Annotated in this window: 55 protein-coding genes (1 of these 55 only partly in view); 28 read left to right on the forward strand and 27 right to left on the reverse strand. The window is 69.7% G+C overall.

The annotated features are described in order from the left end of the window. The first annotated feature begins 184 nt into the window (after positions 1 to 184). Both ACIBQ1_RS48405 and ACIBQ1_RS48410 read left to right on the forward strand, forming a co-directional pair. The gene (locus ACIBQ1_RS48405; protein WP_397288393.1) at positions 185 to 1363 is read left to right on the forward strand and encodes a GDSL-type esterase/lipase family protein; all 1179 of its coding nucleotides are present in this window, start codon (positions 185 to 187) and stop codon (positions 1361 to 1363) included. 303 nt (positions 1364 to 1666) lie between these two features. Next, the gene (locus ACIBQ1_RS48410) at positions 1667 to 2227 is read left to right on the forward strand and encodes a GNAT family N-acetyltransferase (RefSeq protein WP_397288395.1); all 561 of its coding nucleotides are present in this window, start codon (positions 1667 to 1669) and stop codon (positions 2225 to 2227) included. 45 nt (positions 2228 to 2272) lie between these two features. Here the strand turns inward: ACIBQ1_RS48410 and ACIBQ1_RS48415 are convergent, their stop codons facing one another. From ACIBQ1_RS48415 to ACIBQ1_RS48425, 3 genes are all read right to left on the reverse strand, one after another. After that, positions 2273 to 3658, reverse strand: coding sequence for an SPFH domain-containing protein (locus ACIBQ1_RS48415; protein ID WP_397288398.1), 1386 nt, complete (start codon positions 3656 to 3658; stop codon positions 2273 to 2275). An 85-nt stretch (positions 3659 to 3743) separates the two neighbouring features. Further along, positions 3744 to 4772, reverse strand: coding sequence for an alpha/beta hydrolase fold domain-containing protein (locus tag ACIBQ1_RS48420; protein WP_397288400.1), 1029 nt, complete (start codon positions 4770 to 4772; stop codon positions 3744 to 3746). Positions 4773 to 4895: 123 nt separating this feature from the next. Beyond that, complete coding sequence (locus ACIBQ1_RS48425) at positions 4896 to 5561, reverse strand: TetR/AcrR family transcriptional regulator (RefSeq protein WP_397288402.1); 666 nt, start codon at positions 5559 to 5561, stop codon at positions 4896 to 4898. Between the two features lie 116 nt (positions 5562 to 5677). Between ACIBQ1_RS48425 and ACIBQ1_RS48430 the strand changes: the two genes are divergently transcribed. Next, entirely contained in the window at positions 5678 to 7285 is a 1608-nt protein-coding gene (locus ACIBQ1_RS48430; RefSeq protein WP_397288404.1) for an arylsulfatase, read from the forward strand. A 127-nt stretch (positions 7286 to 7412) separates the two neighbouring features. Here ACIBQ1_RS48430 and ACIBQ1_RS48435 read toward each other — a convergent pair whose 3' ends face one another. Further along, complete coding sequence (locus ACIBQ1_RS48435) at positions 7413 to 8405, reverse strand: LacI family DNA-binding transcriptional regulator (RefSeq protein ID WP_397288406.1); 993 nt, start codon at positions 8403 to 8405, stop codon at positions 7413 to 7415. A 201-nt stretch (positions 8406 to 8606) separates the two neighbouring features. Here ACIBQ1_RS48435 and ACIBQ1_RS48440 point away from each other — a divergent pair, with 201 nt between their 5' ends. Further along, positions 8607 to 12626: a glycosyl hydrolase 115 family protein gene (locus ACIBQ1_RS48440; RefSeq protein ID WP_397288408.1), complete on the forward strand. Its 4020-nt coding sequence runs from the start codon at positions 8607 to 8609 to the stop codon at positions 12624 to 12626. 113 nt (positions 12627 to 12739) lie between these two features. Here the strand turns inward: ACIBQ1_RS48440 and ACIBQ1_RS48445 are convergent, their stop codons facing one another. The 3 genes from ACIBQ1_RS48445 to ACIBQ1_RS48455 form a co-directional block, all read right to left on the reverse strand. Continuing rightward, entirely contained in the window at positions 12740 to 13975 is a 1236-nt protein-coding gene (locus ACIBQ1_RS48445; RefSeq protein ID WP_397288411.1) for a retropepsin-like aspartic protease, read from the reverse strand. Next, positions 13972 to 14535 (reverse strand): hypothetical protein, encoded by a 564-nt coding sequence (locus ACIBQ1_RS48450; RefSeq protein WP_397288413.1) that lies wholly within the window; start codon positions 14533 to 14535, stop codon positions 13972 to 13974. The genes ACIBQ1_RS48445 and ACIBQ1_RS48450 overlap by 4 nt, the downstream gene beginning before the upstream one ends. A gap of 276 nt (positions 14536 to 14811) precedes the next feature. Continuing rightward, positions 14812 to 16251, reverse strand: coding sequence for an ankyrin repeat domain-containing protein (locus ACIBQ1_RS48455; protein WP_397288415.1), 1440 nt, complete (start codon positions 16249 to 16251; stop codon positions 14812 to 14814). 342 nt (positions 16252 to 16593) lie between these two features. On the opposite strand from ACIBQ1_RS48455, the gene ACIBQ1_RS48460 reads away from it, so the two are divergent. Beyond that, a complete protein-coding gene (locus ACIBQ1_RS48460; protein ID WP_397288417.1) occupies positions 16594 to 18141 on the forward strand; it encodes an SMI1/KNR4 family protein in 1548 nt (515 codons plus the stop codon). A gap of 86 nt (positions 18142 to 18227) precedes the next feature. On the opposite strand, the gene ACIBQ1_RS48465 is transcribed toward ACIBQ1_RS48460, so the two are convergent. Continuing rightward, positions 18228 to 18374 (reverse strand): hypothetical protein, encoded by a 147-nt coding sequence (locus tag ACIBQ1_RS48465; protein WP_397288419.1) that lies wholly within the window; start codon positions 18372 to 18374, stop codon positions 18228 to 18230. Between the two features lie 190 nt (positions 18375 to 18564). Between ACIBQ1_RS48465 and ACIBQ1_RS48470 the strand changes: the two genes are divergently transcribed. From ACIBQ1_RS48470 to ACIBQ1_RS48500, 7 genes are all read left to right on the forward strand, one after another. Then, complete coding sequence (locus tag ACIBQ1_RS48470; protein ID WP_397288421.1) at positions 18565 to 19239, forward strand: response regulator; 675 nt, start codon at positions 18565 to 18567, stop codon at positions 19237 to 19239. 7 nt (positions 19240 to 19246) lie between these two features. Beyond that, on the forward strand, positions 19247 to 20677 hold the full coding sequence (locus ACIBQ1_RS48475) for an ATP-binding protein (RefSeq protein WP_397288423.1): 1431 nt from the start codon (positions 19247 to 19249) through the stop codon (positions 20675 to 20677). Next, positions 20674 to 21162: a hypothetical protein gene (locus ACIBQ1_RS48480; protein ID WP_397288425.1), complete on the forward strand. Its 489-nt coding sequence runs from the start codon at positions 20674 to 20676 to the stop codon at positions 21160 to 21162. The genes ACIBQ1_RS48475 and ACIBQ1_RS48480 overlap by 4 nt, the downstream gene beginning before the upstream one ends. Before the next feature lie 421 nt (positions 21163 to 21583). Then, positions 21584 to 22048: a hypothetical protein gene (locus ACIBQ1_RS48485; protein ID WP_397288427.1), complete on the forward strand. Its 465-nt coding sequence runs from the start codon at positions 21584 to 21586 to the stop codon at positions 22046 to 22048. Positions 22049 to 22270: 222 nt separating this feature from the next. Further along, positions 22271 to 23266, forward strand: coding sequence for an SDR family oxidoreductase (locus ACIBQ1_RS48490; RefSeq protein ID WP_397288429.1), 996 nt, complete (start codon positions 22271 to 22273; stop codon positions 23264 to 23266). A gap of 31 nt (positions 23267 to 23297) precedes the next feature. Next, the gene (locus tag ACIBQ1_RS48495) at positions 23298 to 23420 is read left to right on the forward strand and encodes a hypothetical protein (RefSeq protein ID WP_397288431.1); all 123 of its coding nucleotides are present in this window, start codon (positions 23298 to 23300) and stop codon (positions 23418 to 23420) included. Between the two features lie 254 nt (positions 23421 to 23674). Beyond that, a complete protein-coding gene (locus tag ACIBQ1_RS48500) occupies positions 23675 to 24637 on the forward strand; it encodes a hypothetical protein (protein WP_397288433.1) in 963 nt (320 codons plus the stop codon). A gap of 136 nt (positions 24638 to 24773) precedes the next feature. On the opposite strand, the gene ACIBQ1_RS48505 is transcribed toward ACIBQ1_RS48500, so the two are convergent. From ACIBQ1_RS48505 to ACIBQ1_RS48525, 5 genes are all read right to left on the reverse strand, one after another. Further along, positions 24774 to 25196 carry a lasso peptide biosynthesis B2 protein gene (locus ACIBQ1_RS48505; protein WP_397288435.1) on the reverse strand — a complete coding sequence of 141 codons (423 nt, stop codon included), beginning with the start codon at positions 25194 to 25196 and terminating at the stop codon, positions 24774 to 24776. After that, positions 25193 to 25468, reverse strand: coding sequence for a lasso peptide biosynthesis PqqD family chaperone (locus ACIBQ1_RS48510; RefSeq protein WP_397288437.1), 276 nt, complete (start codon positions 25466 to 25468; stop codon positions 25193 to 25195). The genes ACIBQ1_RS48505 and ACIBQ1_RS48510 overlap by 4 nt, the downstream gene beginning before the upstream one ends. Next, positions 25465 to 27279 carry an asparagine synthase-related protein gene (locus ACIBQ1_RS48515; protein WP_397288439.1) on the reverse strand — a complete coding sequence of 605 codons (1815 nt, stop codon included), beginning with the start codon at positions 27277 to 27279 and terminating at the stop codon, positions 25465 to 25467. The genes ACIBQ1_RS48510 and ACIBQ1_RS48515 overlap by 4 nt, the downstream gene beginning before the upstream one ends. A 13-nt stretch (positions 27280 to 27292) precedes the next feature. Continuing rightward, the gene (locus ACIBQ1_RS48520) at positions 27293 to 27406 is read right to left on the reverse strand and encodes a lasso RiPP family leader peptide-containing protein (RefSeq protein ID WP_397288441.1); all 114 of its coding nucleotides are present in this window, start codon (positions 27404 to 27406) and stop codon (positions 27293 to 27295) included. A gap of 82 nt (positions 27407 to 27488) precedes the next feature. Further along, positions 27489 to 27614 carry a lasso RiPP family leader peptide-containing protein gene (locus ACIBQ1_RS48525; protein ID WP_397288443.1) on the reverse strand — a complete coding sequence of 42 codons (126 nt, stop codon included), beginning with the start codon at positions 27612 to 27614 and terminating at the stop codon, positions 27489 to 27491. A 305-nt stretch (positions 27615 to 27919) separates the two neighbouring features. On the opposite strand from ACIBQ1_RS48525, the gene ACIBQ1_RS48530 reads away from it, so the two are divergent. Together ACIBQ1_RS48530 and ACIBQ1_RS48535 are read left to right on the forward strand one after the other, a co-directional pair. Further along, positions 27920 to 28198, forward strand: coding sequence for a hypothetical protein (locus ACIBQ1_RS48530; RefSeq protein ID WP_397288445.1), 279 nt, complete (start codon positions 27920 to 27922; stop codon positions 28196 to 28198). A 221-nt stretch (positions 28199 to 28419) separates the two neighbouring features. Beyond that, the gene (locus ACIBQ1_RS48535) at positions 28420 to 28809 is read left to right on the forward strand and encodes a hypothetical protein (protein WP_397288447.1); all 390 of its coding nucleotides are present in this window, start codon (positions 28420 to 28422) and stop codon (positions 28807 to 28809) included. 72 nt (positions 28810 to 28881) lie between these two features. Here ACIBQ1_RS48535 and ACIBQ1_RS48540 read toward each other — a convergent pair whose 3' ends face one another. Then, on the reverse strand, positions 28882 to 29445 hold the full coding sequence (locus ACIBQ1_RS48540) for a TetR/AcrR family transcriptional regulator (RefSeq protein ID WP_397288449.1): 564 nt from the start codon (positions 29443 to 29445) through the stop codon (positions 28882 to 28884). A gap of 68 nt (positions 29446 to 29513) precedes the next feature. Here ACIBQ1_RS48540 and ACIBQ1_RS48545 point away from each other — a divergent pair, with 68 nt between their 5' ends. Then, the gene (locus tag ACIBQ1_RS48545) at positions 29514 to 30458 is read left to right on the forward strand and encodes a cupin domain-containing protein (RefSeq protein WP_397288451.1); all 945 of its coding nucleotides are present in this window, start codon (positions 29514 to 29516) and stop codon (positions 30456 to 30458) included. Between the two features lie 262 nt (positions 30459 to 30720). Here the strand turns inward: ACIBQ1_RS48545 and ACIBQ1_RS48550 are convergent, their stop codons facing one another. After that, a complete protein-coding gene (locus ACIBQ1_RS48550) occupies positions 30721 to 31197 on the reverse strand; it encodes a DUF488 family protein (protein WP_397288453.1) in 477 nt (158 codons plus the stop codon). Positions 31198 to 31275: 78 nt separating this feature from the next. Further along, complete coding sequence (locus tag ACIBQ1_RS48555; protein WP_397288666.1) at positions 31276 to 31671, reverse strand: RidA family protein; 396 nt, start codon at positions 31669 to 31671, stop codon at positions 31276 to 31278. Between the two features lie 136 nt (positions 31672 to 31807). Between ACIBQ1_RS48555 and ACIBQ1_RS48560 the strand changes: the two genes are divergently transcribed. After that, the gene (locus tag ACIBQ1_RS48560) at positions 31808 to 32782 is read left to right on the forward strand and encodes a helix-turn-helix transcriptional regulator (RefSeq protein WP_397288455.1); all 975 of its coding nucleotides are present in this window, start codon (positions 31808 to 31810) and stop codon (positions 32780 to 32782) included. A 75-nt stretch (positions 32783 to 32857) separates the two neighbouring features. Here the strand turns inward: ACIBQ1_RS48560 and ACIBQ1_RS48565 are convergent, their stop codons facing one another. After that, on the reverse strand, positions 32858 to 33595 hold the full coding sequence (locus ACIBQ1_RS48565) for a VOC family protein (protein ID WP_397288457.1): 738 nt from the start codon (positions 33593 to 33595) through the stop codon (positions 32858 to 32860). Positions 33596 to 34037: 442 nt separating this feature from the next. On the opposite strand from ACIBQ1_RS48565, the gene ACIBQ1_RS48570 reads away from it, so the two are divergent. Continuing rightward, positions 34038 to 34472, forward strand: coding sequence for a pyridoxamine 5'-phosphate oxidase family protein (locus ACIBQ1_RS48570; RefSeq protein ID WP_397288459.1), 435 nt, complete (start codon positions 34038 to 34040; stop codon positions 34470 to 34472). A 372-nt stretch (positions 34473 to 34844) separates the two neighbouring features. On the opposite strand, the gene ACIBQ1_RS48575 is transcribed toward ACIBQ1_RS48570, so the two are convergent. After that, positions 34845 to 35558, reverse strand: a complete 714-nt coding sequence (locus ACIBQ1_RS48575) for a nitroreductase (RefSeq protein ID WP_397288461.1) — start codon at positions 35556 to 35558, stop codon at positions 34845 to 34847. A gap of 10 nt (positions 35559 to 35568) precedes the next feature. Continuing rightward, a complete protein-coding gene (locus ACIBQ1_RS48580) occupies positions 35569 to 36078 on the reverse strand; it encodes a DUF4863 family protein (protein WP_397288463.1) in 510 nt (169 codons plus the stop codon). A gap of 83 nt (positions 36079 to 36161) precedes the next feature. On the opposite strand from ACIBQ1_RS48580, the gene ACIBQ1_RS48585 reads away from it, so the two are divergent. Further along, complete coding sequence (locus ACIBQ1_RS48585) at positions 36162 to 36944, forward strand: helix-turn-helix domain-containing protein (RefSeq protein ID WP_397288465.1); 783 nt, start codon at positions 36162 to 36164, stop codon at positions 36942 to 36944. On the opposite strand, the gene ACIBQ1_RS48590 is transcribed toward ACIBQ1_RS48585, so the two are convergent. Together ACIBQ1_RS48590 and ACIBQ1_RS48595 are read right to left on the reverse strand one after the other, a co-directional pair. After that, a complete protein-coding gene (locus tag ACIBQ1_RS48590) occupies positions 36937 to 38361 on the reverse strand; it encodes an aldehyde dehydrogenase family protein (protein WP_397288467.1) in 1425 nt (474 codons plus the stop codon). The two genes, ACIBQ1_RS48585 and ACIBQ1_RS48590, sit on opposite strands and share 8 nt — an antisense overlap. Before the next feature lie 30 nt (positions 38362 to 38391). Next, positions 38392 to 39957 carry a GMC family oxidoreductase gene (locus ACIBQ1_RS48595; protein ID WP_397288469.1) on the reverse strand — a complete coding sequence of 522 codons (1566 nt, stop codon included), beginning with the start codon at positions 39955 to 39957 and terminating at the stop codon, positions 38392 to 38394. A gap of 239 nt (positions 39958 to 40196) precedes the next feature. Between ACIBQ1_RS48595 and ACIBQ1_RS48600 the strand changes: the two genes are divergently transcribed. From ACIBQ1_RS48600 to ACIBQ1_RS48620, 5 genes are all read left to right on the forward strand, one after another. Continuing rightward, positions 40197 to 41459, forward strand: a complete 1263-nt coding sequence (locus ACIBQ1_RS48600) for an amidohydrolase (RefSeq protein ID WP_397288471.1) — start codon at positions 40197 to 40199, stop codon at positions 41457 to 41459. Beyond that, positions 41456 to 42502, forward strand: a complete 1047-nt coding sequence (locus tag ACIBQ1_RS48605) for a threonine aldolase family protein (RefSeq protein ID WP_397288473.1) — start codon at positions 41456 to 41458, stop codon at positions 42500 to 42502. The genes ACIBQ1_RS48600 and ACIBQ1_RS48605 overlap by 4 nt, the downstream gene beginning before the upstream one ends. Before the next feature lie 31 nt (positions 42503 to 42533). Further along, positions 42534 to 43994, forward strand: a complete 1461-nt coding sequence (locus ACIBQ1_RS48610; protein ID WP_397288475.1) for a peptide MFS transporter — start codon at positions 42534 to 42536, stop codon at positions 43992 to 43994. A gap of 27 nt (positions 43995 to 44021) precedes the next feature. Beyond that, complete coding sequence (locus ACIBQ1_RS48615) at positions 44022 to 45452, forward strand: aldehyde dehydrogenase (protein WP_397288477.1); 1431 nt, start codon at positions 44022 to 44024, stop codon at positions 45450 to 45452. A gap of 63 nt (positions 45453 to 45515) precedes the next feature. Further along, complete coding sequence (locus tag ACIBQ1_RS48620; protein ID WP_397288479.1) at positions 45516 to 46241, forward strand: haloacid dehalogenase type II; 726 nt, start codon at positions 45516 to 45518, stop codon at positions 46239 to 46241. Positions 46242 to 46277: 36 nt separating this feature from the next. On the opposite strand, the gene ACIBQ1_RS48625 is transcribed toward ACIBQ1_RS48620, so the two are convergent. After that, positions 46278 to 46847 (reverse strand): RICIN domain-containing protein, encoded by a 570-nt coding sequence (locus tag ACIBQ1_RS48625; protein WP_397288481.1) that lies wholly within the window; start codon positions 46845 to 46847, stop codon positions 46278 to 46280. A 333-nt stretch (positions 46848 to 47180) separates the two neighbouring features. Here ACIBQ1_RS48625 and ACIBQ1_RS48630 point away from each other — a divergent pair, with 333 nt between their 5' ends. Further along, positions 47181 to 47489, forward strand: a complete 309-nt coding sequence (locus tag ACIBQ1_RS48630; RefSeq protein ID WP_397288483.1) for an alpha/beta hydrolase fold domain-containing protein — start codon at positions 47181 to 47183, stop codon at positions 47487 to 47489. Here the strand turns inward: ACIBQ1_RS48630 and ACIBQ1_RS48635 are convergent. Next, positions 47476 to 47619: a hypothetical protein gene (locus ACIBQ1_RS48635; protein ID WP_397288485.1), complete on the reverse strand. Its 144-nt coding sequence runs from the start codon at positions 47617 to 47619 to the stop codon at positions 47476 to 47478. The two genes, ACIBQ1_RS48630 and ACIBQ1_RS48635, sit on opposite strands and share 14 nt — an antisense overlap. Positions 47620 to 47773: 154 nt before the next feature. Here ACIBQ1_RS48635 and ACIBQ1_RS48640 point away from each other — a divergent pair, with 154 nt between their 5' ends. Then, positions 47774 to 50608, forward strand: coding sequence for a SpoIIE family protein phosphatase (locus ACIBQ1_RS48640; RefSeq protein ID WP_397288487.1), 2835 nt, complete (start codon positions 47774 to 47776; stop codon positions 50606 to 50608). A 312-nt stretch (positions 50609 to 50920) separates the two neighbouring features. Then, positions 50921 to 51670: a hypothetical protein gene (locus ACIBQ1_RS48645; protein ID WP_397288489.1), complete on the forward strand. Its 750-nt coding sequence runs from the start codon at positions 50921 to 50923 to the stop codon at positions 51668 to 51670. Positions 51671 to 51888: 218 nt separating this feature from the next. Here ACIBQ1_RS48645 and ACIBQ1_RS48650 read toward each other — a convergent pair whose 3' ends face one another. Both ACIBQ1_RS48650 and ACIBQ1_RS48655 read right to left on the reverse strand, forming a co-directional pair. Further along, on the reverse strand, positions 51889 to 52194 hold the full coding sequence (locus ACIBQ1_RS48650) for a hypothetical protein (RefSeq protein WP_397288491.1): 306 nt from the start codon (positions 52192 to 52194) through the stop codon (positions 51889 to 51891). 201 nt (positions 52195 to 52395) lie between these two features. After that, entirely contained in the window at positions 52396 to 53061 is a 666-nt protein-coding gene (locus tag ACIBQ1_RS48655; protein ID WP_397288668.1) for a DUF4097 family beta strand repeat-containing protein, read from the reverse strand. A 286-nt stretch (positions 53062 to 53347) separates the two neighbouring features. Between ACIBQ1_RS48655 and ACIBQ1_RS48660 the strand changes: the two genes are divergently transcribed. Then, on the forward strand, positions 53348 to 53734 hold the full coding sequence (locus ACIBQ1_RS48660) for a GNAT family N-acetyltransferase (protein WP_397288493.1): 387 nt from the start codon (positions 53348 to 53350) through the stop codon (positions 53732 to 53734). On the opposite strand, the gene ACIBQ1_RS48665 is transcribed toward ACIBQ1_RS48660, so the two are convergent. Continuing rightward, positions 53688 to 54296, reverse strand: coding sequence for a TetR/AcrR family transcriptional regulator (locus tag ACIBQ1_RS48665; RefSeq protein WP_397288495.1), 609 nt, complete (start codon positions 54294 to 54296; stop codon positions 53688 to 53690). The genes ACIBQ1_RS48660 and ACIBQ1_RS48665 overlap by 47 nt on opposite strands. A gap of 8 nt (positions 54297 to 54304) precedes the next feature. After that, the gene (locus ACIBQ1_RS48670; RefSeq protein ID WP_397288497.1) at positions 54305 to 55225 is read right to left on the reverse strand and encodes an alpha/beta fold hydrolase; all 921 of its coding nucleotides are present in this window, start codon (positions 55223 to 55225) and stop codon (positions 54305 to 54307) included. A gap of 438 nt (positions 55226 to 55663) precedes the next feature. Between ACIBQ1_RS48670 and ACIBQ1_RS48675 the strand changes: the two genes are divergently transcribed. Further along, positions 55664 to 56295, forward strand: the 5' end (the start) of a protein-coding gene (locus tag ACIBQ1_RS48675) for a phospholipase A2 (protein WP_397288499.1). 976 nt of this gene lie beyond the right edge of the window; the window shows 632 of its 1608 coding nt (coding positions 1-632); it begins with the start codon at positions 55664 to 55666; the stop codon falls past the right edge of the window.

Here is a 56295-nt window from a genome sequence, read left to right on the forward strand (position 1 = left end):
GCACACGACGCAGCAGCTACCGCGAACGACGCCCAAGCGACAAAGGCATCCGCCACGCTGGGCCACCCACCGTCCAACTCCTGTCCACCACCCGCGCCGCCAGGCCCAAATGATCTATCTAAACGGCATTGGACCAGCCACGGCGCCGCACACTGTCCGGAATACCGATCAACAGGTTGAGACGATGAACACCGAACACGACTGGATCACCACACCTGTCACCGCGCACATGTTGCGCGGCTTCCTCGACGTGGAAGCGACCACCCACGGCCTGCTACCGCATCGGCTGCCCGCTCGGGCGCGCCGGCAGATCCCTGACGACCAACTGGCCATGGCCGAGGCGCAGCCCTCCGGCGTGCGGTTGGCCTTCCGCACCCGGGCCACCACGATCGAACTGGACACGTTGCCTACCAAGCGGGTCTACCGAGGTTTCCCTGCCCCGCCGGACGGCGTGTACGACCTGCTGGTCGACGGCCGTCTCACTGCCCAGGCCACGGTGGTCGGCGGCAGGGTCCGCACGATCATCGACATGTTCACCCAGTCCGCCGAAGTGCGTGAGGGGCCTGCCGGCACCGCCCGCTTCACCGATCTGCCGGCGGGTGACAAGGACGTCGAGATCTGGCTTCCGCATACGGAGATCACCGAACTGATCGCCTTGCGCACCGATGCCCCGGTCGAGCCGGCGCGGGACAGCGGACGCAGGGTGTGGCTGCACCACGGCAGCTCCATCAGCCACGGCTCGAACGCCGCCCACCCGACTGCCATCTGGCCGGCCCTGGCAGCCGCCCAAGGGGGAGTGGAGCTGGTCAACCTGGGGTTCGGCGGCAGCGCGCTGCTGGACCCGTTCACCGGCCGGGCGATGCGGGACACCCCCGCCGACCTGATCAGCGTCAAGCTCGGCATCAACGTCGTCAACGGCGACGTGATGCGCCTGCGCGCCTTCACCCCTGCGGTCCACGGCTTCCTGGACACCATCCGCGAGGGGCATCCGACCACGCCGCTGCTGGTCGTGTCCCCCATTCTGTGCCCGGTCCAGGAGGACACCCCCGGCCCGCTCGCGCCCGACTTCGACGGCGGGACCCCGCGGTTCAAGGCCACGGGCGATCCGGCTGAACGCGCCGCCGGGCGCCTGACGCTCAACGTCATCCGCGACGAACTCGCCCGGATCGTCGGACAGCGGACGGCTGACGACCCGAACCTGCACTACCTCGACGGTCGTGCTCTTTACGGCGAGACGGACTACGCCGAACTCCCGCTGCCCGACGAGGTCCACCCCGATCCCGCCGGACACCGCCGCATCGGCGAGAACTTCGCGCGGCTCGCGTTCGGCGATGACGGTCCCTTCGCCGCCAAGGCCGGCTGACCACAACGGTCCGGCCCTGCGTGCCAGGCACGCCTCCGGCGGGAAGCGTTGCGCGTGTTTCGGAGCGAGAGCGGGCCGGCTCGATGAGCAAACACGGGCGACGGCCGCGGCGAGAGCGGCCACGCTCGAGGCCCTGGCGACCGGGGACGCCGTCATTCCGGAGGACGCGGGGCCTGTCGCGCAGGCGTGACTGATGCGCGGGACGCGAACCGCCGGCAACGTCCTGGAGGCCGGCCCGGTGCACGTCGACGCCACGGGCACGGGCGAGCGCGGCAGCCACCCGTGTTCTATGATCACGGGCCTATGAGCCAATCGCGCACGCTGTCCGCCGCGGAAGTTGCCTCGGAACGACTCCTGCTTCGCAGAGCGTTGCACGAGGCCGACCGTGAAGGATTCGTCGAGCTCTCGACCGATCCCGAGGTTCAGGCATACATCGGCGGTCCCCAGCCTCGGAGTGAGGTCGAGCAGCGCTTCGATGCGGCAATCGCCAAGGCGACGTCCAGGCCCGGCAATTATGTCGTCGCGGACAATACGACGAACCGATTTGTCGGGACATTGATGCTCGCCCGCCGGTCGGCCGACGGCCTCGGGCAGGTCACCGAGGATGGCGAGGAACTGGAACTGGGCTATGTGCTGCGGCGCAGTGCCTGGGGCGCGGGGTTCGCATTCGAAGCCGCAACGGCCGTGTTGCGCGCCGCGGCTGACGAACTCCCCGACCAGCCGGTCGTGCTCGTGACCCAGACCGCGAACAAGCGGTCTCTCAAACTCGCCGCCCGACTTGGCTTCCGGCCCGTCAGCACGTTCGAGGAGTTCGGCGCTGAGCAGACCCTCTGCACGGCTCCCCTGTCCATGTTCCGAATCTGACCCGGCCGCCCGGCAACGCCATCGAACAGCGGGGAACCCCGCTGATCAGGAAGCCGGGGTGTCCCGGTCGATCGCGGAACGCAGCACTCCGACCATGGCGGCGAGCTCGGCCAGCAGGCCCGACACGGTGGTCCGGTCGCTGCCGTTGATCGACACCATGCGCAATTCCTCCGGCTTGGGGAGTTTCGCCATGATCTCGGGCAGCAGGCCGATCAGCTTGGCCTGCAGGCTGGCCGGAGACTGCTGGTTGTCGATGTCGGCCCGCATCCGCAGCCGCTCCAGGTCCAGCAGCGCCCGCTCATGGCCGGCCAGCGCCCGGGAACGCGCCAGCTCCAGCTCGCCGGCGAGCTCAAGACTCTTGAGCTCCTGTTCCCGCTCGATCCGGAGCCTGCCGGTCTCGGCCTCCTCGGTGTGCCGTTCGCGCTCCATCCGCAGCGCGTGCAGGGTCGTCTGGGTCTCCAGCTCCGCCACCGCCCTGGAGTCGTCGTGCTGGCGCTGGGTGCGCCGCAGCCGCTCGGCCACCTCGGTGTCGAACTGCCACGCCTCGTTACGGGCCCGCAGTCCGGCGAGCTCCCGCTCGTTCTCCAGGCGCTGGGTCTCCTTGCGCCGTTCGGCCGCCATCTCGCGCTGGGTGATCGCCTCTCCGGACTGCAGCTCGGCCAGGCGGGCGAGCTGCCCCTGCTCGGCGCGGTAGGGCTTCTGTAAGTTCTCCCAGAGCCGCGACGAGCTGACGACGGCCTCCTTGATCTGGACGGTGACGATGCGCAGACCGAGCCCCTGGTCGCTGTCGTCCTCGCCCTCGGCCACCGCGCGCAGGCGGGCGGTCAGCTCCTCGATGATGGGCTGCTTGTCGCTGAGCACGTCGCGCACGCCCATGGTCGCGACCTTGTCCTTGATGGCCGCCTCCGCCTGCTCCCGTAGCTGGAGGTTGACCAGCCGCATCGGGTCCTGCGGATCGCTGAAGTCCAGTTTGCGGTAGGCGATGGGAAAGCTGTGGATGATCCACTGCACGTACCCCTGCACCAGCACACCCTGGAGCTCGCGGCAGACGCAGTAGGCGTTGATCAGGATGGTCTGGGTGGCCCCCGGCACGACCAGGAACGAGTCGGTGGACGGGTTGAAGCGGAACGACACGCCCAGGCCGATGTGCAGGGGCTTCTCGCGCCCACGCCGGGTGTGCACCACGAAGGCGTTGGGCGGGACGAGCACGTTCTTCCAGCGCCAGAACCCGGTGATCCGTACGTCCACCGGGCCTGGGGCCGTCTTGTCGGGAGCCGCCCCGCCGATGGCCCGCTCGCGCTTGACCAGCGCCCCCGGCGGGGGCACCGGCTCGCCGGGGGCGGCGCGGCGTGCCCTGAGGTCGTCCTCGAGCACCGCCTGCTGCGCGACGACCCGTTCCAGATAGGCGTTGCCCTTGTCAGCGGTGCTCATCGTCCCCTCCGCCCACCTCACGACTGCCGCCGAGTCTTGCCTACGCCGCCGAACCACCGCAACCCCGCGATCCGCTCGCGATGCCCTACGCCGTCGCCGCCTCGTCGTTGCGGGCGCCGTGGGAACCGAGGGCCGCGCGGACGAACCGTTCAACCGTCTCCCAGGTGGGCGGCGGCGCGTCCGGCAGGAGCCCCCGCTGCCCGGCCCTCGTCCACATGGTGACGTGGCCTTCGGCCCGCGCCGGGTCGGTGAGGAAGGAGTGCTCGTGCCCGAGCCCAGGGATGGAGTAGAACAGGGCGGTGCCGTTCCGCGCGGCGACGGCCTCGAACAGCAGGGCACTCTGGTGCTCCGGGACGAGCCGGTCCGCCCGGCCGTGCACGATCAGCATCGGCGGCATGCCGGCGGTGACGTGCGTGACGGGGTTGGCCAGCGCGACGGCCTCCCGGTGTTCCCGGATGGGGCCGCCCATCAGGAGCGACTCGGGGGACAGCGGGTCGTCGTGGCAGTCCGACAGGCCCATGAGGGCGTTGAACTCCTCGCGGGCGCCGGGCGGCATGTGCGCGTCCATCTGCAGGAAGTCCGTCGGCCCGTAGAAGTCGACGGCCGCCTGCACCCGGCTGGACGGCCCCACGACGCCGACCTCGCCCTCCAGCTCCGGGACGTCACCGGTGAGCGCCGCCATCGTGGCGACCCAGCCGCCCGAGGAGTTGCCCATGACGGCGAACCGGTCCGCGTCGAGCCGATGCCGCGTGGCGTTCGCGCGCAGCCACCGTACGGCCGCCTTCACGTCGTGGACCTGGGCGGGGAAGACGGCCTGCCCGCTGGCCCGCACGCTCACCCCGGCCACGGCATACCCCGCCGGGTTGAGGAAGGGGGCGACCTCCGCCGCGCCCTGCTTGCCCTCGTCGGAGCGGAACGCCGACCCCGACGTCCAGATGACCAGCGGGTACGGGCCCTCGCCCGCCGGGACGTACAGGTCCAGCAGGTGGCCGCGGCCGTCCTCCGGCTGAGGTGGGGCGTAGGCCAGATCGATGAGCCGCTCGACCTCGGTCCCGGAGCCCTGGGCAGGGTCGGCCGCGGCCAGGAAACCCGCTGCCGTCGGCTGTATCGTCACGGAACCTCCTCGTATGCGCTCTCCTTGTTTGTAGCAGTTTGTAGCAGCACGCCCCCGCGAGCCCCGTGTGCGCCCGGACGGCCCGCGGGATCGGGGCCCCGGCCGCGCTCGCCCCCGGACTCCTTACCGTGAAGGGCTCGGCGCGAGTCCGCGCAGGTAGGAGTCGAGGAAGGTCCGGAACGCCGACCGCATGTCCACGGCGGCGGGGTCGAGCAGCCACTGGACCTGTAGACCGTCCATCACCGCGATGATCGTCGAGGCGGCCGCCGCCAGGTCGGCCCCGGCGTCGATCCGCCCCTGGTCGCGGGCGTCTCGCAGGTGTCCCTCGACGCGTCCGCGCGTCTCGGCGTACCGCTCCAGGAAGTACGGCCGCGCCGGGTGCCCCGGGCTGACCGACTCGCCCGACAGCACCGTGTACAGCCGGACCAGCCCGGCCTGGCGGGAGTTGGCCTCCACCAGCCGCACCAGGTAGTCGAGCTCATCGACGCTGTCCTCCTGGAAGAAGCGCTCGATGAAGGCCGTCTGCTCCTCGTCGCGAAGCCGCAGCACCTCCTCCAGCAACTCGTCCTTGGACGAGAAGTGGTGCAACAGACCGGCCTGGCTCAGCCCGACCATCTCCGCGATCTCGCGCATCGAGGTGGCCCGGAAGCCCTGCTCGGCAAAGGCCCGAAAGGCGGCGCGCAGGATCTCCTGGCGGCGGGCCCGCCCCTTCGCGTATCCCCGCGTCGCGTGGTGCCCCTCGCCCGACGGCTCGCGGGACTGCTCGTACGCCGGTTCCTGCACGGACATACCGTGACCCTAAGCCATCCCGCTCACCTGATCGGTTTTGCCGCGCAGCAACCTCCAAAAAACCATTCACATGACTGGTTTTTTGCTCTAGAGTCCGATGACCAGGAGGGATGACGATGACCGACCGCCCCAACGTGGTGCTCGTACTCGCGGACGACATGGGTTACTCCGACATCGGCTGCTACGGCAGCGAGATCGAGACGCCCAACCTCGACGCTCTCGGCCTGGCCGGGGTCCGGCTCACCCGATTCACCACCACCGCCCGGTGCAGCCCGTCGCGCGCCTCGCTGCTGACCGGCCTGCACCCACACCAGAGCGGCATCGGAGTGCTCACCGCGGACGACGGCCCCGGCGGCTACCCCGGTAGTCTGAACGACCGTTGCCTCACCATCGCCGAGGTGCTCGGCGCGGTCGGCTATGTGACGTACCTCAGCGGCAAGTGGCATCTCTCGCACCAAAAGGACGTGCCGTCGGACGCGTGGCCGATGCGGCGCGGCTTCCAGCACTTCTACGGCACCCTCGACGGCGGTGGGAACTACTACGCGCCCCGCCGCCTCACCCGCGGCGAGCGCGACGTGTCGCGGGAAGCGCTCGACGACCCCGGCTTCTACTACACCGACGCCATCTCCGGCACCGCCGCCGGCTACATCCGAGACCACCGCGCCCGGTACGGCGACCGGCCCTTCTTCTGCTATGTCGCCTACACCGCGCCGCACTGGCCGCTGCACGCCCCCGAGGCCGACGTCGCGCGCTGCGCCGGCAGATACGAGGACGGATGGGACGCGGTGCGCGAGCGGCGGCTGGCCAAGATGCGCGCGCTCGGCATCCTGGGCGAGGACGCCACCCCCAGCCCCCGGAACCCGGGTGTGCCGCCGTGGGAGGACGTCGCGCACCCCAAGTGGGAGCAGCGCCGGATGGAGGTCTACGCCGCGCAGGTCGAGGCCATGGACCGCGGCATCGGCAAGATAGTCGACGAGCTGCGCGCGGCCGGCGAGCTGGACAACACGATGCTGGTCTTCCTCTCCGACAACGGCGGCTGCGCCGAGGAGCTGCCCCTCGGCCTGGGCCGCGACTACGTCGCCCGCGGCAAGCGATTCGTGTCCGCCGCCACCCGCGACGGCCGCGACGTGTACGTCGGCAACCGCCCCGAACTCACCCCGGGCACCGAGGACACGCACATGTCCTACGGGCCAGGCTGGGCCAACGTGTCCAACACCCCGTTCCGGCTGTTCAAGCGGTGGGTGCACGAGGGCGGCGTGGCGAGCCCGTTCATCGTGCACTGGCCCGCCGGGCTGGGCGACCGGGCCGGGACGATCTGCCGGGACCCGCACTACCTGCCCGATTTCGTACCGACCGTGCTGGAGGCGACCGGCGCAGCGTACCCCGTGGACATTCCAGGCCGGGACCCGCTGCCGCTGGAGGGCCGCAGTATGCTCGACTCCCTCCGCGGGGCCGGGGAGCCCGAGCGCTGCCAGTTCTACGAACACCTTGGCAACGCGGCGGTGCGGCGCGGCAGGTGGAAGCTCGTCCGCGAGTACCCCGGCGACTGGGAGCTCTACGACGTCGAGCGCGACCCCGCCGAGCTGTCGGACGTGGCCGCCCGCCACCCGGAGACGGTCCGCGAGCTCGCCCGCGCCTGGGCGGAATGGGCGGCACGCTGCGGCGTCGTGCCGCGGGAGCGGATCCTTGAGCTTGAACGCTGGGGCCTCACCGTCCCCGACTGAGCCCGTGGCGAGCGGACTGTTCGGGCGCGGTGCGCAGCCGGGACCGTCAGCGAGGTGGGGCCGGCGGATTGCGCCAGGAGCCCCTCAAAGACGCCCGTGCTGGTGGGGCGCATGACGGCAGCGCCGCTCAGGCGCGGCGTGCCGCCGGGCCGGACGACTCGCGGAGCACCAACTCGGTCGGCAGACGGATCGCCTCGCCCTCGCGTTGTGACCGTGCGGCGAACTGCTCGATCAACAGCTCTACCGCGAGCCGACCGGCGTGCGAGCCGGGCCCGGCCAGGGTGGTCAACGAGGGGTGGACGAAGTCGGCGGCGAAGATGTCGTCGAACCCGATCACGCTGATGTCGGCCGGGACTCGAACACCGCGCTGGAAGAGGCGTCGGATGATGCCGATCGCCAGGAGGTCGTTGTGAGCCACGACCGTCGTCGCATCGGTGCGCAGTGCTCCGTCGGCGGCGGCCCCGCCGCTGGCGACGTTGGGGGCGTACGGACCGATCCGGCGTGCCGTCAGACCGTGCGCCTCGGCCCCGGCGCTCAGTGCCGCCCAGCGCGCCGCACCCATCCAGGAGCTGGGTGGCCCGGCGCAGTAGGTGAAGCTCCGGTGCCCGAGCGAGGCCAGGTGCTGCAGGATCTGCTGACAGCCGGCGCCGGTGTCGAACGTCACGCTGGTCGACCCGGGCAGCTCTCGGTTGAACAGGACGATCCGGTGCAGTTTGGCGAGGTCGCGCAGGACCTCGTCGTCGAGCCGGCTGGAGGCCAGCACGAATCCGTCCACGCCGGCGGCCAGGTCGCGAATCTGGTTCTCCTCGATGCGCCGGGATTCCTCGGCGTTGACGATCACCAGAGTGGCGTCGGACGCCCTCGCGCGCTGCTCCGCGCCGCGGATCAGCTCGAAGAAGTGGGGATTGGTGATGTCGGAGAGCACCATGGCGATGGTGCGGTGGCGTAGACCCGGCAGAGCGCGGTTCTGCGGTCTGTGCTGGTAGCCGAGCTGTGCGGCGGTGGCGATGATCCGCTGTCGCGTTGCTTCGTTGACCCGGCCGGGCTTGTTGAACGCCCGGGAGACCGTCGACGCGGCCACTCCGGCAGCTTGCGCGACGTCAAAGATCGTGGGCTCCACGAACGCATCTAGTCATGAGATGGAAATTCTGGCAACACCTTGCAGAAATTGTCGTGTGGTACCTACGTTGCGATCATGCCGGCCACACAGTGACATGTCGGGCGAGAGGGGCGAGGGATGTCGCAGCCCGGACAAAGAGGTCGAGGTGTGCAGCACGACGAGCGCAGTATCGCGGGTCGAGCCAGGCGATGGTCCGCGGTTGTGACGACCGGCGCCGTGCTGGTCGCGTCAGTGACGTCGGTGGGGGTGACGCCGGCGCAGGCGTCATCGACCGACTTCACCATCTTCAACGGTCACACGACCGCTCCGATCCTGATCGACCCGTCCTACGGCGGCGATCACGCCGATCGGGACTACAAGCAGGTGCGCCGGGCGGTCCAGGACCTGCGTCAGGATGTCGCCATGGTGACCGGGGCGATCGATCCCGGTGAGGTGCAGAGCCTGTTCGTCGACGACGAGCCGGCCAGGCAGGCGCGGCTGGCGAAGGCCGACCGGAACAAGCTGCCGGCCCTGCTGACCGAGGCCGCGGGTCGCAAGACCGCGATCATCGTCGGCCAGATCGGCCGGAGCCGGCTGATCGACGAGATCGTCGGAGCCGGCAAGTTCGACGAGGCCGCCGGGATCAAGGGCAGGTGGGAGGCGTACGCGACCAAGACCGTCAAGAACCCGCTCCCCGGGGTCGACAACGCGCTGGTGATCGCGGGCAGCGACGCCCGCGGGACGATCTACGGGATCTACTCGATCTCCGAGGAGATCGGCGTCTCGCCGTGGTACTGGTACAGCGACGTGCCGGTCAAGCAGCGCGACGACATCGAGGTCAAAGGCAGGACCCGGGTCGACGACGGGCCGGACGTCAAGTACCGCGGAATCTTCGTCAACGACGAGGAACGCACCGTCGCGTGGGCGAAGAAGAAGTTCCCCACCGGCAACGGCACGCCTGATGTCCACTACTACCGGCACGTCTACGAGCTGATGCTGCGGCTCAGGCTGAACACGCTGTGGCCGGCGATGCACCTGGCCTCGAGGGCGTTCAACGCGGTCACCGACACCGGGACGTACGACCAGGGGACCCCGATCAACGCCCGCGAGGCGGCAGCCTTCGGCGTGGTCGCATCCTCCTCTCACGCGGAGTTGATGCTGCGCAACAACGAGGGCGAGTGGCGACAGTGGTACGCCCGCAACAAGGACGCGCTCGACATCAAGGGCGCGGACGCCGTGGCGGCCTTCGACTATTCGATCAACAAGCCCGCGATCCTGGAGTACTGGCGCCAGCGGGTGGTCGCCAACGCCGGCTTCGAGAACATCCTCGCCCTGGGCATCCGCGGTGTGCACGACAGCGATCCGGTGTTCACACCCGGTAACCCGTACGGGTTCAAGGACAAGATCGAGATGCTGGCCGACGTCATTCGCGAGCAGCGCAACCTGATCGCAGGTATCTACGGCAGCGCCGACGCCGTGCCGCAGGTGTTCATCCCCTACAAGGAGATGAACGATCTCTACAACGCCGGGCTGAAGAACCACATCCCCGCCGACGTGACCCTGATGTGGGCCGAGGACAACCAGGGCTATCTGCGCCAGGTGCCCACGCGGGCCGAAGCCGCCCGGTCCGGCGGGAACGGCGTCTACTACCACATCTCCTACTGGGGCGAGCCGAAGAGCTACCTGTGGCTGAACTCGACGCCGATGTCCTTGATGGTGCAGCAGCTGCGCCGGGCGTGGAATTCCGGCGCGGGGCGCTACTGGATCCTCAATGTCGGCGACATCAAGCCCGGCGAGATCAAGCTCGACCTGTTCGCCAAGCTCGCGTGGGACGTCCACGACCATGACGACACCAAGTTCCTCACCGAGCACGCGCGGCGAGACTTCCGGCTGAGGGACGACAACGCCGCCGTGGTCGCCGACGCGCTGGAAAGGTTCGACGCGCTGGAGAACACCAAGCGCGCCGAGTTCTGGGGGGAGATCAACTCGTCCAGCGCGAGCTCAGGAAGGATCCACAACGGTCAGGTCTTCCCGTTCAGCGCCACCTCGGACGGGGACGAGCTCCAGCGCTACATCAACGAATCCAACAAACTGGTGGCGATTCTCGAGGGTGTTTCCGCGAAGCTCGACCCGCGCTATCGCTCCGCGTTCTATCAGCAGGTGCTCCACCGCGTCCGGTCCTACCGCAACATGGCGGAGCAGATCGGCTACTTCTGGAAGAACCAGCTCGCTGCCGCCCAAGGTCGCTATGCCGGCGCGGGAAGCTACGAGCTGCTCTCGAAGCAGGCCCGTGAGCGCATCCGCACCGACGAGGACTACTGGAACACGATCAGCGACGGCAAGTGGGACCACGCCATCGTCCACAGCCATCCCGAAGGCTTCCCGAACGAGGGCGCCGTCATGCTCGCCAACGACCGGTATGCCCGGGTGGCCACACCGACCGACGCGGTGGGCGCCGCCGCCGAGGGGAGCAAGGAGCCTGGCCGCGGCACGCTGACGTTCAACTCGGCCGCGCCCGACGACAAACGGTTCTTCGACGTGTTCTCCCGGGACGACGTAGCCAACCCGCAGCAGTGGGTCGGCGAGGCGGACGCCCCGTGGATCACCCTTTCCCAGCGCTCCGGCACGACCGCGACAGAGCAACGAGTCACGGTGACGGTCGCCAGGAACCACCCGGCCGCGACGGGGACGATCCGGATCTTCAACGCCGTCAACGGCGCCAAGGTCGGCGACCCGGTCGCGACGTTCACGGTCGACGCGCAGCGGGCAGCCGTGGATCTACGCCGTGTCGCCGAGCCGGCGCACCTGGAGGCCAACGGATACGTGGCCCTCGAGGCCGAGCACTTCTCCGAGAACGCGCCCGGCGCCGACGGGAGCCGGTGGGCCCCCCTTGAGGGCGTGGGTCAGCGCGGGGCATCGATGGGCAGCTTCCCGGAGATCGCGCCCCGGGTCGACTCCGGCTTCGAGACGACCGCCCGCCTGAGATACCGGGTCTACTTCACCTCCACCGGGAGGTTCACCGGGACCTTCTACCGCATCCCGACGCTGAACGAAGGCACGGAGGACAACGGCACGCCGCGGACCGCGCGCACGGCGATCGGGCTCGACGCCCAGGTCCCCAGCCTGCTGCGCGGCAACTCTGTCGCCGGTACGAGCACCAGCACCTGGGGATTCAACATCATGCATGGAATCGAACCCCTGAACTTCACCGTCGATGTGACCACGCCGGGGTGGCACGACCTCGTGGTCTACCGCTCGGACGCGGCGATCCTCTTCGACCGGATCATCATCGAGACCCGCGACGGCGCGGCCGGTGACGGCCTTGTCGGCCCGCCCGAGAGCCCGAACAACATCGCCGCACCCCAGAGGGCCACCGTGGCACCTCGTCCTGACAAGATGCCGGAGCTCCGCCGGCTGCCCGCGATCCAGACGTCGGTGGGCGAGACGAGCACGGTCGAGGGCGTGCGGGAGGTGGCGGCCGCGAAGTCTGACAACGAGACCGCTGTGTCGGTCGCGGTGCAGGACGGCCGGGCGCGGGTCACCGGGCACCGGGCCGGGACGGCCGAGGTCTCCATCACCGCCGGTGGCGGTGAGGCCTGGGTGGTGCCCGTCACGGTGGGCAGGGGCGAGGGCGCGCCGGTCGGCCCGTACCTGGAGCAGGACGGGCTGGTGGTCATCGACGCGGCCGACGCGCTCGAGAACAGTGCCACCGCCCGCGCGACCGACAGCAACAACGGGACGCACCGCTGGGCGCTGGCCCGTAACGGTCCCCAGGTCGTCCCGCCGGCCGACGCCGGCGCGAAGGCGCAGTGGCTGGCGACCTCGGCAGCCCAGGCCGAGGCGTTGTTCAGGGCCGGCCCGACGCAGAAGGTCAACGGGAGCTCGGCGGCGGGAGCACCACCGCGCCTCGACTTCACCGTCGACATCCGGACCGGCGGCACGTACTACCTGTTCGTCAACACGAGCAACCCGAACGCCGACGCCGACTCCTACCATGTGGTCGTCGACGGGCAGTGGAGATACCAGTCGAACAAGTCCGGGCCGGAGACCGGGTTCGAGACCTGGTACGGCAGCACGAGCGTCGCCGCGGCCGCGTTGGCGCTCGGACCGGGTGAGCACACGATCTCGCTGGCGCCTCGTGAGGCCGGGCTGGTGCTCAACCAGATCGTCTTGACCACGGACGACACACCCGGTCTCGCCGGCTTCCAGCCCCCCAGTGAGCGGAGAACGAGCGCTTCATGACGCCCTGACATCGAGCAGAGCACCATCAGACCTGCCCCCGCCACCGACCGAGAGCCAGTCGCAGTCGGCAACCCGGTAGCGCGAACGACACCCGTTGGCAAGTGTCAGTTGCGCTATTCGCCCGCGCGGGGCGCCGATCGGAACATGTACCGCCCCCTGTCGAAGTCCAGCGTCCATGCGTAAGCCTTGAGGAAGCCGTGCGACAGCAGGCCGTCGACGCGTACGCCGCCGAAGGACTGCCACGGCGTCGTCCGGGACCTCGCGACGGCCACGAGCGGGTCCCGCCGGGTGAGCGGGCCGAGTGACACCGGCTCGGGGCTGTCGAAGTGCGGGCGGCCGGTCAGGTGGCGCGGGACGCCCCAGGCGCGGTAGTGGCGGGGCGTGGTCAGCAGGCAGGCCTGACGTGGCGGCTCCACGGCGTCGTCCACGTAGACCAGGCCCGAGTCGATGAAGAAGGTGAGGTCGTCGCGTGGGCCGAAGCCGCCGCGCGCGAACATGAAGTGATCCGCCCAGAGGTAGAAGCCGAACTCCGCCGCCACAGGGCTGTCCGCGAGGAGGCGGGAGTGCTCGGCGGCGGCGTCGGGGTGGCGTCTCGGCGAGAGGATGAGGCGGTTGCGGGGGTGGTCGACGGTGGACAGGAACTGTTCCAGGACGTTGGTGCCGATGATCACCAGGTCCTGGGGGCCGACGAGGGTGGAGAGCACCTCGACCGGCACGTTGGTCAGCGACGCGGCGCCCAAGCGCAGCTCGGCGATGGTGCCGTGACGTAGCTCGGCGCGCTGCAGCCCGTGAGAGCTGGTGCCGCCCGGGGTGGTCACCACGCCTGCCTCCGCGGCGCGTCGTGGTCCCATGACGACGAACGTGCCGCCGGTGTCGAGATGCGCCAGTACGTCGACGCCATCGATGGTCGCCGCCACGGCCGGAAGGTACGGCGCGAGCTCGTGGTCGGCGAACGGAAGCACGGTGGCGCCGTCGAGCCGCGCCCCTAGCGGTCGGGTCAGCCTCGGGTCGAGCACGCGCAGCGCCTGCTCGACGGCCCGCGGCCGGGCGTCACGGCGCCGCCGTACGTGCTCGACGGCCCGATCGGGGCGGCCCAGGTGCAGCCAGGCCTCGACGACCGGCTCGTCCAGCGCCCTTGGCGCGCGGCCGGCCGCGGCGAGGTCGTCGTAGTGGGACAGCGCCTTCTCGTAGGACTGCTTCACGGAGTGGCACAGGAAGAGCAGGTGATCCCGGGAAGGTCCGGACAGGGTCTCGGCGTGGCGCTCGCAGCCCTCCACATCGCCCTTCGACCAGGCCCGCCACGCCGGCCGTGAGGGGGCGTCCAGTAATCCACCCAGAGCGCTTCTCATTGGAGTTCCTCCTGGGGTGACTCGGCGGTGCCGAGATCCATGGCGACGGCGACGATCGTCATCAGCGGCACGACGGCGTGGGGCGCAATCGCGTACTCGCCGCGCCGCGGCTGGATGAGCAGGCCTGCGCTCTGCAGGTCCTTGAGGTGGTGGTACAGGTGCCCGGTCGACGTCTCGCCGAGTGCCTCCTGAAGCTCCCTGCGCGTCCGCGGCTGCTTGAGGAGGGCGGCGAGCAAGGCCAGACGCGGCCCGCTGCCGAGGCGTTCGAGCAGGGCCGCGGCCCTGGCCCAGTGCGCGTCCGCCACCTCGCCGGCCGCGTGCTCCATCGCCCACATGTAGTCGCGGTCCTCGAAGGTCACCGCGCCGCCGTACATGACCGTGCCTGGGCGGGCCTGCCCTCCGGCCCTGGACCGGATCAGATCGAGCAGGTCGAGCGGCGCGTCGGCGATGGGGCGCGGCAGGGCGTCCGCGGGCGGTGACCGGTCGGCGGGCGCCTCCTCCAGGAGGGCGACCCGGCGCTCAAGCTCCGTGATCCGTTCTTCGAGCGGTCCCATGGGCATCCTGACTCCGTTGTTCCGTATTTCCGGAATAGCTGAACTATAGCGCCCAGGAGCTGTTATGCAATAAGCCCCCGAGCGCTGTCCGAACTGACCGGCAAACGCTGCTGCTGCTCACCAGCAAAATCAGGAGCACCTGGGGGAGTGCGTCACACCCGCTTACGCTTCATCATCAGCGCCGGCGGCACCGTCACGGCCCCGGCCTCCGAGCTGCCCGGACGCCGGCGCAGGTACGTGGGACCCCGTCAACGGCATCCGTACTCGTGAGTGGGCCGGCCGCTACCGGCTCAAGAGCTGTGCCGCCTCGGTCTGGCCGCCGAACCGTGCCCACTCCAGCGGGGTGGCGTCGTAATCGTGATCTCGTAGTGACCGGTCAGCTCCCAGCTCCAAAAGCGTTCGCACCATCGGCAGGTCGCCTGCCCGCGCCGCCTTGTGCAACGCCGTCGACGGGAGGCGTGCGTTCACGTCGAAGCCCAGCGCGCAGGCCAGCCGGACGGCCGGCACTCGGCCGTACTCAGCGGCCCTGATGAGCAGGTCCCGCCGTTTTGTCAGCAGGCGCCGGACCAGTGCGCGGTCGCCGCTGATCAGGCGTTCGAGCTCCCCGCGATCCCCTCGCATGATCGCCGCTTCCACGGCCTCCACCCCGCGTAGCGTGCTGGAGGTGCCGGCGTCGGCAAGGAGCCGCGCGACCTGCGTATGCTCACCGAGCAGGGCCAGCTCCAGAGCCGTGTGCCCGCCGAAGAACGGATGCCCGTCGCCCTTGGCGTCGGCGGGCGCGCCGTGCGTCAGCAGGCACCGCATCCGGCGGGCCTGGCCACGTAACGCAGCTGTCAGCACCGTGTTCGCCAGCATGCGGGCCGGCGAGTCCTGCACGCGTCCCAGCCTGGCCTTCCACGGCCCGCCGTCCCCGCGGCCGAGGCCGAACTCCAGCAGCAACTCCAGGTAGCCGGTGTCGTCACCTCCGATTCCGCGGTTGTACAGGGCTTGGCCGTCGTTGGCGTCCGCCCCGGCTGCCAGGAGTACTCGGGCCAGTTCCAGGCCCTGTGGGTGCGGCGGTTGCCGCAGTTCTCCACCGCCCAGTGCCCCGGTCAATGCGGTGAATGGCGGTCCCAGCCCTTCAGGCAGGTAGCCGGCGTTCGGATCGGTTCCCGCCGCGAGCAGCACCCGCGCCGCCCCCACCGCGTCGGCCTGCGCCACTCGGGAAAAGGTCAGATACAGAAGCGGCTCCCAGTCGAAGGGGCCACCGGATGCCCGGGCCGATGCGGGGTCGGCCGCGACCGTGCGAGCTATCCCCGCTGCGTCGCCGACCACCGCCATCGTCCACACCGACGCGTCGGCTATCTCGGGATGAGCGGCCAGCAGTCGCGCCGCGGCCTCGGTGCTCGCGGGTCCGCCGTAGGTCAGGCAGGCCAGCCGCAGGAACTCGGTTGCGGGGTCGGCCGAGGGGCCAACCACGAGTGGCCGGCGCGCGAACGTCCCCAGCATCTTCAGGTGGGCCCGCAGCCGCGACCAGCTTGTGAAGCCGTACTTGCGGGCCACGACCAGTTGCGCATCGGCCAACCGCAGGTCCGAGAGCGATTCCGGCAGCGGTACCGGACGCAGCCACCCTCCGGCCGTCGCGAGCGCGCGGACCTCGCCCGCCCGCACGCCGCGCAGCAGTTGCTTGGCCTCGTTCTTCAGGTGGTCAAGGCTGGGGTTTTCGGGCAGACGGTTCGCCACGGAGATCTCCCTTTCGGATACTGCCCGACGTCCGCGTCTCCGGGCCGAAAAGGAGGAATGACACTATGACCAGCATGCTGAGGCTCGGGTGGGCTGAGCCCTTTCCGCGGACCGGTGGCGTCCCGAGACGCTGATCCGGATCGTACCCCATCATCCTGGCCCGGCGGCTCGCCGCCGGGCTACGGACGCGGCTGAGTGAACTATCCCGGCTCGGTTTCGACGAGAATGCCCTTGTCATACGCGGGGCGTTGGCAGGGCCGAAGACAGCGGTATTTGCCGGCATCGGGGGTTGGCGCGACGAGCTCTGCTGATCGTCGGTGCGAGGGTGTAGAACTGGCCGGCATGGATGATCAACGCAAAGACGCCATGGCCGAGGTCCTGCGAAACACGGCTGCGCAGGTCGCGGCAGCTGCTCCGGAGGGCTGGCGGCGAGCACGGGTGCACGCGTACTGCGGCCCGTCGGCCTCCGGCCACCGCGGGGCGGGATACGAGATGCCCGATGGCAGCAGCGGCGGCTGGCGCATCCCCGTCGGCGGGCTGAGGCGGCTCTACAAGCTCAGCGGCGCGTCGAAGGCGGATCTGACGGTCGATCTCGCCGTCGAGCCATCGGGCCGGTTCGAGGCGGTGACCGGTCAGGCGATCAGCCGGGACCATTCAGGCCGGTTCCTGTACGTCCTGCGCCCGGACACGCTGCCCCGCGAGCCCGGCGCCGACCAGGGCCCCCCGACGAACCCGGCACCGGCGGGCGACCCGCAGGAGGCCGTCCGGCTGTTCCGCGAGTACCTGAGAAGACGCGCCGACCTCCTCGGAGAGGAGGAGCTTCTGCCCGACCCGCTGGACCCGGCCGAGCGGGCCGCGCTGCTGGCCGCCTTCCCCGGCGATCTGCCCCCCGACCTGGTGGCCCTGTACGGCGAGGCCGACGGCGACGACGAGACCGGGCTCTTCCACAACCACCTGTGGTTCCCCCTGGAGTCCACGACGACCTTCATCCACCACCGGCCCGAGCGGAAGTGGGCTGATGAACCGCTCTGGTCGATGCCCGGCGACGGGGAGCCGCCCGGTGCCATCCGGCGGCAGCTCAGCAGCCCGCGCTGGATCCCGTTCGCGACCAGCACCGGTGGCGACTACCTGGCGGTCGACATGGACCCGGGCCCCGCGGGCCGTCCGGGCCAGGTCATCCGCGTCGGAATCCACTACGACAACGCGCCCGTCTACGTCGCCGACTCCGTCACGACCATGCTGCGCCGGCTCGTGGAGGCGCTCGACCGCGGCGACTACGAGGACAGTGAGGGCTACCTCGATGTGTACGCCGACCTCCCGAGCTACCTGGACGACAGCCGCACCTACTGGCGTGGGGAGGCTCCGATCCCGAAGAAGCCGCGCAGGCTCCAGTCCCTCGTTGTCGACAAGGTCGCGGATCTCGATCTGGAGCCGGTCCGCGGCGCGCCCCACCTGCGCCTGGTGGCGCTGTTCGGCGAGGGGCCCGTCGACCTGAGTCCCTTGCGCGAAGTCCCGCTCGAGGCGCTGCGGCTCGAGTTGAACGCGGCCGACCTGAGCCCGCTGGCCGGACATCCGACCCTGCGCACCGTGACCCTCCGCACGCGAGAACCCGTCGATCTCGGCGTGCTGCGGACGTTCCCGCGCCTGGAAGAACTCGAACTGGCGGACGCCGCCGCCCACGACCTCGCCGTGATCGGCGAGCTGAACGGCCTGCTCTCCCTCACGCTCCCGCCCGAGCAGTGGCGGCGGCTCGGCAAGCCACCGCCACTGGCCGCGGCCGGGCTGGGCGGCGACCCCACGCCGGGCCAGGTGAGCGAGTGGGCGGCCCGGTTCGAACCTGGTGAGGAACTCGGCGGCTGCGAATACTTCGCCGAACGATTCGACGCCTAGGGAGCACTCAAGATGGTCCGCCCCAGCAAGCGATCTTGGAGCGGATCTTGACGGTTCTCGGGCGCGAACCCGTCACCGGCCCCGGGCTACATCTGGTCCTCGTTCTCGATCACGTAGCCCACGCCGGGATGGCGAACGAGCGCCACGGGCAGCAGGACCACGGCCGGCACCAGCGTGAGCACGGCATACAGCCGGTCACGGGGCCGAGGTGGGATCGTGCGTGGTTCGTCCATGACGACTACGATTGGTGGCAAATATGCGCGCGTTGTCCGCCGCAGGTCACCGTTCGTCGACGGCGGTCACCGTCGGCGTGACCGTGACACAACCATGACACGGAGCGGACGAGGCGGGGACACGGCCGGCCTACGGTGAATGGGGTTGACCGGCGGGCAAGTTACGGAGCGTGCTGTGAAACTCGGCGGCGTGTCGCGAGTGTTGTTGATCGAGGATGACCCGGCCGTACGGGAGGGCCTTGACCTGGCCCTGACCCGGCATGGGCACCGGGTGCGCGCGGTGGAGTCCGGTGAGCAGGGGCTGGAGCGACTGCGTACGGACCTGCCCGACGTCGTCGTGCTCGATCTGATGCTGCCCGGCATGGACGGGTTCGAGGTCTGCCGCCGCGTCCGGGCCGCCTGGGAGGTGCCGATCATCATGCTGACCGCGCGCGGCGACGACATGGACGTGGTGGCCGGGTTGGAGGCGGGCGCCGACGACTACGTGGTCAAGCCGGTGCAGCCCAGGGTGCTCGAGGCACGCATTCGCGCGGTGCTCCGGCGGATCGGCCGGGACCAGGCGGAGCTGGAGCGGTACGGGGACCTGACCATCGATCGGGCCGGGCTGGTGGTCGCCAACCGCGGCGTGCCGGTCAGCCTCGCCCCGACCGAGCTGCGCCTGCTGCTCGAGCTCTCCGGCACGCCGGGCCGGGTGCACAGCCGCCAGCAGCTGCTGGAGTCGGTGTGGGAGCACGGGTATTTCGGCGACTCGCGTCTCGTGGACGCGTGCGTGCAGCGGTTGCGCGCGAAGATCGAGGACGACTCTGCGGCGCCCGTCTACGTGCAGACGGTGCGTGGGTTCGGGTACCGGTTCGGGCCGGTGTGAATCGCCGGTGACACCTCGACCGAGCCTGGGGTTGCGTGCCCGGTTGTTGTTCGCGTTCGCCCTGTTGTGTGTGGTCACCGCGGCGGCGGTGGCCGGCGGGAGCTACGTTCAGGCCCGCAACGAGATCCTGCAGCGGGCTCAGGATGCCGCGGTGCAGGCGACGAGAAGCCGCCTGGAGGCGGTGTTCCCGTTGCGGAGTGCGGCGCCGGGCCCGGACGAGCTCGATGAGATCGCCCGCACCGCGAACGACGGGAGCAGCTTCGCGGTCGCCGTCTACCAAGAGGCGCACTCGCCGGCCGACGTGGATCTCGGGATGATCCCACCGGAGCTGCGGCGGACGGTGGCCGGCGGCGACATGGCGTGGCAGCGCGTGGTCTGGGAGGACAGGCCCATCCTGATCATCGGCACGCCGTTGCTGATCGCCGAGCGGGACCGGATGACGCGGGTGTCCGGCATCGAGGTCTACGCCGCGCGCAGCCTGCTTCCCGAACAGCGCAGCATCGACGAACTCGCCGCACGCGCCTGGCTCACCGGCGGGGCGGCCCTGGTGTTCGCGGTCGTCCTCGCGTTGCTGGCCACCCGTGGCGTGCTGCGCCCGGTGCGCGAGCTCGGTCGGGCGGCGCGCCTGCTGGGCGAGGGCGAGATGCGGACCAGGATCGTGGTCCGCGGCTCCGATGAGCTGGCCGACGTGGCACGCACGTTCAACAACACCGCCGCGGAGCTGGAACGGCACGTCAAGCAGCTCCGCGAGATGGAGGCCGACGCCCGCCGGTTCGTGGCCGACGTGTCCCACGAGCTGCGCACCCCGCTGGCCGCGCTCGCCGCGGTCGCCGACGTCCTCGATGAGGAGGCGGCCCAGCTGCCCGAGCCCGCCGGCAGGGCCGCCAGGCTGGTCAGCCAGGAGACGCTCAACCTCACAGGGCTGGTGAACGACCTCATCGAGATCAGCAGGTTCGACTCCGGCGTGGCGGCCCTCGTGCTGAACGAGGTCGACGTGGCCGAGCTGGTGCGCTCGACCCTGCGTGCCCGGGGCTGGTCGGAGTCGGTGCACACCGAGCTTCCACCCGCGGTGACGGCACGGCTGGACCCGCGCCGAGTGGACGTCGTTCTCGCGAACCTGGTCGGCAACGCCCTGCGGCACGGCGAGCCACCGGTGTCGGTACGGCTTTCCGCCGACGCGCACTGGATCTCTCTCGCGGTCCGCGACCATGGACCGGGACTGAAGGAAGCGGTGCTGCCGCACGTGTTCGACCGGTTCTACAAGGCCAACGCGGCCAGGGCCAGGTCCGAGGGCAGCGGCCTGGGCCTCGCCATCGCGCGGGAGAACGCGCGACTGCACCGAGGCGACCTCACCGTCACCAACGCCCCGGACGGCGGCGCGATGTTCACGCTGCGCCTGCCACGCCGGGCACACGATCCGGACGGAGGCCCCGAGTGAGAACCGGGCTCGCCCGCCGCGTGCTCGCCGCGGGCCTCGTATCGCTCGTCGCCGTGGCCGGCTGCGGCGTGCGACCCAGCGACGTCATCACCGTCGGCGACCCGCCGAGCGGAGGCGTCGCACCAACCGCGACGATCACCCTCTACCTGGTCAAGAACGGCCGGCTCAGCGCGGTAACGCGGCTCGGTGGTCGTCCGATGTTCCGAGCGGACACCCTCGCGCTGCTGGCAGCCGAACCCACCGCGAGGGAACAGGCGCGTGGATTCACCACCGAGGTCCCGCCCGAAGCCGGCCCGTTCTCGGTGACCGCCGCGCCGGCCGGCCGCTTGGTGGTGGCCCTGTCCGCTCCGGCCGGCGAACTGTCCACGCTGGCCATCGACCAGATCGTGTGCACGGCCGCCGCCGCCACGGCGCCGGAAAGTCCTCCCCAGGTCACCGTCGTCGGTGCGGGGCAGAGCGTCGGCCCCCGGAACTGCCCGAAGTAGCGGTAGCGACCTGTTCTCTGCTCCGGACAGGGGGAGGGGGCCCATGTTCCGGCCGGCTGACGCGCGCGAGGCGGAACGTTCGGGGAGCGCGGATCGGGGGCCGCTGGAAGCACCCGGCGCGACTCTCCATCTCCGCCGGACCCGCAAGAGGGCGCGGCCCGCCAGGGCGGGTTTCAGGGGGCAGCCCCGTCTGAGGCTCCGTGTGCGAAGGGCAGTCTCAGACAGGGCTGTTTGCCGTCCGGCGATCGGCTGGCCTCCAGGGTCGCCGGTTGATCGCTTCGGGTGGGAGCCCGCCGATTCTGTGCGGCACCTCGGAAGGATTATCACGCGAACTAGCTGGTCAGAAGGTTGAAGGTCGTCAAGCCCTGTCGGGCAAGTAGGCTGACTGCGATGATCGTCTGCGACGGTGAAGGAGCCGCTCATGACCGCCGACCCCACGATGGCTCGGATCGGCCAGGGGGTGGAGTTGCATCACCACCAAGGCCGGCGTGAAGCCGCTCGCGAGCTGTTCGCGCAGATCTGGGACGACATCGGCGGAGAGCAAGGCGATCCGCTGCATGTTTGTGTCCTTGCCCACTCGATGGCCGACGTGCAGGACGACGTGAACCAGGAGTTGATGTGGGATCTGCGAGCACTTGCCGCCGTCGGCCTGATCACTGATGAGCGGGTGGCCCAAGCCGGGGTGCCCCTTACGGTGGCCGGCTTGTATCCGTCGTTGCACCTGAACTTGAGTGAGTGCTATCGCAAGCTGGGCGATCTCGGCCGCGCCCGTGAGCACCTCCAGCAGGCGCGGGACGGGATCGGCGTGCTTGGCGACGACGAGTATGGGCGGCTCATCAGGGGTGGCTTGGAGCAGGTGGCCGAACAGTTGGGTGAGGCCACCTGACTGCGTCCCGGCGAAGTTTCCGCACCAGCTGTTGATCTTCTTCGTGGATTGCTTCGAGCCGGGGTGCCTTTGTTGTCCTGTCTGACCCAGTCGATCCCAGCGACCGTCGTGATGCACTCATCGGCGCATAACTGGCCTGGCCAGGCACGCGACCGCGGTTGATGTGTGGCGCGCTGGTAGTGTTGGTGATCTCGGATCCGCAACCTCCCCTCGGTCACCGGGGTGGCGCAAGATCTCCATTACGTGTTGGAGGGTCTTGCCATGGGTGGAATCAAGCGGGTTGCGAGTGCCTCGCAGCCTCCTCTGCATCTGCTGACTGCCGTCAGCGCGAGGAAGGACGCGGGCGGCAGCCCCACGGGGGTCGTCGGGCAGGGCCTGGCGCGCCGGCTGCTGGATGCCGGGGATCGGGTGCGTGTTCTCGCCGAGCCTGGCCAGGTGGACGGCTGGCCTGACGGGGTCGAGGTCGTCGAGGGGTCCATCACCCGGCCGCTGGAGCACGCCGGGGTCTTCGACGGCGTTGACGGCGTCTTTCTCGCCGGAGCCGTGCCGGCGACGGTGGGGGATGCGCTGATGGCCGCCCGGGATGCCGGTGTGCGGCGAATCGTCGTGCTGTCCTCGCACGGACCGGAGTACGAGGAGGCCTACCCACCGGACACGTGGTTCTGGCTCGCCATCGAGCGAGCGGTAGAACGCTCCGGGATGGAGTGGACGCACATTCGCCCGTCAGCCGTGATGGGGTCGGTGATCGAGGGCACCTATCCGGCCACGGGGTCGGACTGGCCGGACACGGTCAGAGGTGAACGCATCGTGCGCGAGGCCTTCCTGGAGGACGGCCACTACCCCTTCATCCACGAGGACGACCTGGCCGCCGTCGCGGTGGCGGCGCTGCGTACCGGCGACCATGCCGGCACCGTTGTCGAAGCGGTCGGACTGCCGATCAGCACCCGGTCACGGGTGGCGAGCATCGCCGCAGCCATCGGCCACGACATCGCAGCCGTCGAGATGATCCCCGATGACAGCCGTGCGAACCGGCGGCGTCGAGGCTGGCCCGACGGTGGCATCGACGTGACGCTGTACGCCCTGCGGGAGTACGGCGCGCGGCTCGCCGAGCTCACCCAGTGGACGCTCGACCAGCGGCCGTCCGTGCGCGAGATCATCGGCCGCCCGCTGCGCGGCTTTGACGACTGGGCGGTGGAGAACGCCCACCTGTTCCGCTGAACCTTCCGTCCAGCCAGGTGAGGGACATGTCATGAAGAAGGGCATCGACTACGACATCGGGTTCCTGTCCGGCGACACTTACACCGAGCGGATGGCGGCGGTTCACCTTCGCCGGATACTCCTCCCAGCTCGGCTCCTTGGGTGCCCGCCGTGACGTGTGTGGTGGTCTTCCGAGTTCGGGGAGGACGGAGGGGTCGACGTCTTCCGAACGCCGCATCACCAGATGCGGACACGTTCGGCGATCACTCGTACACTGTCTGTCGCGGTCGGTGCGGCCGAACAGCCGGGTCAGGAGAGGGCAGGGTCTGGGAAACGATGAGCAAAGCCCCTCAAGGCGACCAAAACCCCGGGCCTGCAGGAGAGGCGACCGAGGGTGGACCGGAGTCGGTGAACTGTCACGAAGGGCTGGTGAAGCTGCTGGCCGAGCAGTTCGCGCGGGCCGACGTGTCACTTCGAGAGCTTCAGACACGGGCGGACAGGGCGGGCGGAACGCGGCTGCCACGCACTACCTGCGCCGACATGCTGGCCGGTCGGCGCTTCCCCAAGAAGGCGGTGATGGTGGCCTTCCTGCGGGGGTGCCGCGTCCCCGACCATCAGCTCCCGGCGTGGGAACGGGCATGGGAACGGGTCCGTGTCAGTCAGATGCCCGCCGGGTCAAAGGAGGATCGCAGCGTCGAGTCCTCCAATGGCACGCCACTCGCTGCCCAGGTCCTGACCGCACCTGGCAACACGGGGAAGACCCGTGGCCCCGGCCGACGTTGGCGCCGAGCCGCCCTGCTCACAGCGGTGGCCGTGCTGACAGTCGCGGTAGCACTGAGCGTCATCATCGCTCAGAGGATGGCGCCGCGACGCAGCGCGTCCGAAGGGGTGCCTGACCACATCGTGGATCCCGCCCACATCGTCAGTGACGATGGTCGCGCGTTCCCTCGTGGAGGGTCGAGCCGGTTCACCGTGACCGTCAATCCGGTCAATACGGGCGTACGACTGATCCGCCGGCTGGATGTGGGCGTCGGTCTGCAAGATGCCACCATCACCGTGAACGGAACCCCGGCCGCGCGATGGCGACCGCTGCTCGAGGACAGCATCTACAAGTGGAGAAACCAGATCGTCACCATCCCGCCGAATCTGACGGCGGGGCGACACTCGCTCACGATCGTCAACACGTGCGTGTCCTCCTCGGGCTTCAACGAGTTTCTCTACACCGTGGAGCACAAGGTCAACGGTGTCTGGTCGATCGCCGACAGGATCGACATCGGCCGCCACCACACTGCGAGCGAAGCTGCGCACGACTACCGCGTCGTCGGGGAGGACTGGGCCGAGACCCAGACCTTCGCCTATCCGCCGCAGAAGGAGCACTGGAGCGTCTACTGAGCCCCAACGGCTGACCTCCCAGGGTCGGGCGGTCTTCGAAGGTCATGGCGAAGGCGTTCAGGGCGGCTTTCCAACGGATGATCGCCTTCGCCTGGTCGCTCCAGGCTCGTGATCGTCAAGGTGTGATCCGGGGCCCTCATCTTGGAAGCTCACTGTCCGGGGCGATGACGATCGTGACCCGATAGTGGTGGGGCGGCTCGTCGACGGGGTGGCCGTCGGCCTCGATCCAGGCATGGGCGCCGAACGGGTGGACCCGTATGCCCGCGCACCAGGTGGGCCAGGATCCGTACAACCGGCACAGCAGGGCGGCGGCGATGGAGCGGGGCAGGCAACCTTCCCCGGCGCACGACAGGCTGACCGCGAGCACCGCGTCCCGTGCCGCTCCGGCCTGTTCGGCGGTGGCGGGCGCGGCGCCGCGGCGGGCGAACGTGAGCACCGCACGGATGCGGGCCGGCGGCAGGCGGGCGATCAGGTGCGCGGCGGCCACGGCGGCCAGCGCGGGCAGGCGGCGGCCCCGGGGCAGGCCGGGCCGGTCGGCGGGCACCATGGACACGCTCATCGCGGCTGCTCCCGGTCGACGGTCTCGACGATGAGGTTCGCGGCGCGCAACTGCGCGAGGAGCGCGGCGATATCCGCCTCGGCGGTGGGCGTCGCGGCCGGATGGGTTCGGACGAGGTCGCGGGCGGCCCCATCCGGGCCGTGTCCCGCCAGCAGGCTGCGCAGGACGAGCGCGGCGGTGGCGTTCAGTTGGCGGTAGCGGCCGGTGCGCTCGTCCAGGAGCACGGCAACCTCGTCGATCGGGGTGAGGGTGACGCCGGGGCGAAGGCTCACGCGCACGACTCCTCCTGTGCGGGGTAGGCGAGAAGGGCTCGCAGCCAGTTCTCGGCGGCGATGAAGACGTCGAGTGCCATCACGCCCGGCCCGCCCTCGGCCGGGGTGCGCACGCAGGCCAGGCGCAGGGCGGCGGCGTCGGCCAGGCCGCGCTCCACCAGCAGCGAACCGTCGAGCAGGGTCAGGAACTGGTCGCGGTGGCGGCGCAGCCCCTGGTAGATGTCGGCCGAGAACTCCCCCTTGGTGGTGCGTTCCAGGCATTCGGCCGGCATGACCGGCCGCATCGCGGCCCGGGTGAGCGGCTTGTAGGCGCCGGGCGCCGCCCGCTGGTCCAGCCGTACGGCCAGGCAGGCGGCGACGACGCGGTCGTCCAGATAGGGGGCGTGCATGGGGGCGCCCACGCGGCCCGTCAGGATCTGCACGCCGTCGACGGAGGCGGCGATGGAACGGATGCTCGACAGGCTCTGGTGCTGGGCGCGCAGGGGGGAGTGCGGCTCGGCGGAGCACGTGAGGAGCTGCCGGCGGACCGCGTCCGTCGCGGCCTCGGTCGTCCAGTCAGGCATGCGTAGCGGGTGCTCCCATCCGAAGTCCGGCCGGAAGCGGGACAGCGGCGCGCGGAGCGTCTCCGCCTGATCCGCCAGCCAGGCGGCATAGGGACGCCGGTCGGCCAGCGCGCGGGCGCACGCCCACAGCGGCCACCGGGCCCTGGACCGCCGCTCGCGCAGGTGGGGCCAGAGCGCCGCCGGGTGGCGATGGGCCAGGTCGTGCAGGTAGCAGTCGGGCAGCAGGGCGACCTCGTCACCGCCGTGCCCGGTCAGGCGCACGGCCGCTCCTCGCCCAGCCAGCAGCGCCGAACTCGCCAGTTCGCGGGCCAGTGCGCGCAGCCACCGCGTCGGCTCGTCCAGCCCGGGAACGGCCTCGGCCGCCCCGGCGAACCACTTGGGCACGTCACCGGGCCGGGCCACCCCGTGCTCGCCCGGGAGGTGCGCCTGCGCGCGGGCCGCCCACTCCGGGTCGTCCTGCTCGGGATCGTCGATGGCCAGCACGAACGTGATCAGCTTCGCCGACCGCTCCCCGGCCGCCGCGGCGGCGAGGAAGCTGACCGGCGTGGAATCCAGCCCGCCGGACAGGTCGCTGGCCACCACCGCGCCCTCGCCGATCCGGGCGGCCACGGCCTCCTCAAGGGCCGCCCGCACCACGGGAGCGCCCTCCTGCAGCGGTATCTCCGGCTCCGGCGCCCGCCACCAGGCGCGCAGCCGCACCCCGTCCGCGTCGATGTGGGCCGCCTCGCCGGGCGGCACCATGGCGACCCCTTGCCACAGCGGCTCGGCCAGCGCCGGCGGAACCATCGTCAACAACCGCACCGCCAGCGCCCGCTCATCCACCGCCGCCCGCGTCAGCGCGGCCGGCACCGCCGCCCGACCGGACGCGACCACCGCCCCGCCGGCCCGCGCGTAGTAGACCCGCCGCATGCCCGAAGCGGTGCCCTGCACCCGGACCTGCCCGCCCACCACGGCGACCAGATGGAAACTGCCGGGCAACGCCGCAGCCACCGCGTCCGCGTCCGCCAGGCACCCGAGTCGCGCCGCCATCCGCCGGAGCCGGCCGGCGGTGACCGGGCAGATGCCGATCACCGCCAGCCGCGCGTGGCCTGCCTCCGCGTGGACGATCTCGCCGGGCGAGGCGGCCAGCAGACACGGACGGCCGGACGCGTAGCTCAGCACCACCACGCCGTGCAGCGCCTCAGCGAGGGCTTCGCCGGCGGCGCTGTCGGGCAGCACCGCGAACTCCTCGCCACTGAGCTTGCGCACCGGACCCCTCATCTCACTGGTAGTAGTAGGCCATGTCCATCAGCGGCCCGGCCATGCCGCGGGTCAGCTCTCCGAACTCGCCCATGTCGAGCAGTTGCGGGGGTTCGTACGGCTCGTTGCCGATCATGACTGGTGCCTTTCTTCTGGGATGTGCCGGCTGTCCGGACCCGTACCGGACTCCGTGGGACTCGATGGGCACGATGGCCTCACTACCCCGGGTAGTAGTAGGCCCAGTCCATGTTGAGCATGCCGTAGCCGCGGGTCAGCTGCCCGAACTCGCCGATGTCGAGCATCTGCGGGGGCTCGTACGGCTCGTTGCGCTCGTTGTCGATCATGACTGCTCCCTTCGTCCGTGCGGCGGATCGCCGCGTCACCGTCAGTGAAGACCCCTGCTCCCGCTGTCCAACAGGGGTTCGGCCGCACTCGGACAAGCTCGGACAGGCTCGGCACCGCGGCGGAAGGTCAGGCGCTCAGACAGGGCGAGCGCGTTCGCGTCCGGAAGGCCCGTCGGCCCGGACGGGGTGGGCCTGCATCACCGCGTCAAGGATGCGCCCTTGCCGGTAGGCGCTGTTCGGTAATCTGCGATGATCTCCCCCTTGGGCGTTCGTGCGCCGTGGCCGTTGTGTCTGAGAGGAAATTCGTGAGCAAGAGTCTTGCCGAAGGCCCGATCCGAGCCCTCCTGGTGGCGCCCACCCTGCAGGGGACGTGGCTGCGCGAACTTCGGCTGCCCATCCCGCCGTTCCCAGGGCTGGGCATACGGCTTGATGTCTATGACGTGGTAAACGTCGACCAGGTTCTCGTCGGCGACGACGGCAGGTGGGACATCGACGTGACCTGCATCGTGTCCCGAGATGGCAACGACCAGGCCACGGAAGAGGACTGGCTGCGGCTCGGCTTCGAGTCGGGCGTGTACATCTGAAGGTCGTGGTGATCGACCCGTCTACCAGGAGCCCTGCCACGTCATGAGGCGAACGTCGGACGCGCGATCACGCTGTTGAGCCGGCACTCCGCCGGAGGGGACGAGAGAGGCTCACTGCGACGTCGGCAGCTTTCCGGCCGGGCTGTCGATCGGTGTGATCCTCACGGCCGGGGCGCGACTCCGCTGCTGAGGGCGTCGAACAGGCGCTCCAGGCGGGCGCGGTGGTCGTCTGCGATGGTGTCGGCCGGTTCTCCGGCGATCAGGCGCCGGGCGGTCTCCACCAGTACGGCGGTGTAGCCGGTGATGAAGAAGGCGGCGAGCAGCGGGGCGTCGCCGTCGAAGGCCGGGTCGCGTTCGAGCTCGCCGGCGAGGGTCTGCTGGAGGCCGGAGGCGATCTCCCTGGCGCGGGCGACCAGTGCGGGGGAGGCCGCGACGGTTCGGAAGAAGTCGGTTCGGCCGACGGCGTCCTCATCGCGGGCAGCGCGTTCGTCGACCCGTTCGTGCAGCGCGTCGGCCTGGACCGGGCCGGCAGCGGCCGATCGGGCGGTGTCTCCGCGCTTCGCCCACGTGATTTCGAACGTCTCGTCGGCGATGCCCGGGGTGTCGGTTGAGCCGGCGCCGCCATGCTCCTGGAACGACGGCGTGATCGTCGAGCTGGGCCGACGTTGCGCAAGTCAGGTGGATCATCGTGGCCGGAGGCCGTCGAGTGCGATGTCGATGAAGCGCCGCCAGTCGCCGATGGCGTCCCGGCTGATCGTGGCCACCGCGCCGGCGATCATGTAGAGGTCGGCGATCTTCGTGTCCGCCCGGAGCGTGCCGTCCGCCCGTCCACGCTCAAGCAGCGTCTCGCTGAGGGCGAGGAGCTCGGTGCTCACCTCGCCCCGCGGCTCGGTCGAGCCCAGTGCCGCCTCGATCGCGCTGGACAACCCGCGGCCTTCGTCGTGCACCTCGCCGATCCGGGTCAGGAAGCAGCTCAGCGCTCGTCGCGTGTCGGGGTCGGGCAGGCACTGGGCGCGGGCGAACGCCAGGATCTCGGCGAAGCGTTGCTCCGTCACCGCCTCGATCAGCGCCTGGCGCGTGGGGAAGTGCCGGTAGAGGGTGCCGACACCCACCCCGGCCGCCTTGGCCACGTCTGCCATCTGCACCTGGGGCCCATGTTCGGCGAACAGCTCGCAAGCCGTCTGCAACACGCGGCCGCGGTTGCGCTCGGCGTCGGTGCGTGGCTTGCGGGGAGATTGCTTTGACATCCCGAACGATCCTCAGTCTATAGTTTAACGGAATCGGATTCCGAATCCGTCTCCGGAAAGGATATCGCATGTCCAGGGATCGTTTCATCATGTTGAACGCCGGGGAGTCTCGCGCAGGGCGCGTGTCGCTGCCGGCCTGGACCGCTGTCAAGGCGGGCGTGGCCGACACCGAGGGGCGCTTCACCCTCATGGAGAATCGAGGGCACAACGACATCCCCGCGCACGTGCACGAAACCTTCGACGAGGTCGTCTACGTGATCGATGGGGAGTTTGGGATCGACTTCGACGGACGGACGCACCGGCTCACCGCGGGCATGTGCGCACTGCTGCCGCGCGGCGTGACCCATGCCATGCGCACCCTGTCCGAAGCGCCGGTGCACGCGTTGCAGCTGTCCTCGCCGGGTGGCTGGGAGCGTTACGTCGAGGATGTCGCGGAAGCCGGGCAGACGCTGGTGGCCGAGGATGACGGCCGGGACTGGGTCGAGATCAACAAGCTCGGCGCCCCGTACGGCATGCGCTATCACCTGCACGGCGAGACCGAGGAGAACGGCGACAAGGAGCGTTTCCACGTGTTGCGGCGTGGCGAGGCGCGCCCGGGTCGCATCCAGGTCCCGCCGGCCTTCAGCGCCAAGGTGCGCACCACCGACACCGAAGGACGGCTCTCACTCCTCGAGATGGTGGTGGCCCAGGCCATCCCGCGCCACGTCCACCACAAGGCCGACGAGAGCATCTACGTACTCGACGGAGAACTGGTCGTCGAGTACGACAACGAGAGGCACACGGCTACCAAGGGGCAGTTCGTCCTGCTGCCTCGCGGCGTCCCGCACGCGTTGCGCCCTGGGTCCACCCCGCCCCCACGCGTCATTCAGATCTCGTCGCCGGGCGGATGGGAGTGCTTCGTCGAGGACCTGATCGAGGCCAGACCGCACATCACCACCGGGGGAAATCTTGACCCGGTCAAGCTCAACCCCATCGCCGCCAAGTACGACATCACCTACGCGGAACCGGCTTAGGCGAGCGCTCATCGGTCGTGGGCGTGGACCGCGTCGAGTTCGATCGGGTTGAGTAGTCGTCGTCGTGCCGGGTGATGGTCTTGAAACGCCGCTCGGAGTTCGGGGGTGAAGGCGGGGCGGGAGTCATCGCCGAGATCGATCTTGTTCGGGGCCTGGCGCAGGCAGCGGAACGGCCGGCGGCGATCACTCGACCGCAATGCCCGCGACCTCCCGGCGAAGATCGCCCAGGTTCCGTAACGGACACGTCCGGGGAATTCGCGCGTCACAACGGGCGCAGGTGCTCGATCGTGACGCGGTGCTGCTCGGTAAGCCGCCGGGCGATCAACGAGCGGTGGCAGGCCTCGGGGTCGCGCTCGACGCAGAGCAGCGCCGCGGTCCCACCGCTCGGCAGCTCCGACACGATCGGCGTGAGATCGGCGCTGTCGAGGATCTCGATGGTGTAGCGGCGGGTGTACTCGGCGGCGAGCTCGCGGCGCGAGCGCTTGCCGACCCCTCGGCGGTCATCCTCGGCGTACTGGAGCCGGCGTAACTCGGTGGTCGGGGCGAGCTCGCGGTGATGCTCGTAGGCGATCCCGGCAAGGGCGAGGGCCGCCTGCAGCCGGCGTGAGTTCGCCCAGGCGTACTCGGGCCCGCGGACGCCGCGGCGCTGCCGTACGTCGAGCAGCAGACGAACCTCCGCCTGCCGCAGTCGTTGCAGGAAGGACTCGCCGTCGAAGCCGTAGACGCCGATTGTCGCCATTTTGAGCACCGGAAATCACCCACCTGTCCACTTGCTCGTGCCGCCTCCGGCAGCCCTGCCGGAGGCGGCGAGGTCACATCACGCGACGGCGGTTCCCTCAAGCTCGACCATCAGGTCGGGGATCGCCAGCCGTGTCACCCCGAGCATCGTGGTGGACGGCGCCACCCCGGCGGCGCCCAACCGCCCCGCCAGCACGCCGTAGTGCTGGAAGAGCCGATCGACGTCGGTGGTGTAGACGTTGAGCCGGACGAGGTTCGCGAGGGACATGCCGGCCTCGCCGAGCACGGCCTCCAGGTTGTCGAGGCTCAGCGCCAACTGCGCCGCCATGTCATCGGCATGCTGGGGCTTGCCTTCGCCGCTCATCGCGGTCTGCCCGGAGCAGTACAGGGTCCGGGTGTGCCCGGAGACGATCTCGCCCTGGTTGTACCCCATCTCCACCGACCACGCCCACGGGTTGACCGCGGTTCGCTCCATTGCCACATTCGCTCCATTCGATTCGTCGCCATTACGTACGTTGATCGGCTCGGTAGCCGTCGTCTTTTCGGTCGTGCTGATCAGCCTCCCAACAAATCACGACATCCTGTGTCGTGTATTTCTGTAGAGTTCTCGCATGCGCGCCGACCGGTTGGTCTCGCTGGTGTTGCTGCTGCGGCAGCACGGCCGGTTGTCCGCGGCCGCGCTGGCCCGCGAGCTGGAGGTGTCCACCCGCACCGTGCTGCGCGACATCGAGGCGCTGTCCGCAGCGGGCGTCCCGGTCTACGCCGAACGCGGCCGGCACGGCGGGTTCGCGCTGTTGCCCGGTTTCCGGACCGAGCTCACCGGGCTGAACCACGACGAGGCCCTTGCCCTGCTGGTCGCCGGATCGCGGCGTGGCGCGCAGGCATTCGGCCTCGGCTCGGCGCTCGCCTCGGCGATGCTCAAGGTGGTTGACGCGCTACCCGACAGCTATCGGGACACCGCGGCCAGCGCGGCCGAGCGATTGCTCATCGACCCGGAGATCGATCTTCTCTCGCGCCGGCTGGTCGATGAGGAGGTGCCTGACGCCACAATGGCGGAGGTCCTGCGCGCGGTGTTCGCCGGACGCAAACTGGCCATCCACTACGCGGCTGTGGACCAGACCCCGCAGTGGCGTACGGTGGACCCGATCGGGCTGGTCACCATACGCGACCGGGGCTACTTGCTGGCCACGAGGTCTGGCGCGGACCGCACCTACCGGCTGTCCCGGATCTCGGCCGCCAAGGAACTCGCCGAACCCGCACAACGACCAGACCGGGTCGATCTGGATAGGGCCTGGCAGGAACGCAGCACGCGGTTCCGGACCGGCGGCGACCAAGTCACCGTGCTGGTACGGGTGAACCCGGCGCGGCGGGAGGACCTGGTGACCACCGCGCTGGCCGTCCTCGCCGAGGAAACCGACCCTGACGGCTGGCTGCGGCTGGAGGTGACCTTCCAAGATCCGAGACACGCCGAATGGGCGCTGTGGCAGCTCACCATGAACGCGGAAGCCCTGGCCCCGCAGTGGTTGCGCGACTCCCTGCGCGACCGCGCCACCGCGATCGCCACCCGCTACGGAGTGCCATCCTGAGAGTCGTCGCCTTCCACGGGCCGCTGCCGACGCGATTCGGACCGCTGCCCGGCCCGAAGACGGGGAGGCTTCGCGTCAGGCCGGACCGAGGACGCAGAACTCGTTGCCCTCCGGGTCGGCGAGGACGATCCACGGGACGTCGCCCTGGCCGACATCGGCGAGCGTCGCGCCGAGGGCTCGCAGCCGGGCCACCTCCGCCGCTTGATCGTCACCGCGGTAGGGCAACAGGTCGAGATGGACGCGGTTCCACACGGTCTTCACGTCGGGCGTACGGAGGAACTCGAGATACGGCCCGACACCCTTGGCGGAGCGCAGCCTCGCGTGATCGTCGGTCACCTCGTGCGGGGTCCAGCCCACCGCCTCGCCCCAGAAGCGGGCCATGGCCCGCGGGTCCGCGCAGTCGACCACCACCGCGGCGATCGGCCCGGTGTCCCGGTAGATCTCCCGAGGCTCCAGGACGCAGAACACGTTGCCCTCCGGGTCGGCCAGAACCGTCCACGGGACGTCGCCCTGGCCCACATCGGCAGGCGTCGCACCGAGCTCCTTCAGGCGCGCGACCAGCTCCGCGTGATGGGCCGCGGAGGTGGTCGCGAGATCGATGTGCGCGCGGTATTTCACCGTTTCGGGGTCCGGGACGGTGACGACATCGACGCAGACGGCGACGGGGTCCGGCCACTCGAAGCCCACAGGCGCAACGTTGGTCACACCGGGTCCCTCGCTGGAAACACCCCAGCCGAGCGCCTCCGCCCAGAACCGGCCCAGCGCCGAGTCATCCCGAGCCTTGAAGTTCACCTGAACAAGCTGCAGCGCCATGCCGCCCACCCTATGCCCAACCGATGGACCAGGATGGATCATGCACCTCCGACTCAACCGGCGGTAACGGGCCGAAGGTCTTGGGTGGGTACGGAGGCGGTGATGGCGTAGCGGCCAAAGGGCTGAGGTGGGCGACGTCCTCGTCCTTGCCCGGGACGCCCTGGGCGCGCGGGCGGTCGACAGGTAGCGGGTGTTCCACAGCGCGACGGCGTTGACGACCAGGCCGAGTGCGGCGAGCAGGGCTTCCCGGCCTTCGCGGTAGGCGTGGCAGATCTTCCGGGTGAGCCGGTGACGGGACTTCTGCACGGTGAGCCTGTTTCTGACCTCCAGCGCTGAACCGAGGGGCGCGTGCGGGGACCGGCCTGCGCCGCTGCGGAGAGAGATCAGGGCAAGGGACTTTGGTCCCTACCAGGGGGCGACGTCAGTGCGCGATCGTGGATCTGTGCAACAGCAGGCAACGTCGCCCGCCCCGGTGAGCAGGCAACTGTCTCGCGATGAGGCGCTGCGGCTTCTGGGGAACGTCACCTTCGGCAGGATCGTGTTCATCAGCCGGGCGATACCGGCCCTTCGGTTCGTCGCACACGCCATGGACGGCGACGGCTTGCTGATCGGACTGCGCTACGAGCCGGAGATCGCAGCCCTGCTGCGGCGGGTCTGCCACGTGGTGTACGAGGCGGACCTGCTGGATGCGGCCACGAGGTTGGGCTGGAGTGTGGTGCTGACCGGGCGGGCCGGGCTGGTGGAGGATCCGCAGGAGGTGAAGCAGGCCCAGATCAGGCTCCAAGCCTGGCCTGGCGAGCTCGTCGACGTGGTGGTACGGCTGCGGCCGGAACTGGTCACCGGCTTCCAGGTCGCCGCCGGACCGCTCGCATCGTGATGAGCAGGCGCGACGCCTCATCCGACCGCGTGGTCGCCCACGAGGCCGATGACATCGATCCGGTTACTCACCCCGGCCGGCGCGTCATCGTCAGGCCGTGAGGGTGGCCGGTCCTCCTCGGCCGCCCTGGGGAGTTCGTGCATACGGGGGCTCGTGCGGCCTGGCCGAGCCAGTCGGCCGTCCGGGAAGGGCACGCGCGCGGTCGGAAGGTCGACGCTCACGACCTGGGCGGACCGCTCGCGTGCCGGCTCCCGGACGTCGTCGGCGAGCAGCCGTCCGGCGAGTAGTTGCTCCTTCGGCGCCTCGCCATGACAGGCAGGCGAGGACTCTCCCGCTTCGGTGGAAACGGCGCGATAGTGAGTTGGTCACGAACTACGCGGGTTCATCGTCATAGAAGGTGCTGAAGGAACTGACGGGTTCTCGCGGGGTGCGGTGCCGATTGAGTTGGTGGCCGGGGTCGGCATGCCCCAGTGCGAGCCCGCAGACGATGATGTGGTCATCGGGTATGCGCAGGTGTTCACGCAGGACCGGATAGAAGTCGATGAACGACGCCTGCGAGCAGGTGTCCAGACCCGCTCCCCGTGCCGCGAGCATGAGCGCTTGCAGGAACAGGCCGGCGTCCACGAGTGCCCCCGCGAGGGGGCGCCGGCTGACGGTGAGGATGATCCCGACCGGTGCGCCGAAGAACTCGTAGTTGCGCCGGTGATGGCTGAGCCTGCCTGCCGTGTCCTCCGGGGCGAACCCGAGCGTGTCGCGGTACAGCCCTTCCCCGAACCGGCGTCGGCGTGAGGAGTACGGCTCCGCCCATTCGTCAGGCCGGGGCTGGTAGGGGTATTCGGTCTGCGCCACCCGCTCGCCGTCGTCGTGTGCGCGCAGGACCGCGGCGCTGAGGCGACGCTTGGCCGCGCCGGTGAGGACGTGCACGTGCCAGGGTTGCGTGTTGGCGTTGCTGGCCGAACGGGCGGCCAGGGCCAGCAACCGGTCGATCTCGGCCCGAGGGACGGCCTTGGACAGGAAGGCGCGCACGCTACGACGGTCGAGCAGCGCCTCCTCGACTGTCGGCGCGGGCATCGTCAGTTCGTCCACGGGTTGCATGTCAGGCGGCGGGCGGCGTGATGTCGTAGGAGATGCGCCCGGCGGGCAGGTAGAACAGGGCGATGAGCGCACCCCCCTTGACCTCGGGATAGTGGTGGCTGCTGGGCCCGGGCGCGGTCCAGCCCGCGCCCGTCCATCCTCGCGGGCCGATGAGCCGGGCGCCGGGATCGAGAGGGACGACGAGGTTGAGCTCGCCGTAGGGATGCTGATGGTATTGCCCGCGGTAGGGCTCCTGACTGTCCATGTACACGGCCGTGATGCTGAAGTAGTGCAGTTCTTCGCTGGGTTCGGCGATCCGGCTGCGGCGGTAGTGCGGGCCGTCGACTTCGATGGTGGCCGCCCACCCGTCACGGACGCCGTCGGTGATCATGCGGGCGAGGTCGTCGTAAAGAGGCGTGCCCGGGCCGTAAGTCTCGTTGAGCCAGATTTCGAGTGCCTCACCGGCGGTGCGGTTCTTGATCTCGCTGAGGAACGGGATGCTGCGCTCGATGAGGTCGTGTGGAAGGGTCACGGAAACTCCTAGCGTTCGATTGCCGCACAGAGGTTCGAGATATACTGTGAGGCGGAGCTGTGATGATCGGGAGGAATGACGGCATGGGACGTCTGGCGGACAAGGACCGCGCGGTGCGGCAGGAACGTCAGCTCGCGAACGCGCCTAACGCGGCGGACTTCTCCGAGGCTTTGGCACGGGGCCTGGCGGTGCTGTCGGCGTTCGGGCCCGAACGCCGACGTCTCACGCAGGCCGACCTGGCACGCGAGCTGGACCTGTCGCGGGCGACGGTGCGGCGGGCGGTTCTGACGCTCGAACATCTCGGCTTTCTCGTGGCGGACGGGCGCGCGTACGAGCTCACACCGCGAGTCCTGACTCTGGCCAGCAGCTATCTCACCTCGAACGTGGCAGGTGTGATCATGCAGCCGATGTGCGATCGGATCTGCGGCGAGTTGGGCGAGGCCTGTTCCGTCGCGGTGCTCGACGGCCCGGACGCCGTGATGATCGCCCGTGCCGTGCCGAACCGGTTGCTCCAGGTCGGCAGCGGGATCGGCTACCGCACCCCGGCCGCGATCTCCTCGCTGGGCAAGGTGCTTCTCGCGCACCTGCCGCCGGCCGAGCGCGCGGCCAAGCTCGCGGAGATCCCGGACGCTCCCTCCGGTGAGGTTCTCGACCGCGTCCTGCGCGATGGCTACAGCTACGTGGCCGATGACGTGGAACGTGGCGCCCACTCGATCGCCGTGCCGTTGCGCCGCTGGGACGACCGGACGATCGCCGCGCTCCACGTCGGATGCCGGATCGAGCAGATCTCCCCGGAGGTCATGCACGGCGACGTCCTGAAGGTTCTGCGACAGGCGGCCGAGGAGCTCCACGGCCAGCTCATGTGACAAGGCCGGGCTCCCGGTGGATCGCCGAGGGGCGGGTGGCGGAGTCGTAGGCGGCATGACCGCCGATGGCCCCCACGCCGCTGTCGCCGGCAGGCTCGAAGACGCGGTCCGGGCCGCCGCCCTGCCACTGGTTGATCCAGATGATCCCGGCGGGGAGGGTTTCGGCCGCCTTCGCGTGCGCGGCATCGTTCGTGTAGATGGTCGCGGCCAGTCCGAACCGTGATCGACCGGCGAGCCGCAGGCCGTCCTCGAAGGAGTCGACCACCTGCACCGGCGCGACCGGGCCGAAGGTCTCCTCGGTCATGACGAGCATCGTGTCGTCCACCTCGGTCAGGACCGTGGGCGGGTAGTAGAAGCCCTTGCCGCCGGGAAGCGCGCCTCCGGTGCGCACCTTGGCCCCGCGCGCCACGGCGTCGGTGACATGGACGTGCACGAGGTCGCGCTGGCGTGCGTCGACCAGCGGGCCCAGCATCTTCGTCTCGTCGTGACCGTCGCCGAGTGCGTAGGTCCGCGCGGCCGAGACCAGCGCGTCGATGAACGGGGTGGCGATGTCGCGGTGGACGTAGATCCGTTCCATCGAGGTGCAGATCTGCCCCGTGTTGACGAACGCCCCGTGGGCCACGGCTCGGGCGGTGACGACGGGATCGACGCCGGCGTCGACGATGACCGGGTCCTTGCCGCCGAGCTCCAAAAGCGCCCGGCGCAGCCCGTGACCGGCCTTCGCACCGACCGCGCGGCCGACCGGGACGGAGCCGGTGAAGTGGATCAGGCCGACGCCGGGATGCTCGCTCAGCGCTTCCCCGGCCCGCCCGTCGCCGAGGACGAGGTTCGCGACTCCGGGCGGCAGGGGCAGCAGCTCGAACAAGCGGGCCGTCGACAGGGGTGACTTCTCCGACGGTTTGACGACGATCGTGTTCCCCGCGGCCAGCAGGGCGCCCACGGCGGACAGCACCGCGGCGACCGGGAAGTTCCATGGCGTGATGACGGCCGCGACCCCGACGGGATTGCGGATGATCCGCGTGGTTCCGCCTCCCTCGTGCACGGTGGAGGTCTCGAAGGAGTACGTGGCGGCGTCGGCCAGGCTCGCCTTGAGCGCGGCGACGCCGCCTGCCACGAAGACCCGTCCGGCCGCGGCCGGCCTGCCCATCTCCTGGCATTCGAGTTCGGCCAGCTCGGCGGCGTGCCCGGCGACGCCGTCCGCCCACGCGTTCACCAGACGTACGCGTTCCGCGACGGGATAGGCGTGCCATGCCGGTTGCGCCGCCGTGGCCGCGGTGACGGCGTCGTTCACGTCCAGCGGTGATCCGCCGGGGAACCGGGCGACGACCTCTTCGGTCGCCGGGTTCACCACGTCCAGCCTGGCGGGGTCGGCGGACTCGACCCACTTGCCGCCGATGAAGTTGCGCAGCGGTGTCACGCTCGTTCTCCTCACTGTTCAGCCCCTGTTTCAGCTCAGGAGATCGGCGATCAACTCGCCGGCCATGATCGCCGCGAGGTTGGTGTTGGCGCGTGGAACGGTCGGGAAGATCGAGGCGTCGACGACGCGGAGCCCGCGCACGCCGAGTACGCGGCAGGCGGGGTCGACCACCGTGGACTTCTCGTCCGGGTCGCCCATGCGGCAGGTGCTCGTCGCGTGCTGGGCGTCGAACGCGGTGGCGAGCAGGTAGTCGTCCAGTTCGGCGTCATTGTCGAGGACGGCGAGCAGCGCCGTGTTGAGGCGGTCGGGGGAGAACGCCGTGATCGCTTCGACTTCCTTGCCGCGCACCAGGTTCATCAGCTGCCGCGTCGCGGCACGCATCCGGCCGAGGTCACGCTCATCGGAGAGCATCCGCTCGTGGACCTCCGGCTGGACCGTGGGATCGGCCGAGACCAGGCTGACGGAGCCGCGGGAGTAGACCTGGTTGACCCACAGCCCGAAGGCGCCGGCGCCGAAGTGCAGATCGGCGATCTCCATGGCCAGGACGTTCTGGTTGCCCGCCATGACCAGGATGTCGTTCTCCTGCGCCGCCGGATCGTCGCTGGTGTAGCGGATGCACACGTTGGTGTGGCGGGCATCGGGGCTCTTGACCGCCGAAGCCTCGTCGAGCGGGATGCCGATGAAGACGACGGGATGGTCCTGCAGCCCCTGCCCGACAGGCAGGTCGACGACCACGTCGACGCCCAGCGACCGCAGCCGGTCCGCCGGGCCGACGCCCGAGCGCAGCAGGATCGCCGGCGAGTGGACCGTGCCGGCGCTCAGCACGACGAGGTCCGCGTACTCGTTGGACAGTTCGCCGTCCACAAGGACCCGCACGCCGACGGCCCGGCCGTCGGAGATGATGACCTTGTCGACGAGCGCGTCACCTCGGACGGTGAGCGTGCCCAGGTCTCGCGCCGGTTCCAGGTAGGCGTCGTTGGTCGTCACCCGGCGGCCGAGGCGGGAGTTGATGGGATAGGGCGACACTCCGGTGGCGCCCGGGGCGTTCACGTCGGGTGCCCAGCCGTACCCGGCCGCGAGCGCCGCCTCGTGCAGGGCGTGGTCCACCGCGCCCCAGGCCGCCTGCGGTGTCCGGTAGATCGGGATCGGGCCGCCCCGCCCGTGGTAGGGCTCGTCGCCGAACTCCTCGTCGTCCTCCAGTCGCGCGAAGTACGGCAGCACGTCCCGTGGAGACCAGCCCGAGCAGCCCATGCGCGCCCAGTCCTCGAAGTCCGCCATCGGAGGCCGGATGGCGATCTGGCCGTTGACCGCCGAGCTGCCGCCGACTCCGCGGCCTCGCCAGAACGGCGCCGGCGCCTGCCTGTCGGTGCGCGTCGCCTGCAGCCCTTGCCAGATGAGACGTTCCGTCGCCGCCGGGTCCATCAGCGCGCGCATCGGATTCGGCGAACGCCAGACCTCGGGCATGTCCCGCGAACGGTAGTCCGGGCCGGCTTCAAGGAGCAGAACCTGTTTCTCCTGGGCGGCCAGGCGTGCCGCAAGCGCTGCCCCCGCAGACCCTGCCCCTACCACGATCACGTCCCACCCTGTCGTGTTCACGGCTTCCCTTCAGTGTTCGATTAACGAACCAAAGTTCGCTGTCTTGCCTTCCACCGTACGACCTGAGGCGCTGCGTCCGCAACGGTGCATTTGACGGGTGCGGATAACGGAGCGTGATTGAAGATTTCCTTGGTCCGTCCATTGCGATCCGGGCATCTCGGACCTACGCTCTCCTCATCACCGCACAGTTGTGCGATAATCGAACTCATCGGCCGGCAGTCGCCGCCGTAGGGAGCAAAATGCCCCAAGAAGCAGTCGTCCTGAAAACGCTGCCCGAGATCGGGCCGGGATTAGAAGATCTATACCGAGACCTGCACAGACACCCCGAACTGGCGTTCACCGAGCACCGCACGGCCGCGATCATCGCGGCTCGCCTGCGCGAATACGGCTTCACCGTCACCGAGCACGTCGGCGTCACCGGCGTGGTCGGGATGCTGCGCAACGGCGACGGCCCGACCGTGATGCTGCGCGCGGACATGGACGCGCTCCCGGTCGAGGAGAAGACCGGCCTCGACTACGCGAGCACGGCGACGACCACCGGCGAGACGGGTGAGACCGTTCCGCTGATGCACGCCTGCGGCCATGACATGCACATCACCTGCCTGCTCGGCGCGGCCTGTCTCATGGCTTCGTCGCCAGAGCATTGGTCCGGCACGCTGGTGGCCCTGTTCCAGCCCGCGGAGGAAGGGCGGGGCGGGGCGAAGCGGATGATCGCCGACCGGCTCTTCGAGCTCACGGGGAAGCCGGACGTGGTGCTGGGTCAGCACGTGTTCCCCAACCTGGCGGGCACGATCGGGTACCGTGCGGGCCCGTTCCTGGCCGCCTCCGACGGTTACGAGGTGCGGCTGTTCGGCCGGGGCGCACACGGCTCGCGGCCGGAGACCGGGGTCGACCCGGTGGTGCTCGCGGCCTCGGCGGTGATGCGGCTGCAGACCGTCGTCTCCCGCGAGGTGGCCGCGAACGAGCAGGCGGTGCTGACCGTCGGCGCGATCAACGCCGGCACCGCGGCGAACATCATCAGCGACCACGCCGACCTCAAGCTCAGCGTCCGCACCTTCGACCGGGAGGTGAGCGCGCGGGTGTTGTCCGCGGTCCGGCGTGTCATCGAGGCCGAGTGCCTCGCGTCCGGCTCTCCCCGGCCGCCGGAGTTCGCCGAGCTGTTCGGGTTCACCCCGACCGTGAACGACGAGGTGGCGACCAAGCGGGTGGTGCGCGGCCTGCGCACGCAGCTGGGCGCGGACGCCGTACGGGAGATCGCGCCCATCATGGGCAGCGAGGACTTCGGCGAGTTCGGTGAGGCCGCCGGCGCGCCCTATGTGTTCTGGGCCCTGGGCGGCGCCGACCCGCAGGCGTACGCGGCGGCGCAGGCGGCTGGCGAGCTGGAACAGCAGATCCCGTCCAACCACTCGCCGCTGTTCGCGCCCGTCATCCAGCCCACCCTGGGCACCGGGATCACCGCGCTGGTGACGGCAGCCCTGCAGTGGCTGGGTGGAACGCCATGACCGGGCGGGGGTTCGGCAGCGACAACGCCGCCGGCGCGCATCCCCTGGTCCTGGCCGCGATCGCCGAGGCCAACAGCGGGCACGCACCCGCCTACGGAGGCGACGCGTGGACCGCGCAGGCCGAAGCCCTGCTCGCCGAGGCCTTCGGCCCGGGCAGCCAGGCCTTCCTGGTGTTCAACGGCACCGGCGCCAACGTCTCCGCGCTCGCCTCGCTCCTGCGGCCGCATCAGGCGGTGGTGTGCTCATCCGACGCGCATCTCCACACCGATGAGTGCGGGGCGCCGGTCCGCTTCACCGGCAGCACCGTGCTCCCGGTTCCGGCGAAGGACGGCCTGCTGACCATCGAGGCCGTCGAAGCCGCGATCGGGCCGGGCGGCCGTGGCGAGCACCAGATCGTGCCCGCCGTGATCTCGCTCACCAACGCCTCCGAGCTGGGCACCGTCTACCGACCCGACCAGGTCGCCGCGCTGGCCGAATGGGCACACGCGCGCGGGTGGGTGGTGCACATGGACGGTGCCCGGCTGGCGAACGCGGCGGCTTGGCTGAACTGCTCGCTGGCGGAGGCGAGCACCGGAGCCGGTGTCGACGTGGTCTCCTTCGGAGGCACGAAGAACGGGATGATCTTCGGCGACGCCGTGGTATTCGGCGCGACCCCGGCAGGAGTCGCGGCGGCCCGCGACTACCGATACGTGCGCAAGCAGGCAACGCAGCTGGCGTCCAAGATGCGGTTCCTCGGGACACAGTTCACCGCGATGCTCACCGGCGAGCTCTGGCGCCGAAACGCGGCGGCGGCCAACGCGGCGGCGTCGTATCTCGCCGAGCGGATCGCCCAGGTCCCGGGCGTGCGCATCGCGTATCCGGTGCAGGCCAACGCCGTGTTCGCCACGATGCCGCCGGCGATGCGCGCGCCCCTGGCCGAGGAGTTCCGCTTCCACGTCTGGGACGAGCCCGCCGATCTCGTCCGGCTCGTCTGTTCGTACGACACGGAGCTTGCCGACATCGACTCCCTGCTGTCCCGGGCGGAACTCCTCGCGGCCGCCTAGCTCCGGCTCTCCCCGAAGGAAGTGCATCACCATGACGGCAACCCCTGTCGAACAAGACGCGCCGAGGGCCATCCTCGGCCAGCCCCGCGGACTGGCGACGCTGACCGGCGTCGGGATGTGGGAGCGGTTCTCCTTCTACGGCATGCAGGTCGTCCTGCTGTACTACCTGTTCTTCCCGGTGTCAGAAGGAGGGCTCGGCCTGTCGATGGCGGCGGCCACCTCCGTCGTCGGCGCCTACGGCGGCCTGGTGTACCTGTCGACGGTCCTCGGCGGCTGGGTCGCCGACCGGCTGCTGGGCTCGGAGCGGACGCTGCTCTGCAGCGCGGTGCTGATCCTGCTCGGGCACGTCTTCCTCGCCGTCGTCCCCGGCATGACGGGGGTCTGGATCGGGCTGTTCCTCCTGGTCCTGGGCAGCGGCGGCCAGGTGGGCAACGTGACCTCGCTGGTGGGATCGCTCTACGACGCCCAGGACCGGCGCCGTGACCGCGGTTTCATGCTCTTCTACATGGGGCTCAACGCCGGCGCCCTGGCCGGGCCGATCCTCACCGGGCTGGCCCGGACGCGACTGGGCTTCCACTACGGGTTCGGGCTGGCCGCGATCGGCATGGCGATCGGCCTGATCATCTACGCGGCCGGGCGAAAGAACCTGCACACCCGCGGGCGCGTGGTGCCCGATCCGTTGCCGCGCGACGGCGCGCTGCGGGCCTTGGGCGTCGGCGCGCTGATCGTGGTCCTCATCGTGGCAGGCGCGGTGAGCGGCGTGCTGTCGGTGCGGCACCTGGCGAGCGTCGTCACCGTCGTGCTGCTGGGCCTCATCGTGGGCTACTTCGTGACCATGCTACGCAGCGGCAAGGTCACCGCGCAGGAACGGCGGCGGGTTTACGCGCTCATCCCGATGTTCCTGGTCAACTGCGTGTTCTGGACGCTTTACCAGCAACAGTTCACCGTCGTGCAGATTTACGCCGCGACCCGCGTCGATCTGCGCATCCTCGGCTTCGCCATGCCTCCGGAATTCTTCAACTCCGCGGTGCCGCTCTTCGTCATTCTCTGTACGCCGCTGCTGGTGTCCCTGTGGACGAGACGCGGTTCGCGCGAACCCTCGACCCCGATGAAGTTCCTGGTCGGCATCCTCGGCATCGGCGTCTCATTCCTGCTTTTCACGCCGATGGCCGCGAGCCACGGCGCGGTCAACCCGCCGCTCGCACTCGCCGGGATCCTGCTGGTCTTCACCCTGGCCGAGCTCTTCGTATCGCCCGTACAGCTGTCACTGTCCACCAAGCTCGCCCCCCAGGCGTTCCGCACCCAGATGGTGGCCCTGTGGTTCCTGTCCACCGCGGCAGGTTCGGCCGCGGCCGGAGCCCTCGCCGGGCTCTATTCCCCCGAGAGTGAGGCCGGATATTTCTCGATCTCCGGCATCGCCTCGATCGCGGTCGGCGCACTGTTCGCGCTGACCATTCCCTGGACCAAGAAAATGCTGGCCGGCGCTCGCTGAGCGCAGCGCCGGCAGGAAAGAGGAACCGTGTTCACCCGATACGACTCGCTGTACCTCGGCGGCGCTTGGGCCGCCCCCGCGTCCGACGCGAGAATCGCCGTCGTCTCTCCCAACACCGGGGAAACGATCGGCGAGGTTCCCGAGGCGACGCACGCCGACGCCGACGCCGCCGTCACGGCCGCGAGACGCGCGTTCGACGGGCCCGGCTGGCGTGACCACGACCGCGCCGCCGCGCTGCGCCGCTTCGCCGACGCGATCGAAGCCCGCAAAGACGGCTTCGCCCACCTCGTCGCGGCCCAGAACGGCATGCCGATCGCGTTCGCCTCCCAACTGGAGGCCAACTTCCCGGCTACCTTGCTGCGCTACTACGCCGACCTGATCGCGGGCGACCAGGAAGAGGCCAGACCGGGGCTGCTCGGGGGGACCGTCCGGGTCCGCAGGGAGCCGGTCGGTGTCGTCGCGGCGATCGTGCCGTGGAACTTCCCGCAGACCCTGGGCTTCATGAAGATCGCGCCGGCGCTGGCCGCCGGGTGCACGGTGGTGGTCAAGCCGTCGCCCGAGACCGTGCTGGACAGCTTCCTGCTGGCCCAGGCCGCGATCGACGCGGAACTGCCTGCCGGCGTGCTCAACATCGTGCCCGGCGGACGAGACCTGGGCGCCTACCTGGTGACCCATCCGGGCGTCGACAAGGTGGGGTTCACCGGTTCGACCGAGGCCGGGCGGGACATCGCCGAGAAATGCGGCCGGCTGCTGCGCCCGGTCACCCTCGAACTCGGCGGCAAGTCGGCCGCGATCGTCCTCGACGACGCCGACCTGGACCTCGCCACGATCGGGCAAGACCTGTTCCTGGCGACCTTGGCCAACAACGGGCAGACCTGTTACCTCGGCACCCGGGTGCTCGCCCCGCGCACCCGGTACACCGAGGTCGTCGACGCTCTCACCGAGTTCGCCGCCTCACTGAACGTCACCGACTCACTCGACCCAGACGCCCAGATCGGGCCGATGGTCAGCGCCCGGCACCGCGAGCGTGTGGAGGGCTACATCGCCAAGGGTCGCGCGGAAGGCGGCCGCGTCACCACAGGCGGACGCCGGCCGGCGGGCCGCGACCAGGGCTGGTTCGTCGAACCCACCGTGTTCGCCGACGTGGACAACGACGCCACCATCTGCCGAGAGGAGATCTTCGGCCCGGTCCTGGCCGTGATTCCCTACCGCGACGAGGACGAGGCCGTCCGCATCGCCAACGACTCGGATTTCGGCCTGGGCGGCACGGTCTGGTCCGCCGACCCGCAACGCGCGCTGAGCCTGGCCCGAAGAATCGAGACAGGAACGATCGGGGTCAACCGCTATCTCCCCGACCCGGCAGCGCCCTTCGGCGGCGTCAAGGCCAGCGGCATCGGCCGCGAACTCGGCCCCGAGGGGTTGGCCGCCTACCAGCAGCTCAAGTCCATCTACTGCTGAGGCCGGCCCTCAGGGGCACGACCACTGACACTTACGAAACTCATCGCAAAGGATCGTCCGTCCATGACCGAGTTCACTCCCGCCGGCATCCGCGTGATCGCCTGCGACATCTTCGGCACCACCTTCGACTGGCGTACCGGCGTCGCCGACCAGGTATCCCAGATCGCCGCCGAGCAGGGCGTCACCATTGACGGAGGTGAGTTCGCCGACGACTGGCGCGACCGATACCTCCCGTCCATCCGTTGCGTCAATGACGGCGAACGCGGCTGGGCTCACCTCGACACGCTGCACCGGGAATCCTTGGATGACCTGCTGGAAACCCGCGGCATCGCGGGCGTGTTCGACGAGGCCGCCCGCCGGCGCATGGTCCGCGCCTGGCACCGGCTGCCCGCTTGGCCCGACGCGGCTTCCGGGCTGGCCCGGCTGCGCGGACGGTATGTCGTGGCGGCGCTGTCCAACGGCGGCTTCGCGTTGCTGACCAACCTGATCAACAGCTCACACCTGCCTTTCGACTGCGTCCTGTCGGCCGATCTCACCCGCACGTACAAGCCCGCGCCGGCCCCCTACCTGAACGCCGCCGACCTGCTCGACGTCGAGCCGGACCAGATCCTCATGGTCGCCGCCCACACCTGGGACCTCGACGGAGCCCGCCAGGCCGGGCTGCGCACCGCGTTCGTGGAAAGGCCGCTGGAGAAAGGACCCGGCCGCCCCGCCGACCGCGCCATCGACACCACCAGCGACCTCGCCGCCGCCGGCTTCGACGAACTCGCCGACAAGCTCGGCTGCTGAAGGACGATCTGACGGAGGCGTCCAGGCGACCGATACTCACGGGGTCCGGAGACGCCAGGTCTGGTTGGAGGTGCCCCGGCAGTTCGCCTGCCGGACGTTGGCACCGTGGGCGCGGCTCGCGCCCTGAACTTCCAGGCACTTGTCACTGTGCCGGGCGATCAACTCGAAGGGGGTGCCGGTGCCGCGCCATTTCGGTCCGGACACCGTCCGCATCTTCCACTGCTGGTTGTATCCGGGCAACCAGCAGTCCGCCTGCAGGACGTTGGCACCATGGAAGCGGCTGGCGTCCTGAACGTCCAGGCACTTGCTACTGTGCCGGGCGATGAGCTTGAAGTAGCCCTTGCCGGTCGGCGCGAGAGACCACTGCTGGTTGTATCCATTCACGCAGTACGCCTGCAGCACGTGGGCGCCGTGGGCGCGGCTGGCGTCCTGAACGTCCAGGCATCTGCTGCTGTGATCGGCGACGACCTCGTAGTAGGTGGTTTCGGCGTGGGCGACTCCGGTTCCGGTGAAGGCGAGGCCGGTGGCCGCGGTCAAGGCCACGGTAAGGGCACGGCGGGCTGTTGCGAAGGACGTTGCGGAGAACATGGTGGCACTTGCTTTCATGTGATCAAGAGTCGTTGTGACGAGCGGATTCCTCATGAGTAGGGCCTACTCATTTCCGGACTCGTTCCGGGAGCCGGGGTTCTTGGCGAGCCACGCCAGGGCCAGGCCACGGCTCTCCTCGGCGGCGGTGGCCGCCGGCGGAGGAGCGGGCCGACGTCAGCAAGAGTGCGGCGCGGGCGCTGGAAGCCGAGCGGAGCCGGGCCGCCGCGGTGGAGCAGGCCGTGTTCCGTCGAGCAGGGCGCGCGCGTCCACGGGCCTGGAGACGACCCGGATCGCGGTGGCCGGCGACTCGGTCGGCGGCAACATGAGCGGCGCCCTGACCCTGATGGCCAAGTGGCGCGGCAGGTGCTGTTCTACCCGGTGACGGACGCGTCGTTCGACACCGGCTCCTACCACCAGTTCGCCGAGGGCTACTTCCTGCGCCGCGACGGCATGCAGTGGTTCTGGGACCGGTACACCACCGACCAGGCGGAGCGGTACGCGAACAAGCTGCGCGCGGCGGGCGTGCCGGTGACGGCCGTGCGGTACCAGGGGATCATCCACGATTTCGTCATGCTCGACGCGCTGCGAAAGACGCAGGCGGCGGCCTCGGTGATCGAACTGGCCGTCGGCACGCTCCGCCGGGCGCTCACCGAGGGCTGAGCCCCTCGCTCCGATCCGTCAGGCGGTCGAGCTCCTTGAGCACGGCGGCGGTCCGAGCGGTGTCCTCGGCCAACCGGATGACCCGGCGGGCGAGGTCATGAATGGGCTCGTGTTCGAGGTCCACGCTCACCGTCGCTGGACTTCTCCGGTCGCGTTACCTGCGTCGAGCCCGAGAGCCGTCAACAAATGGAGGGGTTTTTGCATGATTTTGAGGGGATTTCCGTCCAGTTGAAGCGAAGCTTGTAACAAGCGCGTTAACTAGGCTGAGAAGGAAGAAGTAGCCTATGGTCGCTGCCGATCAGGATGGCATAAGCGTGCTCACGGCGGCTTTTGATCGTTTCCTCGCAGGCGAACCCATCGAAACGGGTGTCCGAAAGCCGGTGCTAGCCTCATGGCGACGATGTCAGTCTCTGGGCATCGCCGCTGACAACGTCCCCATCCTGTACCACCAGGATCTGGATCTGAACGGCAGTCTCGCCCACGCCGCCCTGCCCGTGCTGACCGAGCTCGAATCCCGGCTCACGGGCATGGATGTGTCAGTGGTCCTGTGCGACGAGCAGGCCAGGATCCTGCAGCGCGGGCTCGCCGACCCCTCGCTCAACAGATGGCTCGACACCCTGCAACTCGCCCCGGGGTTCGCGTTCGCCGAGCAGATCACCGGCACCAACGGCATGGGTACGGCACTGGCCGAACGACGCCCCGCGTTCATCTGCGGACGCGAACACTACGCCGACGTCATGCGGATGTTCGCCTGTGCGGCCGCCCCCATCCGCGACCCGATCAGTGGCCGCGTCCAGGGCGCGCTGGATCTGACGTGCCTGCACGAGGACTCCGACCCGTCGATGCTCGCTCTGGTTCACGACGCGGCCACCAAAATCGAGCAACGGCTACTCGCGCAGATCTCCCAACGAGAGCGAGCTCTGCTACAGACCTACCTCGAGGTCCGGCGCAGGGCCCACAGGACGAGTGCGGCCATCGTACCCGTGGACACGGACCAGCCGATCGGTGTGAACGTTTCGGACATCCACCTGCTTACTCCGCACGACCAACTTGTCCTTCGGGAAAAGGCCGCAGAACTCATCTCCGCCGGGCGTATGGACGTCGTGGTGGTGCGGCTGTCGGGCGGCCGTACCGCCACCCTGCTCAGCCGTCCGATAGAGAGTCCCACCGGAGAGAGCGGCATCGCGGTTGAGGCTGTCCTGCCCGGCGACGCCCTTTGGAGAGCGGCGAGCGCAACCGGCCCGGCACCTCCTGTCTTTTCCGATACGAGGGCCGGTTGGCGGGCATGGTCACCCGCCGAGGTCGGGACGTCAGCGTCCACCCCCTCGTCTCATGCACTCGTTCCATCCGTTCCGCTCGCCCCGGCGGCCGTACCGTCCCGGATCACCGATGGCTGGCTGCTCGCCGTGGGCGAACCAGGTGTTGGACAAGTCGCGCTGCGGGCGCGTGAACGCCTAGGGCTGTTGTGTGACGCCAGTGTCCGCCTCGGCACCACTCTGGAGGTGACCCGGACTGCCGAGGAACTGACGCAGGTCGCAGTCCCCAGGTTCGCCGACTACGTCGCGGTCGACGTGCCGGACTGTGTGCTGAGGGGAGACGAGCCCACCACCATGAGCCTCGGGACGCGCCGGATCGCGCTCAGGGCCATCCGCGAGGGGTCCCACCTGCATCCGGTCGGCGCGCTCATCCACCCGGCCCCGTCCACGCCCCAGGCGCACAGCCTGGCCAGCGAGGAGCCGGTCCTCGAACCCACACTGGACACCGCGTTCGGATGGATGGCCCAGGATCCGGTGCGCACCCAGAGGATTCGCGAACACGGCATACACTCGCTCATCACCGTGCCGATGCGGGCCCGGGGCGTCACCCTGGGCGTGGTGAGCTTCTACCGTTCCCAGCAGTCGGGGGCCTTCGAGGAAGACGACCTGTCGCTGGCCGAGGAACTGGTCAGCCGTGCGGCGGTGTGCGTCGACAACGCGCGCCGTTACACCCGTGAGCGCACGATGTCCCTGGCCCTGCAGCGGAGTCTTCTGCCCAGGGGCTTGCCTGAGCAGAACGCCGTCGAGATTGCCCACCGTTACCTGCCGGCGCAGGGAGAGGTGGGCGGGGACTGGTTCGACGTCATACCCCTCTCGGGCATGCGTGTGGCGTTGGTCGTGGGCGATGTCGTCGGACACGGTCTGCACGCTTCCGCCACGATGGGCTGCCTGCGCACGGCCGTTCACAACTTCTCCGACCTTGACCTGCCCGTCAACGAGATTCTCGCCCACCTGGACAATCTGGTCGCACGGCTGGATCTCGACGAGGAGAGGGACGATCAGCAAGGCGACAGGGCTGGGATCCTGGGAGCCACCTGCCTGTACACGATCTACGATCCCGTCTCCCGGTGTTGCACGATGGCTCGAGCGGGCCACCTGGCGCCTGCCCTGCTCCTGCCCGACGGTACGGTGGAGTTCCCCGAGGTACCAGCTGGGCCGCCCCTCGGCGTGGGTGGTCTTCCGTTCGAGACGGCCGACATTCAGGTGCCTGAGGGAAGCCTGCTGGTCCTGTACACCGACGGACTCATCGAGGACCGCCGCCGCGACATCGATGTGGGGCTGGAGTCGTTGCACCGTACGCTGGCTCAGCATCCGGGACGTGCGCCTGAGCACACCTGTGAGGCGCTGCTGTCCGAGCTGCTGCCCCCGCAGCCGAGCGACGACGTGGCCCTGCTGGTGGCCCGTACCCGAGCGCTGCCCCCCGACCAGGTCGCCACCTGGGATCTGCCCAGCGAGCCCGCGGCCGTTTCCCGCCTGCGCGGGGAAGTCACCGAGCGACTGGCCGCGTGGGGACTGGAAGAGCTGCAGTTCACCACCGAGTTGATGCTCAGCGAGCTGATGACCAACGCCATCCGATACGGTCAAGACCCCATCACGGTACGGCTGCTCCGCGACCGCAGCCTGATCTGCGAAGTTTCCGACTGCAGCGGCACCTCGCCCCGGTTGCGCCAGGCCGCCAGCACCGACGAGGGCGGACGAGGCCTGTTCCTGGTCGCACAACTCGCCAACCGTTGGGGCACCCGTCACACCACCACGGGCAAGGTCATCTGGGCCGAGCAGCCACTGCTATCCCCGGCCGCGTGAACCTCGCAATCGGGTACCACCGCCGTCGACCCGCCGACCGCTCACTGAGGTAATCCCAGCGACTTTCATGTGATCAGTCCGTGCTCGAAGTGGGTGAGAACGAGGCCGCTTTGGCGATGTCACCGCCGTTGCGAAACCACACCAGCCCGTGGACCGCCTGCCACCAGGGAGAACTCTTCCGGGTCCCCTTGCGGGTGCCGCGCAGTAAGGAGCGAGCCTCAGAGGGGACCGCCTGCGTGGATGGCTCTCGATCCAGGAACCGGCGTAACGGTGTGCGGGGCGAGGTCTGCGGGTGATCTACGATAGCGGGCCATGTCGTACGTGCTCCGTGGTGTTGTGGGTGACTTCGACCGCCTCCGGCTCCTGTCCGATGACGTGCCGTCGGCTGTGGTGGTGCCGCTTCGGCAGCGGTTGGGGCTGTTGCCGGTGACCGACGACGTTTTCGACGAGCTGACCGACGCGCGGCACGGGGACGGGCCGTTCGTACTCATGTCGCCGGCGTTCGCCGAAAGGCTGGAGGATTGGTCACGCGGCGGACGTCTCGCTTACGTGGAGGCTGACTTCTTCGGTGGTGACGGCAGCCAGACCACCGCCCTGTGGGAGGACGGCAGGCAAACCTGGGGTCCTGAGCATGCCTGGCTTCCTGCGGGACCACGCGAGAACTGGCCGATCAACGCCGTGCTCGCACGCCTTGGAGCGATCGGAACGGGTGCGTTGGATCTCTTCGACACGATCGGCTTCGGGCAGGAGCGCGACATGGAGGGGTGGCGCCGGGCGGGCCTTCGTGCGCTGGACGCCGCCGACTACGACGCGTGGGAGGCGGCGCGCCGTGCGAAGGAGGAGGCCGATGCCCGCGCCGCCGCCGAACGCGACAAGTACGTCAGGCGTGACGATGTCCCTGTCGTGCTCGACGGCAGGGCGGTGATGGAGGTGCTTGGCATCCCGCCCTCCTCGACGGTGGGGGCCGCGATTCGGCATCTGCAGGAGGTTCACCTGGAACGCGGCTCCCTCACCCGCGATGAGGCGGCTGCCGAGCTTCGGCGTTGGGCCCAGAGCCTGTGACAACGCCGCGTTCAGGGGGCCGGACGCCGGGCACGGCCGGCGATCTCGTCGAGCACGGCATCCGCCACCAGGACCCGGGCGCCACATCTTCAGAGCCCTGCTGATCATTCTCCTGACGTTCAAGATCGTTTTTGTCGGCTGGTCGGATGCGGAGGCCGGCGTCGGCTGCGCCGAGGGGGCGGGCGGCAACGTCGCCCCGGCTGCCGGGCGTCGGGAGGTCAGGGCCGCTGAGTCGTGGCCGTGCGGGATCTGCTGCTCCATGCTGTGGCCGGTTCACCGCCGGGCCCCGCCGGTGGTCCCGGCATGGAACGCAGCCGCTTGGCCGCATCGCCGGCCAGCCGCCTGTCGCTGCGAAGTTCGGCCAGTTGCACCAGCAGCTCCCAGTAGGCCGCGTCCCAGGCCTGGGGCTCGCACAGCTCGGCGGGCAGGTTCCGGCCGGATTGCCTGGCGATGCGCAGGCAGGTGTCGACGAAAACCTCGACGCGCTCCTGCTCTGGCCGGACGGGGCGGGTCTGGCTGATCATTCCGGCGATCGTGCTGCGTTTCAGCGCGTTTGGCCACGTGGTCGATGGTCGTCCTGTCGTAGCCCCACCAGAGGACCGGCTCCGCGGCGGCATCGAGGATCCGATGTGCCCGCTGCACCGGATCCTGCGGCGGCCGTCCAACCCTGGCCATCAGTGAGCGCCGCACGAAGGGCGGGGATGAGCTCGCGTGGCCCGTCCCCTTCACAGGCTGCGGGCGGTGATGTCGCCGTTGGCGGTGGTGGCGTGGATGTCGAGTTCGGTGGTGCCGTCGTTCTTGAGGGCGTTGGTGATGCGGCCGTGGCTTGTGCCGGCGTCCAGGGCGGCCGAGACTCCGACGGCGGCGGCGATCGAGATGTCGCCGGACTGGGTGCGGAGCACGACCTTGCCGCCGGTGGCCTCGGCGATCCGGATGTCGCCCCGTGAGGTGCTGATCTGCGCGGGGCCGTCCAGGCGGCCGACCTCGACGTCGCCGTCGGTCGCGGTGAGGTGGACGCTCGCGGCCTCGTCGATCTTGATCTGGCCGTACGCGCCGTCGAAGGCGACCTCGCCGAGGCGGCCGACGGTCCGGAGCTCGGCGCTGGCCGCCTTGGCCTGGACGCGGGAGCCAGCGGGCAGCTTGACCGTCACCTCGATGGATCCGGTGGGGCCGAAGTACTGGTTCTTCGCCGCGGCGGTCTCGATCCGCAGGACGCCGTCGGCGTATTCGACCGTGGTCTGCTCGGCCGCCTTCACGTCGCGGCTCTTTGCGGCGCTCGCGGGCCGGACCTCGACCGCGGTGTCGGCCCGGTCGGCGGCGATGAACTGGACGCGGCCCGCGGGGATGTCCAGGACGGCGGAGATCGGGGCGGGGGTGTCGAACTTCTGCATCATGTTCTCCTTGTGCTGCATTGTTTCGATCTTGCGAGTTCGGTGTGGTCCAGTTCGCAGCCCCGAGGCCGCGATCGCTGAACCGTTCATGGCGTCTACTGTCGCCGCCCGCTCTGATATCGCGCCGTTGCCGTCCTGACGCCGCCGCTGACACGACACCGCATGGTCGAGGACGCCCGCAAGGGGTTCAGCGGGCGACCGGAGGAGCGCTGGAAGGGTGACTGACGCTTCAGCGGCCGGCGGGAGGTGCTGAGAGGGTGATGATCAACCGTCGCAGGGGAGGGCGTTGCCGCTGCCCAGCATCTGCTGGACCTCGGGGTCGGCGGGCATCTACGGGTTCGGGTCGGTGACCGTCGGGCCGGGCGCCATGGCGTTGACCGTGATGCCCCTCCCGCCGACCAACTGGGCTGAGCGCCTCGACGGCGGCCTTGCTCATCGCGTACGGCTCGTCCACCCATCCCATCGCCGCAAGGGCATCGCCACCGCGCTGCCGGCGAAGGCGGAGGCCCGCTTCACCGGCTTCGGCGCGTTCCGGGCCGATGCCATGGTCCTGCGCGACAACACACCTGCCCACTCGGCCTGGAACGCCGCAGGCTGTGACCCTCAACCGCAGTGGTCTCGCTGGGTCAAGCCGCTGCCGGCCCGAACAGGCGATCGAGGTGATAGTCGATGATCTTGATGGCGGCCTCGTGGCTGCGCTGTCGGCTGAGGACACTGGAGGTCAGGCCGTTGGCGAGAGCCAGAAGGCCGGCGACTTCCGTACGCGGGTCACGATCGGGGGCGATGTCCCCGGCCTGCTGCGCGGCGGTCAACCGTACGGTGAGGAAGTTTTCCAGTGCGTTGGGCAGGGTGAGCCCGACCGCGGCGAGCGCCGGGTCGGTGAGGGCGGCGGTGTAGTAGGCGGTCCAGGCCATGGAGTCCAGTTTGCTCTGCTCGTCGAAGGGCAGGATCGCGCCGAGGACGGCGGCGAAAACGCCTCGCGGCGTCAGCTCGCCCGTGGCAGCGGCGGCCCGCTGCTTGACCCGTCGGTCCATGCGGGCACCCAGCTCCGTGAGGCCGGACTCGAGCAGGGCCTGCTTGTTCGTGAAGTAGTACTGGACGACGCGCAGCGAGACCCCGGCCTCGGCGGCGATCTCACGCATCGACACCGCCTGCAGGCCGCGGGTGCCGGCGATGCGCAGCAGCGCCTCGGTCAACTGGCGCCGCCGCTCATCATGATCCACCTGTCGGGGCATGCCGTTTCCTACCTGCTGTCCGTGCTGTGCCTCGGCGTCGCGGTCCCGGGCCGCACCTGGCCGGGAAAGGTGAGGATCCGCTCGGCGACCAGGTCCGGAGCTTCGACGGGCAATCCGTGTCCGGTGCCGGGCACGATCTCCACGCGCCAGGACGGCGCGATGTCGGCCAGCCGTGCGGCCACCGCCCGCGCGTCGAGCAGCGCGCTGCGGGCGCCCAGCAGCACCTGTACGGGCACGGACAGCTCGCGTATCTGCTCGTCGGTGTAGGCGGGCGGAAGGGGCAGACGCCGGCGGAAGGACCACCCGGCCCGCATCAGCTCCATCAGCCCATCCTCGCGCAGCGCCCCGTTGTCCACTACGCCGGCCAGGCGGTGTCGCAACGTACGAGGAAGCATGGAAGCGATGGCGCCGGCCAGGGCCCACCGGATGAACCGCCTGGGCAACGGCGCGAAGCCGCCCGGGTCCACCAGCGTCAGCGCCGCGACCCGGCGGCCCCCGCCGAGTTGCTGCTCCACCGCGGTCCAGCCGCCGTAAGAGAAGCCCGCCACGTGTGCGCGCTCGGCTCCGACTGCGGCCAGTAGGTCGGTGAACCAGCCGCCGACCTCGGCACCGGTCGCGAGCGGCCGCTTCTGAATCGAGCGGCCCGGCTCGCCGAGAGGGTCGACGGCAAGGACCGGGCGCGTGCGCGCCAGCGGCTCGACGTAGCGGTACCAGGCCAGCGCGTTCGCGCCGGCACCGGCCAGGAGGACCACGGGATCCCCCTCGGCGGGCCCGGCCCGGTGGATCCGCACAATGCCGGCGCGGGTCTCCACGTCGATGGCGTCCACCGGCACCGGCCACAGCTCGCCGAGCACTCGGTCATAGACGGCGTAGTACTTGTCACGGGCAGAGTCGCTGGTGAAGGCGGACGGTCGGTCAGGCATGCGCATGGTGACCCCATCTCCCGAATGGATACAGTCGTATCCTAACAACTGGCCGCGACCGCGGGTACTGGGTCTTCGCGACGCGCCGTGCGGGGGGCGAGTGCCGCCGCTACTTCTCGCCGACATTCCGGATCCGAGCCGCCCTTGACCGCTGTCAAAACCGACCGGCAAATCAGTTTGCGCAGTCGGATGTGGCGGGGCCTTCTATTCGTGCCGCCGAGTTATTATTCTCGAAGGTTCCACAGTATCGCAATAAGCTCGCCATAAATTCGCCATAGGGCTTATCCACCTGCGTGAACGCACGAATAAATCGCATCCGGGGTATGGCTTCATAGGCGATTTGAACATCGTTCGATGGAATTGTCCAGCTCTTGTCAAGTGACTTATTGACCCCTTAACCTCCAGGTGATCAAATCACTTTCTCTCTTTACCTGGAGGCACCTCTTGCGCCGATTAGCGCTCCCCGTCGCCGTCTCGGCGATGCTCATTCCCTTCCTCTCCCCGGAGGTCTCCGCCGCCGCGCTCGACGACCCGCCACCGGCCAACGTTCAGGAGATCGGCCCCGGCCAGTACTCCTCCGACACCAAGACCTTCAAGCTCACCGAACTGGACGTGTCCGCGGGCGCGATCAGCCGCCGGCACGGCGTGGTGCTGGCCGCCGACGATCTGGCCCGGCCGCAGTCCGCTCCGGCGACCCGCCCCGAGCTGGGCGTCTTCGGGCCGGGCTGGCAGGCCGAGTTCGCCGGCGGTGAGATCAACCGGAAACTCGAGAACCAGAACGGCACGATCGTCGTCACGGAGCTCGACGAAGGGACGTCGACCAGCTACCCCCTGAAGAGCAGCGTCTCCTTCCCCGACGGCGGCGGCGTCCAGACGTACGAGGCCGCCAGCGGGTCCAAGATCACCGAAACCACCAAGTGGGACGCGAACATCGGAGCGATGCGCACCACGACGACCGAGACGCTCGTGACGGATCCGGGCCCCGTGGAGGCGGGCGACGACACCTTCACCACCGCCGACGGCACCCCCATCAGCACCAGCGACCTTCAGCTCACCTACACCTGGGCCCGGCCCGC

Origin of the sequence: Nonomuraea sp. NPDC050153 (genome assembly GCF_044460125.1) — a bacterium.
Lineage (GTDB): Bacteria > Actinomycetota > Actinomycetes > Streptosporangiales > Streptosporangiaceae > Nonomuraea.

Coding starts and splice junctions, on each gene's coding strand:
- ACIBQ1_RS48405 (WP_397288393.1), top strand. CDS start 185: ATGAACACCGAACACGACTGGATCACCACACCTGTCACCGCGCACATG.
- ACIBQ1_RS48410 (WP_397288395.1), top strand. CDS start 1,667: ATGAGCCAATCGCGCACGCTGTCCGCCGCGGAAGTTGCCTCGGAACGA.
- ACIBQ1_RS48415 (WP_397288398.1), bottom strand. CDS start 3,658: ATGAGCACCGCTGACAAGGGCAACGCCTATCTGGAACGGGTCGTCGCG.
- ACIBQ1_RS48425 (WP_397288402.1), bottom strand. CDS start 5,561: ATGTCCGTGCAGGAACCGGCGTACGAGCAGTCCCGCGAGCCGTCGGGC.
- ACIBQ1_RS48430 (WP_397288404.1), top strand. CDS start 5,678: ATGACCGACCGCCCCAACGTGGTGCTCGTACTCGCGGACGACATGGGT.
- ACIBQ1_RS48445 (WP_397288411.1), bottom strand. CDS start 13,975: ATGAGAAGCGCTCTGGGTGGATTACTGGACGCCCCCTCACGGCCGGCG.
- ACIBQ1_RS48450 (WP_397288413.1), bottom strand. CDS start 14,535: ATGCCCATGGGACCGCTCGAAGAACGGATCACGGAGCTTGAGCGCCGG.
- ACIBQ1_RS48460 (WP_397288417.1), top strand. CDS start 16,594: ATGGATGATCAACGCAAAGACGCCATGGCCGAGGTCCTGCGAAACACG.
- ACIBQ1_RS48465 (WP_397288419.1), bottom strand. CDS start 18,374: ATGGACGAACCACGCACGATCCCACCTCGGCCCCGTGACCGGCTGTAT.
- ACIBQ1_RS48485 (WP_397288427.1), top strand. CDS start 21,584: ATGACCGCCGACCCCACGATGGCTCGGATCGGCCAGGGGGTGGAGTTG.
- ACIBQ1_RS48495 (WP_397288431.1), top strand. CDS start 23,298: ATGAAGAAGGGCATCGACTACGACATCGGGTTCCTGTCCGGCGACACT.
- ACIBQ1_RS48505 (WP_397288435.1), bottom strand. CDS start 25,196: ATGAGCGTGTCCATGGTGCCCGCCGACCGGCCCGGCCTGCCCCGGGGC.
- ACIBQ1_RS48520 (WP_397288441.1), bottom strand. CDS start 27,406: ATGATCGGCAACGAGCCGTACGAACCCCCGCAACTGCTCGACATGGGC.
- ACIBQ1_RS48525 (WP_397288443.1), bottom strand. CDS start 27,614: ATGATCGACAACGAGCGCAACGAGCCGTACGAGCCCCCGCAGATGCTC.
- ACIBQ1_RS48540 (WP_397288449.1), bottom strand. CDS start 29,445: ATGTCAAAGCAATCTCCCCGCAAGCCACGCACCGACGCCGAGCGCAAC.
- ACIBQ1_RS48545 (WP_397288451.1), top strand. CDS start 29,514: ATGTCCAGGGATCGTTTCATCATGTTGAACGCCGGGGAGTCTCGCGCA.
- ACIBQ1_RS48550 (WP_397288453.1), bottom strand. CDS start 31,197: ATGGCGACAATCGGCGTCTACGGCTTCGACGGCGAGTCCTTCCTGCAA.
- ACIBQ1_RS48555 (WP_397288666.1), bottom strand. CDS start 31,671: ATGGAGCGAACCGCGGTCAACCCGTGGGCGTGGTCGGTGGAGATGGGG.
- ACIBQ1_RS48560 (WP_397288455.1), top strand. CDS start 31,808: ATGCGCGCCGACCGGTTGGTCTCGCTGGTGTTGCTGCTGCGGCAGCAC.
- ACIBQ1_RS48565 (WP_397288457.1), bottom strand. CDS start 33,595: ATGGCGCTGCAGCTTGTTCAGGTGAACTTCAAGGCTCGGGATGACTCG.
- ACIBQ1_RS48585 (WP_397288465.1), top strand. CDS start 36,162: ATGGGACGTCTGGCGGACAAGGACCGCGCGGTGCGGCAGGAACGTCAG.
- ACIBQ1_RS48600 (WP_397288471.1), top strand. CDS start 40,197: ATGCCCCAAGAAGCAGTCGTCCTGAAAACGCTGCCCGAGATCGGGCCG.
- ACIBQ1_RS48605 (WP_397288473.1), top strand. CDS start 41,456: ATGACCGGGCGGGGGTTCGGCAGCGACAACGCCGCCGGCGCGCATCCC.
- ACIBQ1_RS48610 (WP_397288475.1), top strand. CDS start 42,534: ATGACGGCAACCCCTGTCGAACAAGACGCGCCGAGGGCCATCCTCGGC.
- ACIBQ1_RS48620 (WP_397288479.1), top strand. CDS start 45,516: ATGACCGAGTTCACTCCCGCCGGCATCCGCGTGATCGCCTGCGACATC.
- ACIBQ1_RS48625 (WP_397288481.1), bottom strand. CDS start 46,847: ATGAAAGCAAGTGCCACCATGTTCTCCGCAACGTCCTTCGCAACAGCC.
- ACIBQ1_RS48640 (WP_397288487.1), top strand. CDS start 47,774: ATGGTCGCTGCCGATCAGGATGGCATAAGCGTGCTCACGGCGGCTTTT.
- ACIBQ1_RS48645 (WP_397288489.1), top strand. CDS start 50,921: ATGTCGTACGTGCTCCGTGGTGTTGTGGGTGACTTCGACCGCCTCCGG.
- ACIBQ1_RS48650 (WP_397288491.1), bottom strand. CDS start 52,194: ATGATCAGCCAGACCCGCCCCGTCCGGCCAGAGCAGGAGCGCGTCGAG.
- ACIBQ1_RS48655 (WP_397288668.1), bottom strand. CDS start 53,061: ATGCAGAAGTTCGACACCCCCGCCCCGATCTCCGCCGTCCTGGACATC.
- ACIBQ1_RS48665 (WP_397288495.1), bottom strand. CDS start 54,296: ATGCCCCGACAGGTGGATCATGATGAGCGGCGGCGCCAGTTGACCGAG.
- ACIBQ1_RS48670 (WP_397288497.1), bottom strand. CDS start 55,225: ATGCGCATGCCTGACCGACCGTCCGCCTTCACCAGCGACTCTGCCCGT.